Annotated in this window: 45 protein-coding genes, 1 tRNA gene, 1 other RNA gene and 1 riboswitch; of the genes, 11 read left to right on the top strand and 36 right to left on the bottom strand. The window is 47.3% G+C overall.

Features of this window, described 5'->3' with window-relative positions; translation table 11 throughout:
- Positions 1 to 195: 195 nt before the first annotated feature.
- The 14 genes from CHI14_RS29175 to rpoE all read right to left on the bottom strand — a co-directional run bounded on the left by CHI14_RS29175 (position 196) and on the right by rpoE (position 13600).
- Entirely contained in the window at positions 196 to 465 is a 270-nt protein-coding gene (locus CHI14_RS29175; protein WP_095293489.1) for a pro-sigmaK processing inhibitor BofA family protein, read from the bottom strand.
- Between the two features lie 29 nt (positions 466 to 494).
- Complete coding sequence (locus CHI14_RS29170; protein ID WP_095293491.1) at positions 495 to 722, bottom strand: DUF2508 family protein; 228 nt, start codon at positions 720 to 722, stop codon at positions 495 to 497.
- Between the two features lie 257 nt (positions 723 to 979).
- Positions 980 to 1579: a recombination mediator RecR gene (recR, locus tag CHI14_RS29165; protein ID WP_095293488.1), complete on the bottom strand. Its 600-nt coding sequence runs from the start codon at positions 1577 to 1579 to the stop codon at positions 980 to 982.
- Between the two features lie 34 nt (positions 1580 to 1613).
- The gene (locus tag CHI14_RS29160; protein ID WP_095293487.1) at positions 1614 to 1925 is read right to left on the bottom strand and encodes a YbaB/EbfC family nucleoid-associated protein; all 312 of its coding nucleotides are present in this window, start codon (positions 1923 to 1925) and stop codon (positions 1614 to 1616) included.
- 54 nt (positions 1926 to 1979) lie between these two features.
- A complete protein-coding gene (dnaX, locus tag CHI14_RS29155; protein ID WP_095293486.1) occupies positions 1980 to 3734 on the bottom strand; it encodes a DNA polymerase III subunit gamma/tau in 1755 nt (584 codons plus the stop codon).
- Positions 3735 to 3909: 175 nt separating this feature from the next.
- An RNA gene (gene ffs, locus CHI14_RS29150) (signal recognition particle sRNA large type) lies at positions 3910 to 4177 on the bottom strand.
- A gap of 137 nt (positions 4178 to 4314) precedes the next feature.
- The gene (rpmE, locus tag CHI14_RS29145) at positions 4315 to 4512 is read right to left on the bottom strand and encodes a 50S ribosomal protein L31 (protein WP_095293485.1); all 198 of its coding nucleotides are present in this window, start codon (positions 4510 to 4512) and stop codon (positions 4315 to 4317) included.
- A 103-nt stretch (positions 4513 to 4615) separates the two neighbouring features.
- The gene (locus CHI14_RS29140) at positions 4616 to 5890 is read right to left on the bottom strand and encodes a radical SAM family protein (protein ID WP_095293484.1); all 1275 of its coding nucleotides are present in this window, start codon (positions 5888 to 5890) and stop codon (positions 4616 to 4618) included.
- A 95-nt stretch (positions 5891 to 5985) separates the two neighbouring features.
- On the bottom strand, positions 5986 to 7308 hold the full coding sequence (gene rho, locus CHI14_RS29135) for a transcription termination factor Rho (RefSeq protein ID WP_095293483.1): 1323 nt from the start codon (positions 7306 to 7308) through the stop codon (positions 5986 to 5988).
- A 471-nt stretch (positions 7309 to 7779) separates the two neighbouring features.
- Positions 7780 to 9033: a UDP-N-acetylglucosamine 1-carboxyvinyltransferase gene (locus CHI14_RS29130; RefSeq protein ID WP_095293482.1), complete on the bottom strand. Its 1254-nt coding sequence runs from the start codon at positions 9031 to 9033 to the stop codon at positions 7780 to 7782.
- Positions 9034 to 9180: 147 nt separating this feature from the next.
- A complete protein-coding gene (fba, locus tag CHI14_RS29125; RefSeq protein WP_095293481.1) occupies positions 9181 to 10035 on the bottom strand; it encodes a class II fructose-1,6-bisphosphate aldolase in 855 nt (284 codons plus the stop codon).
- Between the two features lie 259 nt (positions 10036 to 10294).
- Complete coding sequence (locus CHI14_RS29120) at positions 10295 to 10681, bottom strand: response regulator (RefSeq protein ID WP_095293480.1); 387 nt, start codon at positions 10679 to 10681, stop codon at positions 10295 to 10297.
- A gap of 251 nt (positions 10682 to 10932) precedes the next feature.
- Positions 10933 to 12537: a CTP synthase gene (locus CHI14_RS29115; protein ID WP_095293479.1), complete on the bottom strand. Its 1605-nt coding sequence runs from the start codon at positions 12535 to 12537 to the stop codon at positions 10933 to 10935.
- Between the two features lie 490 nt (positions 12538 to 13027).
- Positions 13028 to 13600, bottom strand: coding sequence for a DNA-directed RNA polymerase subunit delta (gene rpoE / locus CHI14_RS29110; protein WP_095293478.1), 573 nt, complete (start codon positions 13598 to 13600; stop codon positions 13028 to 13030).
- Between the two features lie 427 nt (positions 13601 to 14027).
- On the opposite strand from rpoE, the gene CHI14_RS29100 reads away from it, so the two are divergent.
- Positions 14028 to 15182, top strand: a complete 1155-nt coding sequence (locus tag CHI14_RS29100; RefSeq protein WP_095293476.1) for a S8 family peptidase — start codon at positions 14028 to 14030, stop codon at positions 15180 to 15182.
- A gap of 215 nt (positions 15183 to 15397) precedes the next feature.
- On the opposite strand, the gene argS is transcribed toward CHI14_RS29100, so the two are convergent.
- The 7 genes from argS to speE all read right to left on the bottom strand — a co-directional run bounded on the left by argS (position 15398) and on the right by speE (position 23466).
- Positions 15398 to 17077 (bottom strand): arginine--tRNA ligase, encoded by a 1680-nt coding sequence (gene argS, locus CHI14_RS29095; RefSeq protein ID WP_095293475.1) that lies wholly within the window; start codon positions 17075 to 17077, stop codon positions 15398 to 15400.
- Positions 17074 to 17499: a YwiB family protein gene (locus CHI14_RS29090; RefSeq protein ID WP_095293474.1), complete on the bottom strand. Its 426-nt coding sequence runs from the start codon at positions 17497 to 17499 to the stop codon at positions 17074 to 17076. Before CHI14_RS29090 ends, argS begins: the two co-directional genes overlap by 4 nt.
- 261 nt (positions 17500 to 17760) lie before the next feature.
- The gene (locus CHI14_RS29085) at positions 17761 to 18060 is read right to left on the bottom strand and encodes a DUF6171 family protein (RefSeq protein WP_095293473.1); all 300 of its coding nucleotides are present in this window, start codon (positions 18058 to 18060) and stop codon (positions 17761 to 17763) included.
- Between the two features lie 4 nt (positions 18061 to 18064).
- Positions 18065 to 19546, bottom strand: a complete 1482-nt coding sequence (locus CHI14_RS29080) for an alpha-N-arabinofuranosidase (RefSeq protein WP_170948311.1) — start codon at positions 19544 to 19546, stop codon at positions 18065 to 18067.
- Positions 19547 to 19763: 217 nt separating this feature from the next.
- Positions 19764 to 20954, bottom strand: a complete 1191-nt coding sequence (locus CHI14_RS29075) for a WD40/YVTN/BNR-like repeat-containing protein (protein WP_095293471.1) — start codon at positions 20952 to 20954, stop codon at positions 19764 to 19766.
- An 800-nt stretch (positions 20955 to 21754) separates the two neighbouring features.
- Positions 21755 to 22624: an agmatinase gene (gene speB, locus CHI14_RS29070; protein WP_095293470.1), complete on the bottom strand. Its 870-nt coding sequence runs from the start codon at positions 22622 to 22624 to the stop codon at positions 21755 to 21757.
- Between the two features lie 14 nt (positions 22625 to 22638).
- Positions 22639 to 23466: a polyamine aminopropyltransferase gene (gene speE / locus CHI14_RS29065; protein WP_095293469.1), complete on the bottom strand. Its 828-nt coding sequence runs from the start codon at positions 23464 to 23466 to the stop codon at positions 22639 to 22641.
- A gap of 413 nt (positions 23467 to 23879) precedes the next feature.
- Between speE and CHI14_RS29060 the strand changes: the two genes are divergently transcribed.
- A complete protein-coding gene (locus CHI14_RS29060; protein WP_095293468.1) occupies positions 23880 to 25958 on the top strand; it encodes a transglycosylase domain-containing protein in 2079 nt (692 codons plus the stop codon).
- Between the two features lie 185 nt (positions 25959 to 26143).
- Here CHI14_RS29060 and CHI14_RS29055 read toward each other — a convergent pair whose 3' ends face one another.
- A complete protein-coding gene (locus CHI14_RS29055; protein ID WP_095293467.1) occupies positions 26144 to 26647 on the bottom strand; it encodes a YwhD family protein in 504 nt (167 codons plus the stop codon).
- Positions 26648 to 26748: 101 nt separating this feature from the next.
- On the opposite strand from CHI14_RS29055, the gene CHI14_RS29050 reads away from it, so the two are divergent.
- The 5 genes from CHI14_RS29050 (at position 26749) to CHI14_RS29030 (ending at position 31791) form a co-directional block, all read left to right on the top strand.
- A complete protein-coding gene (locus CHI14_RS29050) occupies positions 26749 to 28740 on the top strand; it encodes a M1 family metallopeptidase (protein WP_095293466.1) in 1992 nt (663 codons plus the stop codon).
- 10 nt (positions 28741 to 28750) lie between these two features.
- Entirely contained in the window at positions 28751 to 29593 is an 843-nt protein-coding gene (locus tag CHI14_RS29045; RefSeq protein ID WP_141236747.1) for a hypothetical protein, read from the top strand.
- 260 nt (positions 29594 to 29853) lie between these two features.
- Positions 29854 to 29991, top strand: a riboswitch (cyclic di-AMP (ydaO/yuaA leader).
- Between the two features lie 3 nt (positions 29992 to 29994).
- Positions 29995 to 30465 (top strand): C40 family peptidase, encoded by a 471-nt coding sequence (locus CHI14_RS29040; RefSeq protein ID WP_095293464.1) that lies wholly within the window; start codon positions 29995 to 29997, stop codon positions 30463 to 30465.
- A gap of 291 nt (positions 30466 to 30756) precedes the next feature.
- Positions 30757 to 31269 carry a GNAT family N-acetyltransferase gene (locus tag CHI14_RS29035; RefSeq protein ID WP_095293463.1) on the top strand — a complete coding sequence of 171 codons (513 nt, stop codon included), beginning with the start codon at positions 30757 to 30759 and terminating at the stop codon, positions 31267 to 31269.
- 165 nt (positions 31270 to 31434) lie between these two features.
- A complete protein-coding gene (locus tag CHI14_RS29030; RefSeq protein WP_095293462.1) occupies positions 31435 to 31791 on the top strand; it encodes a c-type cytochrome in 357 nt (118 codons plus the stop codon).
- Positions 31792 to 31864: 73 nt separating this feature from the next.
- Here the strand turns inward: CHI14_RS29030 and rbsK are convergent, their stop codons facing one another.
- The 3 genes from rbsK to CHI14_RS29015 all read right to left on the bottom strand — a co-directional run bounded on the left by rbsK (position 31865) and on the right by CHI14_RS29015 (position 33745).
- Complete coding sequence (rbsK, locus tag CHI14_RS29025) at positions 31865 to 32839, bottom strand: ribokinase (protein ID WP_481856464.1); 975 nt, start codon at positions 32837 to 32839, stop codon at positions 31865 to 31867.
- 54 nt (positions 32840 to 32893) lie between these two features.
- Complete coding sequence (locus tag CHI14_RS29020; protein ID WP_095293460.1) at positions 32894 to 33190, bottom strand: 4a-hydroxytetrahydrobiopterin dehydratase; 297 nt, start codon at positions 33188 to 33190, stop codon at positions 32894 to 32896.
- Positions 33191 to 33451: 261 nt separating this feature from the next.
- Entirely contained in the window at positions 33452 to 33745 is a 294-nt protein-coding gene (locus CHI14_RS29015; protein WP_095293459.1) for a hypothetical protein, read from the bottom strand.
- Positions 33746 to 33980: 235 nt separating this feature from the next.
- On the opposite strand from CHI14_RS29015, the gene motA reads away from it, so the two are divergent.
- Positions 33981 to 34781, top strand: coding sequence for a flagellar motor stator protein MotA (gene motA, locus CHI14_RS29010; protein WP_095293458.1), 801 nt, complete (start codon positions 33981 to 33983; stop codon positions 34779 to 34781).
- A complete protein-coding gene (motB, locus tag CHI14_RS29005; RefSeq protein WP_095293457.1) occupies positions 34768 to 35586 on the top strand; it encodes a flagellar motor protein MotB in 819 nt (272 codons plus the stop codon). The genes motA and motB overlap by 14 nt, the downstream gene beginning before the upstream one ends.
- A 147-nt stretch (positions 35587 to 35733) precedes the next feature.
- Here motB and rluF read toward each other — a convergent pair whose 3' ends face one another.
- On the bottom strand, positions 35734 to 36435 hold the full coding sequence (gene rluF, locus CHI14_RS29000; protein WP_095293456.1) for a 23S rRNA pseudouridine(2604) synthase RluF: 702 nt from the start codon (positions 36433 to 36435) through the stop codon (positions 35734 to 35736).
- A gap of 18 nt (positions 36436 to 36453) precedes the next feature.
- Entirely contained in the window at positions 36454 to 38793 is a 2340-nt protein-coding gene (locus CHI14_RS28995; protein WP_095293490.1) for an ATP-binding protein, read from the bottom strand.
- Between the two features lie 331 nt (positions 38794 to 39124).
- Here CHI14_RS28995 and tadA point away from each other — a divergent pair, with 331 nt between their 5' ends.
- Both tadA and CHI14_RS28985 read left to right on the top strand, forming a co-directional pair.
- Positions 39125 to 39625, top strand: coding sequence for a tRNA adenosine(34) deaminase TadA (tadA, locus tag CHI14_RS28990; protein WP_095293455.1), 501 nt, complete (start codon positions 39125 to 39127; stop codon positions 39623 to 39625).
- 35 nt (positions 39626 to 39660) lie between these two features.
- Entirely contained in the window at positions 39661 to 40230 is a 570-nt protein-coding gene (locus tag CHI14_RS28985; protein WP_095293454.1) for a GNAT family N-acetyltransferase, read from the top strand.
- Between the two features lie 84 nt (positions 40231 to 40314).
- Here the strand turns inward: CHI14_RS28985 and CHI14_RS28980 are convergent, their stop codons facing one another.
- From CHI14_RS28980 to guaB, 9 genes are all read right to left on the bottom strand, one after another.
- Positions 40315 to 41409 (bottom strand): hypothetical protein, encoded by a 1095-nt coding sequence (locus tag CHI14_RS28980; RefSeq protein WP_095293453.1) that lies wholly within the window; start codon positions 41407 to 41409, stop codon positions 40315 to 40317.
- Positions 41410 to 41678: 269 nt separating this feature from the next.
- Positions 41679 to 41831 carry a small acid-soluble spore protein P gene (locus tag CHI14_RS28975; protein ID WP_095293452.1) on the bottom strand — a complete coding sequence of 51 codons (153 nt, stop codon included), beginning with the start codon at positions 41829 to 41831 and terminating at the stop codon, positions 41679 to 41681.
- Between the two features lie 23 nt (positions 41832 to 41854).
- Positions 41855 to 42031, bottom strand: a complete 177-nt coding sequence (locus CHI14_RS30265; protein WP_170948310.1) for a hypothetical protein — start codon at positions 42029 to 42031, stop codon at positions 41855 to 41857.
- Between the two features lie 23 nt (positions 42032 to 42054).
- Positions 42055 to 42396 carry a hypothetical protein gene (locus CHI14_RS28970; protein WP_095293451.1) on the bottom strand — a complete coding sequence of 114 codons (342 nt, stop codon included), beginning with the start codon at positions 42394 to 42396 and terminating at the stop codon, positions 42055 to 42057.
- A 183-nt stretch (positions 42397 to 42579) separates the two neighbouring features.
- Positions 42580 to 42668 (bottom strand) — tRNA-Ser (locus CHI14_RS28965).
- Positions 42669 to 42815: 147 nt separating this feature from the next.
- Positions 42816 to 44099, bottom strand: coding sequence for a serine--tRNA ligase (serS, locus tag CHI14_RS28960; protein ID WP_095293450.1), 1284 nt, complete (start codon positions 44097 to 44099; stop codon positions 42816 to 42818).
- Positions 44100 to 44376: 277 nt separating this feature from the next.
- Positions 44377 to 44967, bottom strand: coding sequence for a pyridoxal 5'-phosphate synthase glutaminase subunit PdxT (pdxT, locus tag CHI14_RS28955; protein WP_095293449.1), 591 nt, complete (start codon positions 44965 to 44967; stop codon positions 44377 to 44379).
- Between the two features lie 324 nt (positions 44968 to 45291).
- Complete coding sequence (locus tag CHI14_RS28950) at positions 45292 to 46680, bottom strand: D-alanyl-D-alanine carboxypeptidase family protein (RefSeq protein ID WP_095293448.1); 1389 nt, start codon at positions 46678 to 46680, stop codon at positions 45292 to 45294.
- A gap of 418 nt (positions 46681 to 47098) precedes the next feature.
- Positions 47099 to 48556 (bottom strand): IMP dehydrogenase, encoded by a 1458-nt coding sequence (gene guaB, locus CHI14_RS28945; RefSeq protein ID WP_095293447.1) that lies wholly within the window; start codon positions 48554 to 48556, stop codon positions 47099 to 47101.
- Positions 48557 to 48862: the final 306 nt, after the last annotated feature.

Below are 48862 nucleotides of genomic sequence, written 5' to 3'. Positions count from 1 at the left end.
ATTCATTCGTTGTCGTCACTATTTTCTCTCAGCGGCGACTTTTATAATATACCATACTTCGTTTGTTTTCGTCAAGCACTTTTTTGAAGTTTATTTTCAAAGTTCTTATCGAACTTTGTTTCATCCTCAAATTTCCTCGACCAAGCAAGCAAAGCAACGAGATATAATGTACCATAGATCTCTGTGCCGAGTCAACTACCCAAACAAAGATATTTTCAACCCCAGCAAAAGTCCTACTCCTGGCAGGCCCAAAATACTTACTGTACCGATTGTAGCAGGATTCAGCGGTATGTAGGCACCCGTAATCCAACCGGAATAATTGACAACATAGATCCCGATCGCAGCCAAAGCCAGATGTATTCCAAATGAGGTTACCCACGACAATCCGATTCGCTTTCTGAACAATATGATTACCAGCGCCAGTAGCGAAACCACAAGCACGCTTCCTAGAATCACACTTTTCATATGAAGCACCTCCCCGGCTTATTCTTACATTACACACTCATGCCCCGATCCATTACAGCCGACTTCTTCATCCCTGCCCGTTTCGCTCGCTTCAGATGAATCTGGTACTTACGCTCTGCTGCTTCCAGAACATATATAGCATAATCAATTTCATCTTCCCCCTGCGCCTCTTCAAACTGCCTAACGGCACGCTCCCACTCCGCTTTTGCCTTCTCAATCTCCAAATAGATCTGTTCTTCTTCCAGCTCCTTCTGCATTTGGGTACGTTTCTCTACTGCCCGTCCTGCATTTTTCCAGAAAAACATAAGCTCTCCCCCTTTGATTCAGCACAGCATATTCTCATACTTATCAAGGGAAGGACAAACTTAGAACTATGAGCCACAAATTTCCCCGTGGTACTTCGTTCTCACCAACAAAAAAAGAGAGCCTCTCGGCTCTCTGGATGAATCCATTCAAATCTTCAACTATTTAAATTCAATACAAAACCGCGTTCTCCTTAGTCGCACATACAAGCTTACCGGATCTCTCTGCGGCCTTCCAGCGCTTTCGATAGTGTCACTTCATCTGCATATTCCAAGTCTCCACCTACAGGCAGTCCATGAGCTATCCGGGTCACTGTAATCTCGAACGGACGAACCAGACGGGATATATACATCGCCGTCGCCTCACCCTCAATATTCGGATTCGTTGCCAGAATCAATTCTTGCACCCGTTCATCACTCAGTCGGGTCAACAGCTCCTTCAACCGAATATCATCAGGGCCGATTCCCTCCATTGGAGAGATCGCACCTTGCAGCACATGATAGTACCCATCAAATTCTTTGGTACGCTCCATGGCAACAAGGTCCTTGGAATCTTGAACCACACAAATGACAGAACCATCCCGGGATTTATCCTGACAAATGCGGCATGGATCGGTATCTGTAATATTACAGCATACCGAGCAATAATGAAGGTTACGCTTCACACTAACAAGCGCCTTGGCAAAATCAATAACATCATCTTCCTTCATGTTAAGCACATGAAAGGCTAATCTCGCAGCTGTCTTGGGGCCAACACCCGGCAAACGGGTAAAAGCATCAATCAGTTTCGCTATCGGTTCGGGATAATACAATCGATTGTGTCTCCTTTGACAGGATCAATTTTAATTAAAACAATCCCGGAATTTTCATGCCGCCTGTGAATTTGCCCATATCCTGGTTAGCAATTTCATCAGCTTTGCTCATTGCATCATTTACAGCAGTCATAACGAGATCCTGCAGCATTTCTACATCTTCCGGATCCACTGCTTCAGGTTTAATGGTAATGGACAGCAATTTCTTGTGTCCGTTAACCTCAGCTGTAACTACACCGCCACCCGAAGTACCTTGAACCGTTTTGTCCGCCAGTTCCTCTTGTGCCTTCAGCATTTGCTCCTGCATTTTCTTCACTTGCTTCATCATTTGGTTCATGTTGTTCATGATTGTTCATCTCCTTTGTTATAGTTAATGATGCGCGCCCTGCGCTAGGTACATCTATTCCTTGATCACTACAAGATCTTCACCGAAGAGCTGGATGGCTTCATCAATCCAAGGTTGCTTGCTGCCTGACCCGCCGTCTTCATGCTCAGGTTCAAGCTTAAAGTCCTCCTTTGGCGCTTCAGCAGCTCCTTCCATGGCTCCTGTCCAGTCCTTAAGCATCATCGTCACCAGACGTGCTGAACGCCCAAGCTGTTCAGATAGCACGCGCTCAATCACTTCACGATTAGCCTGCTTCTCTGTCGTTTCACGGTGAATGTTATTTTTAAAAGCAACCAATACATTGTCTTCCAGCATAGATACAGGCTCACCATCCATAAACCAGGCATGGACTGTAACCTTCTCTTCTTTAACACGCTGCAAGATTTGACTCCACTTTCTGCTGATCTCCACGAATTCTGGAGACCCCTTGCGCGCCACGTATTGATCCAGCTGTGCAGGCAGCTTCGCCGGAGCATTCCCCCTGGATACAGGAGTACGAGTTGCCGGTCGCGAAGGACTGCTTGGTGCAGCCTCTCCACCAGAAAGGCCACTTTTCAGCGCACGATCCAGCTTCTTCTCCAGCTCAGCAAGCTGTTGTTTCAAGCGGTTAATTTCGCCGCTGTCAGCTTGTGAGGACGCCGTCGCTCCTGCTGACACAGCAGCTTGATTCGGCACCTCTCCCTGCGCAGGTATACTGCACAGCTTGAGCAGAGCCACTTCAAATAACGTTTGCGGCTGTACTGCATATTTCATTTCACTCTGGTATCGGTTAAGTGTGTCAATCATCTGGAACAGCTGTTCCTTCGTGAAGGATTCTGCCATATCACGGAAAGACTCGGGGTTAAGCACCCGGTCTGTCAGTTTATCAGCATCCGGTACCATCTTGATCATAAGTAAATCACGGAAGTAATACAGCAAGTTTTCCATGCATTTATCTGCACTCTTGCCTTCATGCATAAATCCTTCGATCATCTGCAAAATATGTCCGACATCACCTTTAAGCAGTGACGCGGCAAGCTTGGCAAATTGCTCTGAAGGAATTCCTCCGGTCATATCCATAACCTGCTGATATGTCACTCTGCCATCTGTGAAAGAAGAGATCTGATCCAGAACACTGAGCGCATCCCGCATTCCCCCGTCCGACAGACGAGCGATGTATTGGAGCGCATCCTGATCAGCCTCCATACCCTCCTGTTCGCAGATCAGCGTAAGTCTTGCCGTCTGCTCCTCAAGGGAAACCCGGCGGAAATCGAATCGCTGACACCTGGAGATAATTGTGGCCGGAAGGCGGTGTGGTTCGGTTGTTGCCAAAATAAACATTACATGTGGAGGAGGTTCCTCCAATGTTTTGAGCAAAGCGTTAAACGCCTCTGTTGTTAACATGTGCACTTCATCAATAATATAGACTTTCTGCCGGACTTCCGTCGGGGCATATTTCACCTTTTCACGAAGATCGCGGATCTCCTCAACACCCCGGTTGGATGCAGCGTCAATCTCCTGCACATCCATTACCGAACCGGCTGTGATCCTGCGACAAGCTTCACATTCATTACAAGGCTCAGGCGCAGGTCCGCGCTCGCAGTTTACAGCTTTGGCCAAAATCTTGGCGGCACTGGTCTTCCCAGTTCCTCTGGGCCCGTTAAACAAGTAGGCATGGGAAGTCCGCTGTTCACGAATCGCGTTCTGCAAGGTCTGAATAATATGCTGTTGTCCCACCATATCCTGAAACGACTGGGGACGCCAAGCCCGGTATAACGCGATATGCTCCATGATGCGTTACCTTCCTTCCACTTCGCATTCGAGTCCTTTGTCGTTCCCCCATTATACTATATTCCGGGGTGATTCCAAACTTTATCTGACCCAATGATGCGTAGTTTTTTTGTACATATCAAAAAGACCTCTGCATACATACAACTGCAAAGGTCTCTACATTTCAAATGGTAAGCCGTGCACCTGCTATCGATAATTGCGATCCAAGTGGCACCCCTGAACAACAGCTCAGGCTAGGCAACCCTCCGGCACAAGAGTGATCTCACTTATGGCTGCTTCCTTCCGGACCTGACCAGGTTCATGAGTACTCATTGCGGAGGACCCAACCGTCAACACCACGTTCAGGGACCAAACCTCACATCGACAAAACCTCTAGCAGGAATTCAACCTCGCTATAGCGGATTGCGAGTTACAGGGCACCGCTGCCTCCCCATCTAGCACGGTAAGAAATAGTATAACGTAAGCTTATCCAAATTGCAACCGGGCCTGAACTGGAACCTTTATCCCTATATAAAAACCCCTGCCATAGGCAGGGGTGGTTTGGATGCAATTAGCAGACAATTCACAGGGAATTGCTGAATTAGATTCCGTATTTTTTCTTGAAACGATCGACACGGCCGCCAGCATCGATAAACTTCTGTTTACCGGTGAAGAACGGGTGGCAAGCGGAGCAAATCTCTACACGAAGTCCTTCTTTAACTGAACCAGTCTCAAAAGTGTTACCGCAAGCGCAGGTTACTTGACCGATCGTGTATTTAGGATGAATTGCTTCTTTCATTACCTTTCACCTCTTTCCGCCCTGAGCCTCAAGCGGACCCAGAGTAAATGGCACAACTTCAGAGATTATAACACGGCCTCATGCGTGTTGCAATCGAATATTATCAAGAGGTGATGAGTCTTTTCGGACGCGCCATCCCGGCTGGAGGAACATGTGTATACGAGCCAATAACGACATCAGGCAGCTCTTCTTCGAAGATCTCAATCATTTGCTTCATTCCGAGAATATCACCCTGAGCTGGAGGGATAAGTTCCAGATAACTCTCCGGGTCGATGTTCAGATTCCGCATTTGAATTAAGCGCAGGTCTGTTCTCCGGGCAAACTCAATCATGGCTTCAATCTCCTCTTCACGATCCGTGACACCCGGGAAGATCAAATAGTTAATCGATGTGTACACGCCTTGTTGAGCCGCATACTTCATTGACTTCTCCACGTTAGCAAGTGTATAACCCCGTGGTTTGTAGTACGCATTATAGTGGTCATCCAGTGCACTAATCGTACTTACACGCATCAAATCCAGCCCCGCATCCACGATGCCCCGAATGTGGTCATTCAAACCAGCGTTGGTGTTAATGTTGATATATCCCATATCCGTAATGGAACGCACCTCACGAATGGCCTCAATAATCAACTTAGCCTGAGTTGACGGTTCACCTTCACATCCCTGCCCAAAGCTGATAATGGACTCTGGTGTTTTCAGGTGTTCCAGCATAACCTCAACAATTTCGTCCACACGAGGTCGGAAATTCATTCGGGTCTGCGGGGAAACAAAGCCACTATCATCTGGTTGTTCCGAAATACATCCGAAGCAGCCTGCGTTACAGGAGTATGATACCGGAACTCCACCTTCCCAACGATTCAGGAACGTATTTGACGAGGTCAGACATTCATACCCAAGTGCACAGTTGGACAAATGGGTATACAGACGATTCTCAGGATACTTTTCAGTCATCCGCGTAACTCCAGCACGTACGTCATCACGGTCACAGTTCAGCGGATTCCACTGATCCGGATGATCGGACATCCGGGCTGTAACGTAGAATGCGTCATCTTTCCACACCACTGCGGAGTACCCGAACAAGGGAAGCTTATATTCTTTATCCGTTTTCACATAACCCGGCAAACACAGCCGAGTAAACCCTTGCGGAAGCAAAGCCCCGACCGCCTGTGTATCACTCGGAAGAGGCATCATCTCGCCGGTGTCTGGATCCATCCCAATGGGACGAGTGCTTGGTAATCCAACCAGAGTTGCTCCCTCTGGTAGAGGAATGAGTTCATCCTCCATAATTTCAACGATCATATCTCCACTACGGGCAAGCCCATACAGGGATGGGTGATCAAATACATTTCCTTTTTCATCTGCGTATACTAAATACATGATGTTCTCCTCACATCTAATGGGTTAAACCGAACGACGAGTTTATGGTAAATCCAGCAGCAGAACTGCCAAATTCGAATGTGTAAAAGTACTTTTTAAGTTGTTGTTGCTGAGGTAGCCGTCTGTCTCGGCGAACGCCGAGTCGTTGTGGTTCCCGAATTGCTTGTATTGTTGCCCGCTGCATCAAACGCAGCCAAAAATTCTGCATTCGTTTTGCTGTTGCGCAGTTTTTTCAGGAAGCTTTCCACAAAATCATGGGAGTCATTCATATTTTTACGAATGGTCCAGATGGTATCCAGCTCTTCCTTGCTTAGCAGCACTTCTTCTCTGCGTGTACCCGAACGGCGAATATCGATGGCCGGGAAGATACGGCGTTCTGCCAGCTTGCGGTCCAGATGAAGCTCCATATTACCCGTACCTTTAAACTCTTCATAGATGATATCATCCATACGAGATCCCGTATCGATTAACGCTGTTGCCAGAATAGTCAGGCTGCCGCCCTCTTCCACATTCCGCGCAGATCCAAAGAAACGTTTTGGGCGGTGGAATGCTGCAGGGTCAATACCCCCACTAAGCGTCCGTCCGGATGGTGGGATCACCAGGTTATATGCACGAGCAAGACGCGTAATGCTGTCCAGCAGAATAACGACATCTTTTTTCGCCTCAACCAGACGCAGAGCACGTTCCAGCACCAGTTCCGCAACCTTGATATGATTCTCAGGCAGCTCATCGAACGTAGAAGCCACAACTTCCCCTTTTACCGAACGAGACATATCCGTTACTTCCTCCGGACGTTCATCAATCAACAGGACAAACAGTTCAATTTCTGGATTGTTGGTTGAAATGCTGTTGGCAATTTCTTTGAGGAGAAGCGTCTTACCTGCTTTAGGAGGTGCTACGATCAATCCGCGCTGTCCCAAACCTACAGGAGCCAGCACATCCATAATGCGTGTAGACAAATGGTTGGGGGATGTTTCGAGAACCAGCTTTTTCTGCGGATACAATGGGGTTAATGCTGGGAAGTGAAGTCTTTCCGCAGCGGCTGAAGGATTCTCACCGTTTACCGCATTGACTTGCAGCAAACCGAAATATCTCTCGTTTTCCTTCGGCGTTCTACATTTACCAGATACGAGGTCACCCGTTCTAAGATCGAACTTGCGAATCTGCGAGGCCGATATATAAATGTCTTCGGTGCTAGGCAGGTAGTTAATCGGGCGGAGAAAACCGTAACCTTCAGGAAGGATCTCAAGCACACCTTGCATAAACATCAAACCGCTCTGTTCAGCCTGAGCTCGTAGTATGGCAAAGATCAATTCTTTCTTCTTCAGTGTGCCATAGTAGGGAATCTGATATTTTTTGGCCAGTTTGTAGAGGTCCGTTAGTTTCATTTCTTCCAAATCGGAAATTTGTAGATCCATATAATAACCACCTATTCAATTAATAAGTCCGTGAAATGGATAGTTTCGCTTGATGATCGGCTATAGGAGAACAACACAAATCAGCTGCGTTCTCTTCTGTCCATTGTACGGAATGTAACCGTTATAATGCAAATACTTGTCGTTGAGTGTAAGTTTCCGGGTGGGATGACCATGATACAGTGTTACACACTTGTAAGTGAACATATAATTCACGAGGCTTTCGATCCGGGTACCCAGTCATGGAGCACAGACCAATCGGGGTTTGGGGAAAAGGAATGATGTCAGTTCATACAGCCATATGATATTTGATCCAAAAAAAGACCCTCCGGTTAAGGAAACAAAAACCATTTCGTCTTATCCCGGAGAGGCTGAGAACTCTATTAGAATAGGTTTACCCAATTGTTGTAAGGTTATGCAGTTCTGTCAAAATAATAACGTCAAGTCACCAATCTTGCAATATGGTAGCTTACGCTATTCCGTTTCACGCCACACATCTGCACCAAGAAGACGCAGGTTGGTCACGAGGTGATCATATCCACGATCAATAAACTCGACGCCTGTCACTTCAGTCACACCTTCCTTAACCGTCAGACCGGCAATGACCAGCGCTGCTCCGGCACGAAGATCTGATGCTTTTACTTTGGCCGCATTCAGTGCACCGCCTTCAATGATGGCTGAACGACCTTCCACTCGAATTTTGGCGCCCATACGCACCAGTTCTGGCACATGCTTAAATCGATTGCTGTATACAAAATCACTCAGGACACTTACGCCTGTCGCTTGAGTTAATACGCTTGTCATCGGAGACTGCAAGTCGGTTGGGAATCCCGGGTACACCAGTGCCTTAACATCCACATGACTATAGGAAGGTTGTCCAATGACACGAATACTCTCATCCAACTCTTCAATGCCCACACCCATCTCCAGCAATTTGGCAGTTAACGCCTCCAGATGTTTGGGAATAACATTGTCGATCAGAACATTACCGCGTGTTGCCGCTGCGGCAATCATATACGTACCCGCCTGTATGCGGTCCGGGATAATGGAATGACGGCAGCCTTTGAGCTCCGACACGCCTTCAATACGAATAGTTTCGGTACCCGCACCCTTGATGCTGGCACCCATTGAATTCAAAAGTGTTGCTACATCTATAATCTCAGGCTCTTTAGCCGCGTTTTCGATAATTGTAGAGCCTTTGGCACGAGTTGCCGCCAGCATAATGTTAATGGTTGCACCTACACTGCTTACATCCAGATAAATCTTAGCTCCACGCAGCTCTTTGGCATGCAGATGGATGGATCCATGTTCGTTCGTTACTGTTGCGCCAAGCGCCTCAAAACCTTTGATGTGTTGATCAATCGGACGAGGCTCGAAGTTACAGCCTCCAGGCAAACCAATTGTTGCTTCTTTGAATCGTCCAAGCAATGCTCCCATCATATAATACGAAGCACGCAGCTTCTTCACGGGACCATTCGGCATAGGTATAGATTTGATATCGGATGGGTCGATCTTCATCTGACTGCCTTCCCAGAATACACGAGCTCCGAGTTCCTCCAAAATTTCCGCATAAACCGCCACATCACTCAAAAGTGGCAGATTATCCAGCACAACCTCTGATTCGGCAAGCAATGCTGCAGGAATAAGCGCAATGGCGCTGTTCTTGGCGCCGCTTATGGTTACAGTCCCCTGTAACGGACGTCCGCCACTAATCATCAATTTTTCCATAAAGCTTAATGTCCCCCTACGTGTTTTGCAGCCGATGAACGGCATAACGTGCTGATGGCTTCCTACGTGAAATAAGGTGTGAAAATGGAAAGACACCGGCTAGGCGGTGTTCTTTCCACTTCACAGTATGGAACTGGTAAAGATAAATTACGCTTTGTTGTTGGAACCAAACTCGCGGATTTTACCTTTAACGGTTTCTTTGATTGCTTCACGGCCTGGTACGATGAACGTACGTGGATCGTAAGCATCTGGTTTAGCTGCAAGCACTTCACGAACCGCTTTTGTGAACGAAATTTGGTTCTCAGTGTTTACGTTGATTTTGGAAGTACCCAGGGAAATGGCTTTATCGATGTCATGTTTAGGAATACCTGTACCACCGTGCAATACGAGTGGAACTTGTACCGCATCACGAACTTCTTCCATTTCTTTGAAGCCCAGGTTTGGCTCGCCTTGGTAAGGACCGTGTACGGAACCCAGAGCTGGTGCCAATGTGTCGATACCTGTTTCTTTGACGATACGGATACACTCGTTCAGGTCAGCGTATTGGATGCCGCCGATAACGTCATCTTCCTGGCCGCCAACAGTACCAACTTCAGCTTCAACGGAAACGCCTTTAGCGTGTGCATATTCAACGACTTTTTTCGTCATTTCAATGTTCTCGTCGATGGAGTGGTGGGAACCGTCGATCATAACGGAAGTAAATCCGGCATCGATTGCTTCTTTACATTTATCAAAGCTGGAACCGTGGTCCAGGTGAATCGCAACTTCAACGGTGATTTTCATGTCATGAATAAGTCCTTCTACCATTTTAACTACTGTGTAGAAGCCACCCATGTGACGTGCTGCACCTTCGGATACACCAAGGATTACAGGAGATTTCTCTTCTTCTGCAGCTGCAAGAATCGCTTGAGTCCACTCAAGGTTATTGATGTTGTATTGACCAACTGCATATTTTCCTTCAAGTGCTTTGTTCAACATGTTTGTCATAGAAACTAATGGCATGGTTTCAATCCTCCTAGGGTTTGGGTTGTGTCTATGGTTTTTAGCCGAAATCACATACGGGCTTATTATACCACATCCCATGTCAAATACTAAACAAGCATTTGCAAAAATGCTGTGCTTTGCAGCACAGTTTTCATAGACACCGCATGAAGCCGCTCCCATTTTCAATATTCCCTCGTTAATTGGCCGAAATACCCATTGTCCCCAAGAAGTACATGCCCTATAGAGCACAGACAAAAAAATCCTGCATTCACAGGATTCAGCTGCACCTATTCGCCGTATCATTGCGAAGCTGCATGTTGACTGCCACGCGCATTTCATCAATATCGAACGGCTTCGTGAAATGCATAAGCGCACCGAGATCAGTAGCTTCCTTAATCATGTCCAGTTCGCCATAAGCTGTCATCATGATGACTTTGATATCCGGATCAATTTCCTTAATATGCTTCAAAATTTCAAGGCCATCCATGCCTGGAATCTTCATATCGAGCAACACTAGATCAGGCTTATCTGTATTCACAATTTCCAGAGCGATCTTGCCATTGGGAGCCTGGAATGTGTTATATCCTTCACTGCTGAATACTTCCATTAAGAGGATTCGAATCCCGTTCTGGTCATCAACGATTAACACTTTTTTATTTTCCACTCTGTAACCTCCTGGATTTTAGGAAAGCATGTATTTCTCCGAATCTGGATAACTATCCCATAGTCGTCATGATAAGTATTCTACCCTTCCCATTAAAATCCTGCCCCACGCACAAATTACAGCAAACATTTTATCGGCGTCACACTTGCATGTGAGCTATTGCCGGAACCAAAAAAGAGGTGCTCACCGCACCAGCCTGCAAACACGGCCACTCGGCAAACACCCCTCTACATTATAGGGTAAACTCGATATTATTTTTCTGCATTTTCCAATGAAGCTTTTACGAATTCACGGAACAATGGCTGCGGACGATTCGGACGGGATGTAAATTCCGGGTGGAATTGTACAGCCAGGAACCATGGGTGCCCCGGGAGTTCCACGATCTCAACCAAACGGCCATCCGGAGATGTACCGGAGATGACCAGACCAGCTTTTTCGATCGCTTCACGGTACTCATTGTTGAACTCATACCGGTGACGGTGTCTCTCATATACCAACTCGTCATCATAACAAGCCATAGCCAAAGAACCTTCTTGCAGCTTACAAGGATATAGACCCAGACGCATTGTACCGCCCAGATTTTCGATATCTTTTTGTTCTGGCAGCAGGTCGATTACCGGGAATTCGGTAGCCGGGTTAATCTCGGAGCTGTTCGCACCATTCAGGCCTACAATGGAACGTGCATATTCGATTACGGAAACCTGCATACCCAGGCAAATACCGAAGAATGGAATGTTTTTCTCACGGGCATAACGGATCGCTGACACTTTACCTTCGATACCACGATCTCCGAAACCACCCGGAACAAGGATACCGCCAACACCATGCAGCAGGTCGCCTACGTTCTCGTCAGTGATATCTTCGGAATGGATCCAGCGAATCTTCACATCTGCGTTGGATGCAAATCCTGCATGAGACAGGGATTCAACAACACTCAAATAAGCATCGTGCAGTGCTACATATTTACCAACAATGGCAATCTCAACTGTACGCTGCAATTTGCTGATGCGGTCAACCAACCCTTCCCACTCGCTCATATCCGGTGCAGGAGTGGTCAGCTTCAGGTGATTTACCACGATTTCATCCAAACCTTCTTCGCGCAGGTTCAAAGGCACTTCATACAACGTGCTTGCATCGCGACATTCAACTACGGCATTCTCATCAATATCGCAGAAGAGAGCGATTTTGGCTTTCATGTCTTTGGACAGCTCGTACTCTGTACGGCATACAATCACATTTGGCTGGATACCGATACTGCGCAATTCCTTCACGCTGTGCTGGGTTGGTTTGGTTTTCACTTCACCAGCTGCCTTGATGTAAGGAATCAGCGTTACATGGATATACATTACGTTGTCACGGCCAACATCACTCTTGATCTGACGAATAGCTTCCAGGAAAGGCAAGCTCTCGATATCGCCTACAGTTCCGCCGATCTCAGTGATCACAACATCCGAACCTGCTTCACGTCCAGCGCGGAATACGCGCTCCTTGATCTCGTTCGTAATGTGCGGAATCACTTGTACCGTGCCGCCGAGGTATTCTCCGCGCCGCTCTTTGCTAATAACGGAGGAATACACTTTACCCGTCGTGACGTTGCTGTTTTTGGAGAGGTTGATATCGATAAAACGTTCATAGTGACCAAGGTCCAAATCCGTTTCCGCGCCATCATCCGTTACAAAAACCTCACCGTGCTGATAAGGACTCATTGTTCCCGGGTCGATGTTGATGTATGGATCAAATTTTTGAATGGTTACCTTGAGACCTCTGTTTTTCAGCAGTCTGCCCAACGAGGCAGCCGTGATCCCTTTACCCAGGGAGGACACAACTCCGCCCGTCACGAAAATATACTTTGTCACTGTTATTACCCTCCTAATATGAATGCAGAAATTCAGGCGATATATGGTGTTATCGTAACCCGTTTCCCAGGTAATCATCGTTAAAAAGAGCAATGGCAGAAATTCCCTGCATCTGCGTACTGCTCTTTTGTGCGAAGACCATGTGTAAACCTTGTTCTACAGCTAAGAATGGTGCAAATTTTCCGAAAGCCAAACATCCATGCCTGTCCCCAAAATAGCATCGATCCATCTCTTATCGACGTTTTTTTATATACAAAAAATGGGCCACGGATGTTTGGCCGGGAGCGTGCGGAAATCAATCATTTTGCAATATTCTGCCTCTAAAAATACAAAAAAAAGTACTCCCGCAGGACGGGGCACTTTTTATAAAAAACATAAATATATTCTCGCTCATTCATAAGCCCATGCAATAGTTTACCCGTTACCCCGTTCGCTGTCAAGGCTGACTATCTGGGGAAAACGGGTAAATTATCGACGTCAAAAATGACGGTTACTTATCGGAATCGTCGTCAAAATCATCCTCGTCTTCGGACTCATCTTCATCGTCTTCATCGAGGTCTTCTTCATCCAATTCGTCATCTTCAACCAGAACTTCTTCATCGCTGTCATCTTCATCAAAGATGTCGTCATCGTCGTCATCATCATCGTCATCGTCGTCTTGATCATCATCGGCATTGTCGAAGTCTTCGTCACTGTTGTAGCTGTCTTCCTCTTCGCCAAAGTCCTCATCTTCCAGATCATCGTCTTCATCGTTGATAATGCGTGGACGCTTCGCACCAGTCATGGAGTCTTCTGTTCCACCTACTGGATACCAGCGTTTCAATCCCCAAAGACTTGTACCGACACAGGCAAAACGGCCATCGATATTAATCTCGGTATATAGCTGGGCGATAAACTCGTTGATTTCTTCATCAGTCATTCCGCGCTGTTTCGCTACCTCATTCATCAAATCACGGTAGTAGTACGGCGTATTGGCCGCTTTCAGCACCATAAAGGCAAGGTCAACCAAAGGAATCTCTCTTACCTTCTCTTTATCAATTTTCAAATTGAGCGAGGTACTCACTGACAGACACTTCCTCTCACACATAATTCACTTTATATCCCTACGAGCTGGACCGTTACGTATAACATATCCATTAACAAACCTAAGTAAAACCTATTTAGCGGTAAAAAGCAAGTTTTTATGTAGGCATTTGATATAAATTCAAGGTGCTGTGCTTCCCGTTTGCAAATATGTCGATTCTGTAAAAGTTAGCGAAAAATGAAAAAGACGGAGTCCCCTCCGCCTTCTGACTGTATACCCCTGAAGGATCGCTCCTCGCCAGGGTCCCCGCAAGAGCCCTCTAGCCCTCCATCCATCATATGTCCCTGCGCCCGTTTTGACACGGAGAGAACGTCTTTTTGTAAAAAAAGGGCAAGTTCCCCATGCCGCGAGATGAACGCATTCATAGAATACCTCAGCATGTTCATCCCGAAGGGGGCAGCCCATAATGGACTATACTGGTTTTTTGCATCAATTAGTTGAAGGAATGCAACGTCCTGAACCGGAACAGGCAGGGCGGTATCTGATCCGGTTCGCCAAACCTGGACAGTATGAAGCCTGTCTGCTTGAGCTCTCGCGGATGCGGAATGAGCATACTCATCTTAGCATGGTACGATCCTCACGGCTGGCCCGCTCCATTATCGCTCCGGTCCATTGTCCGGAGGTTCTGGATCAATACCGTAATGAGATTACCGTAGAGGAAGATATGCAAATCTCCCTTCATGCAACAGCACTTCACAACAAGCCGGCCACAGCTCAAGGGGTTCCATGGGGAGTGAAGCAGATTCGTGCACCAAAAGTATGGTCCGTCTCCACAGGACACCGGATCAAAATCGGCGTGATCGATACAGGTGCCGATTACCACCACCCCGATCTCAGGTACTCCCTGGCTCGCGGGATCAACCTGTTAAACCGCAGTCTGCTTCCTCATGACGACAACGGTCATGGTACCCATATTGCTGGAACGATCGCCGCAGCGAATAGCACGGAAGGCATGATCGGCGTAGCTCCGCGTTCCCTGATCTATCCGGTCAAGGCATTTGACCATAACGGTTCCGCCTATGTCTCTGACATTGTACTGGGCATCGACTGGTGTGTGCGTAACCGGGTCGATATTATCAATATGAGCTTCGGCATGAAAACCCGCAGCAAGGCACTCCTTGATGTGGTTAACCGTGCACATCAGGCTGGCATCGTCATTGTGGCTTCGTCAGGAAATGACGGCAAACGCCGCAGCATCGATTATCCTGCACGTTATCCGCAGACCATTTCGGTGGGAGCCACCGACAAAAATCGGCGGATTGCGTCCTTCAGCAACCGCGGCGCATATGTGGATGTCTATGCCCCGGGCGACAAGATCATCTCTTCCTGGGTGCAGGGCAAGCACCATGAGATGAGTGGTACATCCATGGCTACGTCTCATGTGAGCGGTGCTATTGCGCTGCTGCTCGCGAAGCATCCAGGTCTCTCGCCCAGCGAGATCAAGACACTGGTCAAGCGCGCAACCGTTCCGCTGCGCGCACGCAAGTCCACCACCGCGAAGAGCAAAGTGCGCGGTGGCGAGATTGACGCACTCCGGCTGATGCAGGAGGGCGGCGGGTAATGGGGCAGCTGCGTATTGCCGCTGCCCTTGGGGTCTTGCCAGCAGCAGCCTATGGCAGGCTGGCCGGCTCGGTGCCCGGCTGGTCCGCCAAGCCTTGGCGGGCTGGAGCACCGGGCACAGCAAAAAGTCTCCATGTCCACGCTGCATTGCAGGCGTGATGCATGGAGACTTTTTGCCATGGGTCAAGCCGCTGCTGCGGTGCTTGGCCTCACAGTTTACATTTTGTCTGGTGCGGATACGCCTACCAGACGGAGCGCTGTCGCAATGACGGTGCGAACGGCACCGATCAGCGCCAGACGCGCTTGGGTTTGTCCCGCGTCTTCCGTAATGACACGTTCAGCACGATAGTAGCTGTGGAACAATGAAGCCAACTCATATACATAACGGATCATGCGATGAGGCGCATATCCGGTAGCTGCCGCGGCAATCTCTTCAGGCAGCTCGCCCATTTTGCGAAGAAGATCGAATTCATGTTCCGTCGTCAGCTTGGAGAGGTCAATCTGTGCCAGCGGCAGCAGCTCAATACCCTGCTCTTCAGCCTGACGATATACGCTGCATACGCGGGCATGTGCATATTGCACGTAGAATACCGGGTTTTCATTGGACGTCGAAATCGCGAGATCCATATCAAAGTCCAGATGGGAATCCATGCTGCGCATGGTGAAGAAGTAACGGATCGCATCAATACCCACTTCATCCATCAGATCTTCCATCGTTACCGCTTTACCGGTACGCTTCGACATCTTCACTTTTTCGCCATTCTGGAACAAGCTCACCATCTGTGCAATCAATACCACCAGCTTGGATGGGTCATTACCCAGTGCCTGCATTGCTGCTTTCATCCGTGGAATATATCCATGGTGGTCAGCTCCCCAAATGTTGATCATCGTGTCATATCCACGGGAATACTTGTCACGGTGATATGCAATATCCGGCGTCAGGTACGTGTACGTGCCATCGTTTTTGATCAACACACGTTCTTTGTCGTCACCATATTGCATGGTTTTCAGCCAAGTTGCTCCGTCTTTTTCGTAAATTTCGTCACGATCACGCAACTCGTCAAGGACACGAAGCACTTCCCCATTGTCGTACAATGAAGTCTCGCTGAACCAGATGTCGAAGTTAACACGGAAACGATTCAGGTCACGCTTGATTTTATCGAGCTCTTTCTCCAGACCGTAGTCACGGAAATAGGCAGCACGATCACCTGGATGCATCGACAGCAAGCTGTCTCCCTTTTCGGCTACCAGCTCCTTGGCAAATCCCTTGATATCTTCGCCGTGGTAACCATCTTCCGGCATCTCGGCATCCTGACCGAGCTCCTGCAAATAACGCGCTTCAATGGAACGTGCCAGGTTAAACACCTGGTTACCCGCATCATTAATGTAATATTCACGTGTTACGTCATACCCGGCATAATCGAGAATGTTGCAGAGCGCATCACCCACAGCCGCTCCGCGGGCATGTCCCAGATGCAAGCTGCCTGTCGGGTTCGCACTGACAAACTCCATCTCAACCTTGCGCCCTTCGCCGACATTAATCCGTCCGTAGTTCTCACCTTGTTCATGAACAAGCCCGAGCACCGGGTAAAGGTAACTCTTGTCCAATTTGAAGTTGATAAATCCTGGTCCGGCAATCTCTGCCTTCTCGATTCCAGCTTCCACAAGGTTCAGATTCGCAATGATCTCTTCTGCGATCTGGCGTGGATTGCGCTTGGCAATCTTGGTCAGCTGCATGGCTGCGTTGGTCGCCAAATCCCCGTGCGACTTGTCACGCGGCACTTCAAGTGTGATGGCTGGCAGTTCCTCTTGCGTAACGAGGCCGGCAGCAACAACAGCATTGCCGATCGCGGTACTTACCCGTTCGTTAATCGTATCTAGTGGATTACGTGTCATGAAATTGGTTCCTCCTGTATGTGCAAACTGATCTCAAAATGTCCGGCTTCTTCGTCAAAGCGGTAAAAGTCATAGCTCCACGCTGCGCGTGCGCTCAATCCCTGTATGGAAAGGTCCAGCTTATGTGTATGCGTGGACAGGGTAAATGACATGTAAGGTGATCGGTAAAAACCTGGGAGCTTGCGATTCATTTCAAACGTTTGCTCCGATTCCACCTCACCATGGCGTATAATCTTGAGGGATTGTCCACCAAGCTTCAATGTTGTTCGGGTAATACCGCCCTCAGGTCCAGCCTGTGGCTCTTCGTAACGAACGTAGAGCACAGAACCCTTCAAAACGGCTTCACCCTTCATTTCCTGCAGCACATCTTCGCCTTCATAACGGCTGTGCAGCCGGATCTGAACCGGTCGCATGTTCGACATGAATGTTAACCTCCAATATATTCGAGGCGGCGCAAAATCGGGCAGGACCGGTGAGAACAGCCCTTCCCGAATTCGAGTACCGCTATACGCGCTAATATGACTAGATAGCTCGCTATCCTACACTCTACTGTATAACTATATCCAGTTCACCCGCTCAATTCAAATCCAAATTCAGAGTTTTTGTCCCATATCATCAAAAAAAAGCAGAGCGACACCCTAAAAGTGCAGCCCTGCTTTGTTACATTATAATGAAATCAAACGTTAAAGGTTCGACCACCTGGATTCATAAGGGAACGGGCAGATCGATTCTACCAGCTTGGCACGAACCTGGACCAGACAGCCGCAATAGCGGCAAGTATTGCCATATTGCAGTCCCGGACAGTCTGCACATGAGGATAATCGCCTCTCATATTCCTCGTCCTGAACGACAGGACGCGAACGCGATGCAATCTCCACCAATCGGGCCATTTTGGAATCACTGATGTTAACAGCATGTTGATCACTGCATCCCTTACATGACTCCTGCTTAGCTACAAAACGACTCGAATCCGATGTGCTCATCGCATTACTCCTGGATTGCAAGTACCCCTACAGAAGCAGGCGGCAGAACAAAACGCAGCTCCTGATTAACCAAGGTAACACCCTTCCAATCCGTTGGCTCAACCTTGCTCGGATCTTCAAATGTATTGAATGCACCAAAATCGGCATGATGCAGAATTCGACCAGATACGGAAGAAGACTCTGCAGCTTCAAGCTGGCATACCACTTCCAGTTCATCTGTGTGACTCAGATTGCATGCCGTTACATGAATCACACCGTCCTTACTGCGGGAAGCAGATAAGCTAAGCTGAGGAATGGTATCTTCACCAAGCGTATATCCAGGGCTCTCATAGTTCAGCTCCAACCGCTGTGCATCCATATGAACCTGATACATATCAAACACATGATATGTTGGAGTAAGCAACATACGCTCGCCTTCTGTGAGGACCAGAGCCTGCAGTACGTTAACGATCTGTGCCAAATTGGCCATTTGCACCCGTTTATTGTAGCGATTGAACAGGTTCAGGTTTATGCCAGCTACCAGTGCATCCCGCATTGTATTTTGCTGATACAGGAATCCCGGATTCGTCCCTGGCTCGACGTTGTACCAGGTTCCCCATTCATCAATAATAAGTCCCACCTTGCAATCCGGGTCATATTTATCCATAATCTCGGAATGCTTCACGATCAATTCTTCCATACGCAATGTGCGCTTCAGGGTCTGGAACCAGGCTTGATCATCAAATCCGGTCGATTCGCCCTTATCCTGCCACACTCCCGTCGGTAATGTATAATAATGAAGGCTTAAGCCGTTCATGTGCTGTCCCGCTTCACGCATCAATACTTCTGTCCAGTGGTAATTGTCCTCGTTGGGACCACAGGCAATCTTATAGATCTGATTATCAGAATAATTACGTACATATGTAGCATACCGACGATACTCATCCGCGTAATACTCGGCACGCATGTTACCGCCGCATCCCCAGTTTTCATTACCCACACCAAAGTAAGTCAGTTTCCATGGCTTATCCCTACCGTTATCCTTGCGCCAGTTGGCCATGGGAGATTCCCCGTCAAACGTTATGTATTCAACCCACTGCTGCATTTCATGGACGGTTCCGCTACCCACATTGCCACTGATATATGGTTCTGTTCCTAACAACTCACACAATCTTAGGAATTCATGTGTTCCAAAATGGTTGTTCTCTTCCACGCCGCCCCAGTTTGTATTGATCATGCGTGCACGTTCATTCTTCGGGCCAACGCCATCCTTCCAGTGATACTCATCAGCAAAACAACCACCTGGCCAGCGAAGTACCGGAATATTCAGCTTCTGCAGTGCTGTCAGCACGTCATTGCGTATCCCTTCCGTATTCGGAATAGGTGAATCTTCCCCTACCCAGATCCCTTCGTAAATACAGCGTCCCAAGTGCTCAGAAAAATGACCATATATATTGCGATTTATTAATCCTTGATCCGAATTTGCCTTTAAAGTAACATTGACCATTATTTCAACCTCCCAAAATGTGTTGTTATCGCTTACAATAACTTGTTTTTAAACAGGTTTCAACCGTTTTTATTTTTACAAAAACAAGCCCTTTGCCAGCATAATTCATCTGGAAAGGGCTTGTTTATTTTGCAGATTCAACATAGAGCTACGAAATGGTTTGTTTTCGTTTCTATTAGTGAATTTGGTTGGTTGTTATTTCAAATTAAAGTGCCATTTAATCCCGCTCTGAAGGTAACAACATTTTTTGTGCCCAAGAAGTTCCGCCATCTGTCGTTTGATAAATGGCAGGTGAGTTATCACTCGTTACAACGAGCCAGCCTGTTTGGGCTGATGGGAATGAGATGCGTGAGCTATAACCCGGATCCTTCAGGTCGATATTTCTCCACGTGGAACCTGCATCATACGAACGACCAATGCCCACTTTACCAGCAGCAGGAGATCCACCTGAGAGATAAGCAGTCTGATCACCAATTAGCGACATGTTCCCAGGATGACCCCCCGGGTCTGCCGGGCCTTTTCCTTTCCCTAAATTGCTGCCACCCGGCGCAGGGCCTCCACCTGCTGTCGACTGAGCAAAAGCCTGCTTCCAGCTTCTGGCTTCATTCTCGCTTGCATATAGGGAATACGATTGTTGGGACATGCCTGCATCACCATACAGGACAGCCCATACCTGCTTCCCGTTTGCATATAGATCTGCCCCATTCCACGTGTCCGAAGCGACTTTGAGAGAGGTTGTCCAGTTCTTACCCCCATCTGTTGTCCGGAGCAGCTGATATCCCGAGCCCGGTACAACTTGTACAGCATAGCCTTGTTTATTTGTGGTGAAAGCCACCGATCTTGTATTTGCGGGGGTATGGATTTTAATCCAGCTTAATCCGCCGTCCTGTGTCTGATACGCACCATTATAGGTGTAGCCGTAACCTTCATTTTTATTTTTAAAATCAATTCGCTTGAACTGCATGCCAGGGGTATCAAGTCGGTTCCAGTGTGATCCTCCATCTGTCGTGCAAATAAGATACGTCTTGGCAGAATCCTTCATTTGCGCTAAGGCAAATCCATTTACGTTATTCGGAAAATCGATCTGCATGAACTGCCATTGTCCTGTATAGATGGATTGCCATGTACAGCCCGCATTCGAGGTGCCAATCAGGAACCCCTCCCCTGCAGCACGACCCGTTGTGTTGTTCAGGAAATCAATGTCTGTAAACTGCAGATGCTGATCTTCCACACCACTGCCTTTCTTCAATGCAGCAGACAATCCGTGATCTCCACTTCCACAAGTGGATGAAACTGCAGCAGCACTTACACCGGACTGCGCATATACTGGCCCCAATCCCCAAGCCAGCGTTAAGGATAACGCCAATGTCCCAATCCTTTTCCATGTGATCGTACTCTTTGTTGTCATCGCGACACCTCCTTCTATGTTTTACCCGAATTTGCATGTTCTAAAGTGACATTTTGTATATCACCAGTGACATTACTGCAATAAAAAAGCCAACTTCACCTACGATGGGTATCGTATAGATAAGGGTGGTCGTTCGTGAACGTATAGAACGAGGCATTCATGGTATGCAACAAATGATAGAGTCGTGCGAACATATGTGCTATAATTGGTGTTAAGGACTCTGAATTAGGTGGATGTTTTCATGACCACGGCGCAGCTTCCCGAGAGGGGGTGACGTCGACGGTCAAACTTGTGGCGTTGCTTGATGTGATCCGGTGGATTGCTGCGATTCTCAGTCTGGTACTGAGTGTACGAAGGCTATACCGTTGGTTGCGTAAAAAGTTTCGTAACAAGCGAAAACCCACCTCATAGGTTGGAGCCTGACGGTGGGTTTCGCTTGAACTAAGCTATTCAGTTTAATGCACGCCGTGGCAGTCCACAGCCTTTCTGGTCCTCAGAGTCTTTGTCGCTACCAACGACAAGGACTCTTTTTATAGTGTATGGCCGAACCAGACCACCATATACTTCCCTGATGTAATACATCAATAATTTGATATATCACCTATTACGTTGTAGCCAGTATAACATAGTCGAGGGCCGAGGTTCAATGAAGTGAACCCCACTCAATCAAATATTCCACTCGCTAAAACAGGATGGTGGAGCATCCTATACAAGTGTCCTGATAACGAAAACACCCTCCCCTACGCAAAATTGGACCCGCGCAGATAGAGAGTGTTATGTTCTTAGCATTATTCAGGTTATTACTTCACGAAGCCAAGCAGCATCTCACGGATCAGCTTTGCAGCTACAATCTGTGTCTGTTGTGTTGGATCATAGATTGGCGCTACCTCAACCAGGTCACAACCAACTACATTCACATCCGATCCAGCAATCATGTGGACGGCTTCAAGCAGTTCTTTGGACGTTATGCCGCCCGCTTCCGCTGTACCTGTTCCTGGAGCAGCCGATGGATCAAGCACATCGATATCAATGGTCACATACACTGGACGATTGCCCATTTTAGGAAGAGCTTCCTTCATTGGAGCTGCGACTTCAAACGGGTAGAAGTTAATGTTCTCCCGGCCATACTGGAACTCTTCACGGGAGCCGGAACGGATTCCGAATTGATAAATATTTTTGCCGCCCATCAGTTCAGCTGCTTTGCGTACTGGCGTCGAGTGGGACAACGGCTCACCTTCATAGCTTTCACGAAGGTCTGCATGTGCATCAATATGAATCAGGATGAGATCCGGATATTTCTTGTACATTTGTTGGATCACTGGCCAAGTGACCAGATGCTCCCCGCCAAGACCGATCGGGAATTTGTCATCAGCCAGCAGGCTGCCGATATACTCGTTGATCACTTCAAGGCTGCGTCCTGCGTTACCGAAAGGCAAGAGCAGATCTCCAGCATCAAAGTAGGTCATATCGACAATACTCTTGTCGAGGTACGGGCTGTATTCTTCAAGTCCAACCGAAGCCTGGCGGATATGAGAAGGGCCGAACCGGGAACCCGGACGGAAGCTGACAGTATAGTCCATGGGCATCCCGTAGATGACCGCTTTCGAATTCTCATAATCCTCGGAACTGCAAATAAATACGTTACCAGAATAAGCTTGATCCAATTTCATTAATGATTTCCCCTTTATTTCGTTAAGTCTTCCACGAATTTAGGAAGTACAAAGGCTGCCTTATGCAAACGTGGTGAGTAATATTTAGTATCCATCTCTGGAATTTGAGTCTCATCCACTTGAAGTGGATCATGTTTCTTGCTGCCCATTGTGAATGTCCACAGACCGCTTGGGTACGTTGGAATGTTACAGCCGTATACATGTACAATGGGGAAGATTTCTTTTACATCCTTGTTTACCTTTTGAATCAGGTCTGCTTTGAACCAAGGGTTGTCGGTTTGTGCAACAAAGATGCCATCCTCTTTCAGTGCTTCATGGATCCCTTGATAAAAACCACGCTCAAACAGTGGTGCAGCCGGACCTACAGGCTCCGTGGAATCCACGATGATTACATCGTACTCATTTTTATGTTCAATAATATGCATATAGCCGTCATTCACGAGCACTTCAACATTAGGCTCGTCCAGTTTACCGGCAATTTCAGGCAAATATTTTTTGGAATACTCAATAACTTTACCGTCGATTTCGACAAGAACTGCTTTTTCTACTGCAGCGTGTTTGATGACTTCACGGATAACGCCGCCGTCACCACCACCTACAACCAAAACTTTTTTCGGATTCGGGTGAGTGTTCAGCGCAGGGTGAGCCGCCATCTCATGATATACGAATTCGTCTTTCACAGTTGTCATCACCATACCGTCGAGCAGCAGCATGTTACCGAATTCCTCGGTTTCTACCATGGCCAAGTCCTGAAAGTCCGTCTTCTCGCTTACATATGTCTGCTTAATCTTCGCGGTAATCCCGAATGCCGGGGTCTGTTTCTCCGTGAACCACAATTCCATGATCTCTACCTTCTTTCCGTAAAGTTATTGATCAGCCATATCAAGCATGGCGCTGCACGCCGCCCGGTTCGCACAAGCACGCCCAGCGTTCGGCGCCAAAGCATTAGGGTTGCTGGCTGCGGGAAAGGTCCGCGTTCACTTCATTATATAGATTAAATTGACCACAGCGTGCTAAGCGTCTGACCGATTAACGAATCAATGACAATTGGTGCTGTTCGTCTTTCTGTGCCTTTGTGTATGTTGTGCCGAACTGCTACTTTTCATTACCCTTTTGCATTATACGCGATAGATGTTTATCCTGCAAAACGGTTTTTTCTGCAGAAATGCTACATTTTAAACTGTTCAGCGGCAGACTGAATATCCCTGTCCATGAAATCCCATACTGGAAAGAAAAGAAGAAAGGAGCCCGTTCCATGACTCAACATCGCCAGAAAACCCGCAAACGCGGGTTCCGTTTATTAAAATGGATCAAAAGCCTCTCTCTGCTCGCTGTTCTTGGCGTTATTGCAACGATTGCAGGATTGGTCTATCTATATGCGACCAGCCTACCTCTAGCTGATTCGGATCGCAACTCTAGACTGCTTGATAGCCAAGGCGAAGTCATCGCCACCTTTTCTGCAGGCGGCAAGGATTCCGTACCTGTGCAGCTTCAAGACATCTCACCAGACCTGGTCAGTGCCACTCTGGCTGTCGAGGATCGCAAATTCTATGACCATTATGGTTTTGACATTCAAGGGGTGGGACGGGCCGTGCTCGTTAACCTGCAGCATATGGAAATGTCCCAAGGTGCCAGCACCCTCACACAACAGCTTGCGCGAAATCTATATCTTTCCCATGAGAAGACCTGGACTCGCAAGGCCAAAGAGGCCATGTACACGGCACAGCTTGAAATGAAGTACAGCAAAGATGAAATTCTGCAAATGTATCTCAATGAAATCTATTATGGTCATGGTGCCTACGGAATTGAAGCAGCTTCGCGCATGTATTTTGGCAAATCAGCCAAACAGCTCGATTTGGCGGAAAGCGCCATGCTCGCAGGCATTCCAAAAGGCCCCACCTACTATTCTCCATATAACCACATGAAGAACGCGAAGGATCGGCAGAAGATCGTACTGGCCGCCATGGTCGATATCGGTAAGATAACAAAAGCCGAAGCGGACAAGGCTTATGAGAAAATGCTGTCTTTTAAACCGGAAAGTGAACGGAAAACAGTAGAAAGCGCGCCTTATTTCCGGGATTACATTCGCAGCCTTGCGGTCAAGGAGCTGGGCATTAGTGAAGCAATGCTGGACCATGGAGGACTAAATATATACACCACTCTGGATCTGCGTGTGCAAAAGGCAGCTGAAGACGCTGTAGCCAAAGGCATGGATCCGAGCAGTGAACTGGAGACAGCTCTCGTGTCCATAGATCCTCGTACAGGCTATATCAAGGCTATGGTAGGCGGCAAAAACTACCGGAACAATCAGATCAACCATGTCCTGGCGACGACACGCCAGCCGGGATCTGCATTCAAGCCTATTATGTATCTGGCTGCACTGGAATCCAAAGAGCTGACAAGTGCCTCCATCTTCAATAGCGAACCAACCCTGTTTCACTATGACAATGATCGCAAGACCTATAAACCTGGCAATTTCGGCGATAAGTATCTGGGGGAAATTGATCTAAGGCAGGCAATTGCTGCTTCGGACAATATCTATGCGGTCAATACGATAATGCAGATCGGGCCGGATCAGGTTGTGGATATGGCCAAAAGCCTAGGGATTACAAGCAATCTGAGTGCCGTCCCTTCTCTCGCCTTGGGCACCTCGCCCGTAAGCCCACTGGAGATGGCTTCTGCCTTCTCCGTCATCGCTGCCGGTGGACAACGGATGCCTCCTATCGCCATTCTGCAGGTGACGGATGCAGCCGGACGTGTAATCTATGAAGCACCACAAACCAAGGCCGAGAATGTGGTAGAACCCGCCGCAGCATATGTACTGACACGTTTAATGGAAAGTGTGTTCGAAAATGGAGGTACAGGGAATCGGGTTGCAACAACGATTAAGCGCCCCGTAGCAGGCAAAACCGGTACGACCAATACGGATGCCTGGATGGTTGGCTTCACCCCCGAACTCTCCACCGCAGTATGGGTCGGCTATGATCAGGGCAAAGCCATCTCCACGTCGGATGGACGCCGTGCAGCACCAATGTTTGCCCAATTTACAGAACAGGCTCTTGCGAGTGTGCCGCCTAAGATCTTCCCTGTTCCCGATCATGTGGTCAGTGTGTATATTGATCCCGAGTCCGGAAAACTGGCGGGTAATGGCTGTGAAGAGAAACGGCTTGAGGTTTTCATTGACGGCACAGAACCGACAGAAACCTGTAGCGGGACAACGGAGAAGACTGATCCCAAAAAGAATGAAGGAAGTCGTGAGGTACAGAATCAAGAAGGAATCCAGGAAGAAAAGCATTCCTGGTGGAGAGACTTTAAACGTTGGTGGGTAGAATGACGCAACTACGTAATGACTTAATTACGTCACTGTGATTGACCGGCTTCAGGTTCTTTCTGCAGGTCAGTCTTGTTCAACTATTTCCAAACCTCGCCCCACTTGTAAAGCAAAAGCCCCGAACCGATCATTTCGGTTCCGGGGCTTTTCATGTTCTTTTTTAAAGAAAACAGCATATAAGGCTTTTATCAGGAAAGTGCTTCTTTTAGTTCATCCGGAGAAGCGTTCCACCACTCTTCATTGTGTGTAATCAACAGCTTCTTGAGAGCAGCACGATCCTCTGGTCCAAGCTCATCCAGCATGAAGCGGCGTTTCATTGCATAATCCATCCGGTTCACATGGTCAGCCAACAGCTTCCATCCTCGTTTCGCCTCGGTATCGATCCACATCTCGCACGCTGTTGCTCCACCGTACAATTGTCCCTGTTCCGTACGGTCCACGGCCACCCAAACCAGCCATACCTGGCGACCGTTAGGTACATCTTCCCGATTCGTCGAAAACTTAATTCCACGTTCTACCTTGCTCTTTGCATGCATGGCACCAATATCAATCTTTGCCTCGCCATTATCAATAATAACCGGTGACAGGTTGTTCAGATCAATGGAGCCTGCACCGAAACCTTTATGTTTGCTCTTGGCACTTACGATATTCAAGGCAATCTGTTTTTTGCCGTTTTGCTCGTTTTGATCCATAGTTATAGCCTCCAAGGGTTGATACAAATATTTTAACTAATAATCGCCCCATTGCAAACATATACATGCTGTAGATGCTTGTCAACGGGAGGTATTTAACGATGATTCCACTACGCGCCAAGAGCTGGCTTACTGCAATTCTGGCCCTGTGTGTGTTTACCGGAGCCATATGGATCACTCTGGATCACACTCGTTCTACGACATCCGACTTGCCAACGCTCGCCCCGGAATTGGGCAAGCCTCCGGCAAAGCTCCAAACTCCGGCACCTCCAGAAAGTGTACAGACACCTACTGCTGAGGTGTTCAGCAACCGCGTGGTGGAATATCACATGGATGTGAAGCTGGTAGACGGCAATGTTTTGGAGGGAACGCAGACGCTGACCTGGACTCATCCGGGTAAAAAAACAGTCAGCGAACTTTATTTCCACCTATACCCCAATGCATTCTCTTCTACGGACACAACATTTATGAAGGAATCCGGCGGGAAGCTTCGCGGTGATGTGATGCCAACGGACGGTTACGGCTCCATGAATATTACAGAGATGAAAACAGAGGACGGGCTTTCCCTCCTGCACCGGATGCAGTATGTACAGCCGGATGACGGAAACATGAAAGACAAAACGCTCATAAAAGTTAGATTGCCTAAACCGGTCAAGGGCGGGGAAACCATTACACTGCACACCCGGTTTGAGGTCAAGCTGCCCAAAATCTTTGCCCGTATGGGAACCGCTGAGAACTTCGTTATGGCGGGCCAATGGTTCCCCAAACTCAGTGTATACGAGCCTGCAGGCACGCGGGGGCGTACGGCTGAGGGCTGGAATCTGCATCAGTACCACGGGAATTCCGAGTTTTATGCGGATTTTGGCATCTATAGTGTGCGTATTCGGGTACCGGAAACATACAAGGTTGCCGCGACCGGGTTTCCAACGAAGCAGGCCGTTATAAAAAACGGCGAGAAGATCTATCAATTCTATGCTGACGATGTACATGACTTCGCCTGGGCTGCCTCACCCGACTTTGTTTATGCGGAGGAACCCTACTCCACTCCCAACGTGCCAGGTGTACGAATCAAGCTCTATCTGGACCCGGCCCACCAGGATCTGAAGGAACGTTACTTCTATGCAGCCAAAGCAGCTCTTTCGAATTACAGCAAGTGGTTTGGTCCGTATCCGTATTCCACGCTCTCTATCGTTGTTCCCCCAAAAACAGGCAATGGAGCAGGCGGCATGGAGTATCCTACCTTAGTTACAGCCTTCGGCGCGGACGACACTACACCAGGCTATGATCTGGAACGCACGGTTGTACACGAGATTGGCCATCAGTACTTCTATGGTATGGTTGCCAGCAATGAATTTGAAGAAGCTTGGCTGGATGAAGGGTTCACCTCTTACGCAGAAGACAAACTGATGGAGCAGGAATACGGACTTATTCCGAATCTCCCAGTTCAATCCGGCTTAATTACCTCACCTGCCTCACTCACGCAGGAGTCCTGGAAGTTTGATTCCCAGAATCATTATGCAGCCAATGTTTACACAAGGGGCAAGCTTGTGCTGCTGGGCATCGAACAACAAGTAGGGGCAAAAACGATGGAACGCATCCTTTCAACTTATGTCAAAAAATATCGGTTCAAACATCCCACTTCGGCCGATTTCCAAAAGGTCGTGGAACAAGTGACGCGTAAATCCTGGTCTGATTATTTTAATCAATACGTATATGGGGACGGGATGGCCGACTTCGCCGTGGAGAATATCCAGGTCAAGCCTATTGAGAAAGACAGTCAAACGTTGTACGAATCATCGGTAACATTAGTAAAGAAGGGCAGCGACTACGAGAAAGTACCCGTTCGTATCGTTTTTGAAGATGGACACATCGTCGCCAAGGAGTGGGATGGCAGTAACGGTCGAATTACGTACAAGTTAACTTACAGCTCGCCTGTATCCTGGGCCATGACCGATCCGTTATATACCGTTGTGCTGGAGAACCGTCATATGAATAACTTTTTGAAAGCCGGTCTGGATGAACCGTCCAAGTTCCGCTGGAGCATGAGTGTAACCAAGCTTATTGAAGCTATATTCGGAGGTCTGTCATGGTGAGGTGGAGACAGTGAAAGCAAAAATACGTGAGGGCTGGTTTCTCGTTCGTCAGCATATGTTCATTGTGGCACTTTTATTTCTCTATCAGCTGGTATGGGGTTACTTCATCTATAAAATGGTGCAATCAGCTGTCATTCCCTTGCTGCTGCGCTATCCGGACCCTGACGCCGGGGAGCTGAGTACCATTTTATTCAAAATGGAAAGTCAGCTCAGTCTGTCTACCCATCCCGAGGTGCATCGCTATTTATGGATACTTGGGGCCATGCTCCTGCTCCGCATGCTGATTACCCCTCTCATCCAGGCAGGGCTGCTCTATTCATTACAACACTTCAATCATACAGAAGAACGTGTTCCTTTTGTACGAGGGATCAAGGCACTGTGGAAACCGATGATGCTGCTTCATTTCATTAAAACGCTATTATTGCTGCTGCCTGCGTACTGGCTGATCCCCAAGCTGTATAGTATCTTTCTGGATGGATTCCACTCGCTGCAATTGCTCCTGCCAGGCATTCCATATATAGCCGGATGGATCGTATATGGATGGATCATACATCATGCTTTGTTATATATGCAGTTTGGCGCTACAGCTCCCGAGGATCAGGGTGGGGTAAAAGGTACATTTCTCGGTTTATTGCTTGCCTTGCGTCATATCTTTCCTCTCATCGGTATCGCAGTGGTTCTGGGAGGAATTCATCTGCTCATCTTCGGTGCCTTCACATCTGCGTCGTGGTTCCTGACAGGTCTCATCGGTCTCATCCTGCAACAAACCTATCCGCTCGCCAGATGTTTGCTCGATATATGGAAGATATGCGCTCATTTCCGTCTGTGGCAGTCCAAGTCCTCCAAAGGTTAAAAAGTGTAATGAACCGCGCAAAAATTGTTACCATCTTCATGTAAACTTATGTCAATGTTAACGCTTTACAAACGTAAACCCCGACCTTTCCCCGTCAAAGGTCGAGGTTTTTTTTGCTAATTTTCTTGTTAAACGTTGCCAAAGGCTTACTCCTCTGTTACAATAATCGCAGTGAGTTTTTAGTAACAACTTTGTAATCTTTACCTTATGAATTGTAACTACTTAAAATTAAATCGTCATTTCTTGATTTCGCAGGTGCACAACTAGCATAGCCAAATTCCTGGCACCTGGGAAGCGGGGGAACCAGTTATGGGTGAATTGATCTTGCTACAGAGGGATCATAGGGGACCTTCAACCGAATCCTTAAGCTAACCTCGCAGGCGTTGGAAGGGGTATATCTCTTGTTCAAAAAGAAATTAACAGCAGCTGTCCTCAGCTTAACATTCGCACTATCACTTGGAGCAGGCAGCGCATTCGCAGATTCAAAAATGGATAAAGTAATTGATTCAGCAATGGGAACTACATACAAAAGTGGTGGAACAACGCTTAACGGCTTTGACTGCTCTGGATTCACACGGTATGTATTCGAAAAGCTGGGCATCGATTTGGCTCGTCAATCCAGTTCCCAATTCGACATGGGTGACTCGGTATCCCGCATGGAAATGAGACCAGGCGATCTGGTATTCTTCAATACAACGGGTAAAGGGGTTTCACACGTAGGGATTTTCGTGGGTGAAGGTAAGTTTGCACACTCCTCGTCTTCCAAAGGAGTTACCATTAGTTCTTTGAGTGAGAACTACTGGGCCAACCGCTATGTTGGCGCTAAACGGATTATGAGCACGGACGCATATGAGTCACTGGCCCTCGACTAGGGACAAGCTGAGCAACATCATACTGTAACGAAGCATAAATCAACCGCCCGGTACATTCTCCGCAGGAATGTATCCGGCGGTTTTTTTGTGCATCTTCGTCCGTGCCCTTATAATGTTTTTACCCATCCTACTGTAATATAAACGAAATTCCAGGAACTTTTGTTTCACTTTTTTTCAAGGGAGCAAAACCTTGCCAAATGCCCTCCTCTTTTGTAGAGTAAAATCAGGATTAAATACGAAATGACATATGTTATAAACGATTAGCGTATGACTAGAAGTAGCTTGTTCACAATGAAAGGAGCGTGCAGTGGTGTGGATGAAGCTTCTGTAACGTTTCACGTTGTGCCGATGCAGGAAGAACATGCAGCATTGATCTGCAGCTGGACATATGAACCACCCTATAACATCTATACCTGGCTGCCCTGGGAACAGATGAAGGCGCTGGAGGTTGAATTCGGCGATGAGCAGCTTCGAAAAGAGCAATATGCAGTTGTACTGGGAGAGCAGGATCAGCTTTGCGGATTCGTTCAATTCTTTCCTCTTGAAGGCGTGACGCGAATTGGGCTTGGTATGCACCCTGAACAGTGTGGACAAGGTCGCGGTACTGCCTTCGTCTCTGCGATCGTGAAGGAAGCCATTCGGCGGAACCCTAATCATGAGATTGATCTCGAAGTGCTCACCTGGAATACGCGGGCTATCCGCGTTTATCACAAGGCTGGATTTGTCACCCAGGATACGTATGAACGACAGACACCAAGCGGTTTGATGCCTTTTTATTGCATGGTCTATGAAGGACCCCGCTAATCTTAAACTAACCCTTAAACCGCGTAAGCCAAAGAAATTCATGCCCGTTTATGTGATTAGTTCAAAAAATTACCACAAAATGCTATGATGTCTTAACAGGTTCCGTTATAATGATATGGACAGTTTCAGTTTAGATGATCTTTCATTCTGGAGGGGACATAACGGATGCACAAATGGATCATGAGCGGGGTATTTTTTGCAGCATGCGCATTGGCTATTGTATTAATGTTTACGCTTCCAGGGAAAGAGGAAGTGGCTGAAGAAGCGAAACCAACCATGCCGGAAGTGGCAATGGATGCCGGACAGGCTGAAGCACTGGTCAAAGCCAATTGTATCACGTGTCACGGAGATCAGCTTCAAGGTGGCGTAGGACCTGCTCTAGCAAACATCGGCAGCAAGGATGATGTGGAGAAGATCTACTCTACCATTATCAAAGGTAAAGGCGGCATGCCTTCCTTCAAAGACAAACTGAAGGACGAGGAAATTGCCAATATCGCGATGTGGCTGGCTGAGAAGAAATAAGGATCATGAAATACACAGCAAAGAGGCCCTGCCTTCCCTCTCGGGAATGGTACGGGCCTCTTCGTCATATCGTTCAGCTTCTAGCTGCGTGTTCTGCCAAAAAGGCTTCCACTTCACGTGCATATGGCATCCCCGGCTGGGCGCCGAGCTTCGTTACGGATAACGCGGCCGCTCCCATGGCATAGCCTACTGCCGCGTCCAGCGTTTCCCCGCGCGCGAGGGCCACAGCCAGCGCGCCGTTGAAACAATCGCCAGCGCCGGTCGTATCGACGGCGCTTACGGCGTAGCCCGGCGCACGGCAAGCGCCGGCACGCCCTGCCTGTACGCGGCCGCCTGGCGCTGCCGCGTACACAGCCCCCTCGGGGCCGAGCGTCGTGACGACAGCGGCCCCGAGCGATGCGGCGAGCTCTGCGACCGCCGCATCCACGTCTTCCGGCCGGAGATCATCCCGGCCGGTAAGCACGGCAAGCTCGCTGCGGTTCGGCGTGACCACGTCGACGCACCGCAGGAGCTCCTGGGGCAGACCCGGCACCGCTGGAGCCGGGTTAAGCACCACCAGTGCGCTGCCTTCTGCCGCCAGTTCGGCGGCGCGGGTAACCGCTGGCAGCGGGATCTCAAGCTGCAGCAGCACCGCTGCGGCTGCAGTCAGGCTTTTTACCGTATCCGCCTCTTCCAGCATCTCCGGCACCACTTGTCCATTCGCTCCAGGAATAACGATAATCCGGTTGTCTCCCTTGGATAGCCAGATGGATGCTGTACCTGTTACAGTGTCTTCCAATACACGAACCTGCGAGGCATCTGCCCCACTATCCGTCAGACTGTGCAGCAAGCGTTCCCCAAAACCGTCCGAACCCACTGCTCCAATCATTGTGGTCTGTCCACCCAGACGTGCAGCAGCAACGGCTTGGTTAGCCCCCTTGCCGCCAGCCAGATAGTGAAGCTCCTCACCGCTTACGGTTTCTCCCTCTTCCGGGATGATATCGGTCTTCACCACGAGGTCCATATTGAGACTGCCTACAACCGCGATCAGAGGCTTATTCTGATTCATGTCTGACATGTATGCTTCCTCATTTCTTGGCAGCACAACGATAACCGTTCCCGGCTATGTCGTCCTCATTTTCTCAAACGTTTCGTTAAACTGCTCTGCTTCCTTAATATCTACAGATGTAATTCCACCCTCATCCCACGACGTGAGACGCAGCGTAACCGTTGTATAATCAATCGTAATAAAAGGGTGATGATTAAATGCTTCCGAGATCGCGGCGACCTCATCCACGAATGCAATCCCTTTCATGTAGTTGGAAAATACGAACTTGCGGACAATCCACCGTCCCTCTTCCAGTTCCCAGCCTTCCAGCCTTCCCAGATGAGCTTCGACTTCTTCTTGCGTAAAAACCATACGTTATCTTCCTCCCCATAAAGATGGCACAAAGGTAGTCTCTAACCCTCTCCCTCATGCCATCCGAAACCTTGGTGCTACCACAGTAACCCCAACCGTCATAGGTTAGCCGCTCTGCGGCTCGCCCGTTTCATGACTCTCATCTTACCACGTACGGAACTCAAAATCCAATATTGTAAATGGCGTTAGAGCCAATAGCCGTAAGGCTTCCAGGCGTTTCCCCTCTCGGCTTCTACACTAGAATTCCCCTTATATTCGGCTCTAGATTAGCGGTACAAATGTCAATTCTTCTTCCCCAATCAAAATATGAATGCGATGCTGCTCCTTGTCATGGATAACCACGCCACTCCCTACAGGAATGACCGACTCTGTGCCCAGCGCATAGAACAAATCCTCTGCCAGAGCTTCGTCTACTTCGAGCTGCTCGTTTTCACCCAAACGGGACCAATCCTCTGCATCCATTTCAAAAAAAACATAACGATCCGGAATGCGGCCGATCGCCTGTGTCAAATCTGTCAATATTCCTTCATAATCCCGTCCATGCTTTACGCCCATTGGCTTTTTCACTCCTGTTTGGCCCCTAAAGAGCTGATTTGTTCTTATTATACCTGAAAATAACCCTTAAAAAAAAAGGCCTTCTGGTCGATAAATACTATACATGACCGTTTCAGCTGTTACAGCATTTCTAAAAAATGCCATAGGTTAAACGGATTGCGGCCAAACATTCGCCCGGAAGCCCGAATACAGCCGCTTGAAAGGATTCAATTTTATCTCATGGATGAGGTGTATGATGGAAATTTCAACGATTATCGGACTAGTTTTAGGGCTGGTTTCACTTGTTCTCGGGATGTTCCTGAAGGGTGCTCCCCTGATCAATCTGGTTAACAACCCGGCAGCCTACGTTATTATCTTTGTTGGTACAGCAGCAACAATCTTCATGGCATTTCCAATGTCTGAAGTTAAAAAAATCCCCAAGCTTTTCGGGGTACTCTTCAAAAAGCAGCAACTGATTGACCGTGTTTCACTGATCGGCACATTTATGGAATGGGCTTCCACTACCCGTCGTGAAGGTTTGTTGGCACTGGAATCAAAAGTCGAAGAGATTGACGATCAATTCCTTCGCAGCGGTATGCGCATGATTATTGACGGCAACGACCAGGAATTTGTTAGTGATGTTTTGATGGAAGATATCCATGCCACCGAAGAGCGTCACCGCGGAGGAGCATTGATTTTCGCACAAGCGGGGATGTACGCTCCAACACTCGGGGTTCTCGGGGCCGTTGTAGGTCTGATTGCAGCCCTGGCCGACCTTAGTGATATGGAAAAGCTATCTCACGCGATTGCGGCTGCGTTCATCGCTACACTCCTTGGTATTTTTAGTGGTTACGTGTTGTGGCACCCGATGTCCAACAAGTTGAAGCGGATGTCCAAGAAAGAGATGGAGATCAAGCTGATGATGGTTGAAGGATTGTTATCCATTCAATCCGGTGTATCCACCATTGCCATCAACCAAAAATTATCTGTATTCCTGACACCTTCCGAACGTAGACAGCTGGAAGAGAAGGAGGGATCATCAGGTGAAAAAGGCTAAAAAACATGAGCCGCATGAAGAACATATAGACGAGAGCTGGTTGCTCCCGTATTCTGACTTGATGACACTGTTGCTTGCCCTGTTTATTACGTTGTTCTCCATGAGTTCTCTCGATGCAGCCAAGTTCGAACAGATGGCATCGGCACTGAGCAGTGCGCTGAATGGCGGCGCAGGTGTATTGGATCATACATCCATGAATCCTACGGAAGCCACAACCGATCTGGGCAAAAACAAACAGGTGCCTGAAGAGATCACCAAGAACAAATCTGCTCAGATTACAGATGCACAGATGGCACAAAAAGAGCAGGAAGATCTAGAAAAACTCAAGAAACAACTGGACCAATATATTAGCAAAAACGGGCTATCCGACCAACTCAACACCAAGCTGAATCAATCTGAACTGAAGATCACCATCAGTGATAACGCTTTGTTCTCTTCAGGGCGTGCAGATGTGAAGCCTGAATCACGATCACTGGCAAAAGCCATATCCAACATGCTTCAGGAGTTCCCGCAATATGAAGTGGTTGTATCTGGCCATACTGATAATATTCCCATCTCGAACAGCCAATATAAGGATAACTGGGATCTAAGTGCGGATCGCGCACTGAACTTCCTTAAAATCCTCTTATTGAACGACGCGCTGGACCCTGCGAAGTTCACACCTAGCGGGTATGGTGAGTATCACCCAGTTGCCAGTAACCAGACCAATGTTGGACGAGCTCAGAATCGCCGTGTAGAGGTTTCTATTATCCGGAAGTATCAAAGCAACAATTCGACTGTAAAAGCAGTTAATCAAGCAAATTAGAAGTGAATGCGAGTTCAATGGACGTTTTTCTCTCCGGTAGAGGAAAACGTCTTTTTGATGTGTAAATATGTAATCAGCGTGATATCAAAAAAGCTCTGCCTTCTTTTCTTCAGAAAAGATATGCAGAGCTTTCATGCATTAAACTTTTTATTCCAGAGAGTAGTTCAGCAGGCTGCCCAATTCCGACTTCTCCGCAGCTGTCAGCTCTCTCCATTTCCCTGTAGCCTGTTCACCCAGATGAATATTCATGATACGTACACGCTTCAATTTACGCACCTCGTAACCAAAGGCACTGCACATTCTGCGAATCTGCCGGTTCTTCCCCTCGGTCAGTATAATCCGGAATACTCGCTCAGAGATTCGAGTGACGGTGCAAGGCAGCGTCATTTCACCGAGAATTTTGACGCCCGTGCTCATCCCCTTCAGAAAACTCGGCGTGACAGGGCGGTCAACCGTAACGATGTACTCTTTCTCATGGCGTCCCTCTGCTCTAAGTATCCGGTTGACGATATCTCCATCATTGGTCATCAGAATAAGCCCTTCGGAATCCTTATCCAATCGGCCAATCGGAAAAATGCGCTCCTTGTGCCCCACAAAGTCAACGATGTTGCCCTTGATATGCTGCTCGGTTGTACTCGTAATACCCACAGGTTTATTCAGTGCAATGTATACATGTTTTCTTTTTTCCTTGATAGGCTGACCGTTGATCCGTACGTCGTCGCCTTCTTCCGCCTGACTTCCCAGTTCGGCGGTTACGCCATTAATGGTCACTTTCCCGCTCTCCACTAATTTGTCCGCTTCACGCCGGGAACAATAGCCTGTTTCACTTATAAATTTATTAATACGCAAAAGGTAATCTCACCTCATCTAGTTCTCTTCGTCTGTAAGCGCATCTTCCGCCCGATCTTCCTCTTCCACGTTCTCCGGGAGCTGTTTGGTAGCGGGAAGATCAATGATAACGGTCGTGCCCTTGTTCATGACGCTTTTAATATCCATCATGCCCTTATGTGATTGAATGATGCGCTGACTGACCATTAAACCAAGTCCTGTTCCAGACTCCTTATTGGTAAAGAACGGCTCACCAAGCTTCGGCATCATCTCTTCCGGAATCCCGATACCCTCATCCTTAATTTCAATCCGCACCCGATTTAATTCCTCGTCATGGTCAAGGCGAATCCGAATACTGCCTCCGTTCGGCATGGCTTCCATACCATTCTTAAGCAGATTGATGAACACTTGCTTCAACTGATTCTCTTCACAGTGTACCATAGCTGAATCGGATGATGCATTTAATACAAATTCAACCCCGTGCAGATGTGCCTGGCTATCCAGCAGCGAGATCACATCGCCGAGAATAAAGCGAATATCCCGCTCCTGAAAGTGAACGGCCTGTGGTTTGGCCAAGATCAGGAATTCGCCTACGATCAGATTGATGCGGTCTAGCTCCGACAGCATCAAATCGAGATGACGATGATTCAGTTTGTTCGTCTCCTGCTGCAGCTGCAGGAAACCACGCAGCGTTGTAAGCGGGTTACGGATTTCATGCGCAACACCCGCAGCCAGTTGGCCTACTGTTGTGAGCTTCTCTGAGCGTCTGAGCAGCTCTTCCATTCGGTTGCGGCTAGTGATATCCCTCGACACACTAATCAGTGCTGTAATTTCACCTAATTCATCGCGCACAGGTGCTGTACTGACACTAACTTCAACCCGTGTGCCATCTTTTTTCATCCATACGGTTTCGTTCGAAGTAATGGATAGCCCTTCGATGAGCTGGGCATGCTGCTGCTTCATTTCCTCTTCCGCTTCAGGCGGGATGATCTTCAGCCTGCGGTTTTCGACCTCTCGGCTTCGCCAGCCATACAGTTGTTCAAATGCCCGGTTTACACGCAAGACCTTACCATCTAGATCGGTAATATGAATGGCATCGGCGGTTTGATTAATGATGGATTCCAGATGCTCCTTAACTGCCCTGTTCTCCTCATACATCTGTTTCAAACGGTTGGTGTAGTGACCCAGATTGCGAATCATCGCATTAATCCGATTGGCCAGCTGACCCAGTTCGTCCTTCCTTCTTACTTTCAGACGGAAGTCGAAATGTCCATCCGCTACATCATTCACTTTGCCCAGGATGGATTGAATAGGACGTGTAATATATCCTGCTAACAAATAGCTACCAAAGATTACGATTTCCAGCAGCACCAGCGATATGGAAGCATGACTGACCAATTGTTCCGATACCATGGAGGATATTTGTTTATAGTCCATGACAATACTGATGACATAGGATGCTTCATTCGGAGTGAAGATGGGGATGAAACTTTTTAACACCTTCTGCTCATGCGTCTCACTGACAAACGATACATTTTGCCCGGTTCGGATCGCCCTCACGACTGCCCGGTGATCCTCATCTGCCGTACCATACTGATACGTACCAAAACGAATCGGTCTATTATTCAACTTGCTGTAGTTGCTATCTCTTCCATCGTCACTCATGTTTGGACTGCCAAAAGTCAATGGATTAATACCCGTGATTTCCAAGATGGAAGGATTTACTTCACGAATTTTGTTCAATATCTCATCCGGACCAGAGATCTTCACATAGTCATCAACTTCAGCATTATTATAGAAGGGATTGATTATGTAGTTCCTCTTGCCATCATGATAATAACCCCAGATATCAATATCCGATGGACTGGACGTCGAGTACTCGAAACCATCGGACCAAAAATGATCCAATTTCTGCCCTTGAGTGATGGTAACCTGATGTTTTTCGAACAATTGCTTAAAGGCTTGATACCAATAGGTCATTTTCTTTGTGGATAAACCAACTTCGCGCGGATCGGAAGAGCGGGTTACAACGATATCATCCTCGGTTTGTTCCATGAGAGAGATATGTGATACCCCCACTTTTTTGCTTAAACGTACAAGTTCCTCATTTGTGATATTATTAATATCCGGGTCGAGTTCTTCTGCAGCCATGACTGAAGCAAGCCATAGATTATTACCAATCTGGCGTTTTACATAATCCAAACTATTCTGATTCTGTTCGACAGAAATTGCAATCTGTTTGGCCGTTAGGACCATCTTGGTTTCACTGTCCTGCCTAAGATTTTCCTCGGTAGTATAATAACTCAGCGCGATATTCAGAATCAAAATAACAAGCACTGAGCACGACATAATCATGGATAATTTCGTTTTAATAGACAACTTTTTTAGTTCACCTCTCGGCTTGTACCCTTTGGCGATATATGGCAAAACCTATCTCCATCATAACGGTTGTGTGTGATTTTGAAAAGGATAAATGACCCTAGTCCAAAAGTTACCGCTTGGCTAAAAAGCTCGAATTTCATTGTTTTTTGTCTTTACCGTGCCTACAATGAGATTAATCACTAAAACTATACACAAATCCACAGGCTTGTGGATATCCTGTTCATAACTATGTGAGCAACTCGGTAGTTATCCACAGACTTATGCACATCATGTTAACAAACGAATATTTGTTCGCCGAATAAATGCTTTGGAAGGAGCTTTAACTGTAATGAACGAACACCCAATCCCGGTTGATCTTTCGCATCTTACGGAGGAACAGCAGCACGAATTCTGGATGCGTGAAGCCATTGCTGAGGCGCTAAAAGCTGAGGCACTTGGGGAAGTCCCTATCGGGGCTGTCATTGTGCAGCATAATCAGATTGTCGGACGAGGATATAATTTGCGTGAGACCACTCTTGATTCCACTGCACATGCAGAGATGGTCGCTATTCGTCAGGCAAGCGAAACGATCGGAGCCTGGCGCCTGCTTGATTGCAGCCTGTATGTGACACTGGAACCTTGCCCTATGTGTGCAGGTGCCATTGTACAGTCCCGAGTGCCCCGCGTTATATATGGCACCGCTGACCCCAAAGCCGGATGTGCAGGAACCTTGATGAACTTGCTGCAGGAGCCGCGGTTCAATCATCGTACCGAGGTGATTCCAGATGTCCTTCAACCCGAATGCTCCACGATGCTGACCCAATTCTTCCGTCGGTTACGCAAGAAGTAATACTTATACTTTGATCTTGAGAGGAAGTGCACTGCATGGCATTAACCCTGTATGATACCCCCAACGGAATTAGTCTCCGGTTACTCACCACCGACGATACGCAAGCTTATCTTGATCTGATCCAGGTTACTCGTGTTCCCTACCAAGCTGTAGAGCCTCTTCGAGATGATGAGTTTTACACACTGGATGCTCAAACGAGGCGGATTCAGGACCGTCTAAAAGCGGCTGAAGAAGGTACAGGTTATCAGTTTGGCATCTACACTATCAAAGACGACCTGCTCATTGGACAAATCAGTCTGAATAACGTCTCCTATGGCGTTGCCAATTATGCCGATATGGGTTACTTTATCCATCCAGACTATCAGGGTGGTGGACGTATGACAGCAGCTGTTAAACTTGCTGTTGCCTATGCCTTCCGGGCCTTGAAGTTGAATCGTGTTCAGGCTGCAATCCTACCCACTAATGCCGGCTCCCAGCGTGTACTGGAGAAGAACGGCTTTCAGGCAGAAGGCATTGCCCGAAAATATCTGAAAATCAACGGAAGCTACCAGGATCACCGAATTTATGCTGTTCTTGCTGAAGATTTATCGGAATCCCTGCAATAACAGACAGATTTAAACTATAAAACAACAAAAAGCCGCCCGACATAAAGTCGAGGCGGTTTTTTTCACTCATTTCTTGGAATGAGCTTAGTATCCGTAAGAAGAATTCATCAGTTCTTCGAATTCTTGCATCGTAATTACATTTTCACCTGTAGGGATATTGATTTTGAAGGCAGCCTTCTCATTGATTTTGGTGTAGGTGTTGGATCCAGTAAAGGCCAACTTCACTTCATCTTTGGTATCCACTGGTTTGATCAGCAGATCAGCTGCAATCTTTTGGTAAACCGGGAAATCCTGCTTATCCAATGCAAAATCGATGTTGAATTTGTTGATGGTCAGCGTCTCTTTCAACTGATCCAGATCCTTAGACATTTCAGTCTGATCAGCTTCCGTGATGTTCAGATCTTCTTTGGCTTGATCAATATCAGCCTGATCCAGTTGAAGCATATCGCGGTATTCTTCTTTGGACAAGATGTCCAGCACTTTAGGCAATGCTTTAGTCACCAGTACAGTAACTGCTTCTTTAACGTTGTCGTTAGTAACGGAGAATTGCACTACCTGCTTGGCATCTACACCTTCTGGCAGCTGTGCATCCTTAACATCTACGTTTTTGAAGAATTTGTCTTGGTCATATTCACTAAGAACAGCATCCATAACTTCATTGCTCAGTTTTTGTGTTTTGGCTGCGTCCATAGCATCAGGGTTCCATTCCGTACCCTCTTGCTCAGCCAATTCTTTCAGATCCAGCTCCAAGAACTTGCCAACCACCGTCTCCGGAATTGGGAAGAACGGAATGCTTGGCACTTTAACGTAAAGCTTCTCAGCTGTCATCACCATTGGAATGGTGAATGTCATGCCCATATCACCTTTGAGCTCAAGGCTAACTGTCATTTCTGTTTGCATTGGCTCGCTTTGATATACGCCGGTTACGTTAAACTGAGCATCCTTCAACATGCTCATAAACTGAGTCATCGTTGGATCCTGTTGTGACTCGTCTGCAGGTTTATAGCTCAATTCATTAATTGTGAAATTGGAACTCATCTCATACGAAGTCAGTTTAGAAGCATTGGCCGCAGCCGTCTTCAGTGCTTCTTTCGGTTCTTGTTTGCTGCTACATGCTGTCAAAGCCAAAGATACCGTCAACAGCAACGTTAGAAGCAGCGCCCCCATACGTTTAGTCATTTGTTTCTCTCCTCTCGTGATAACCCCAAAAAAATAATTCAACATCAATGATATACCATTTATTCTGAAACGGAAACACGATTTGGGAAATTTGTGATCTTTCCACACTAAAATGGCTACAAAGACCTATGTTAGCTTTTCAATTCCTATCATCATTGGGCTTTATTTATGTATGAATACGCAAAAACCCCCTGTTAGGTAACAGGGAGGTCTCATTATGCATCAATATATATTTCATAATACGATACTGAAATGGATGGGTATTCTTCTTACCCTTGTGGGTTGTTATGATCCACATGATTTTGATTTTTTACTTTTTTGGACCCCGACAACGGTTCTTGTCCAGATGAATGCTTTTCCGGACGGCGATGCTGCTCCGCAGCTTGAACTTCCGGTACAGGTATCGCTTTTGGTTTGCTCATGCCGTTACCCCCTCTTCATGATTTTAGGAATGGGATGGGTTCGTATCTTCCGTTTTGTCATGATTCAACGAATCCTGATGACGACGATCATTGGTATCTTGCTGAATTTGCTGTGCATGATGGCTGTTCACGGCTGGCTGCTCCAAATCAGCAACAACATTCTGCAAGTTTTTATCGATCCCTGCCTTGGCTTTGCTCACTTGGATCACTCCTTCAATTAGGGCTATGTTCTTGTCTTGGACTGCAACGACTGGGCACATTCATGAATATGCCGTGTATAATCCTGAGCCAGCTCCTGAATGGGTTCTGTACGCTCATCTGTCGTTTGTCCATCCCGTTCTACATCAATCAGTTGTACACTGACCTCACGGGAGTCCACATACGCGCATTTGAAATCGAATGAGTACATTTGGTGTCCTGCAGTCGCGATATGAATACGAATAGCCTTCTGATCGGCTTCATCTGCCATTACCTGTGCCTGATCGCCGACATTCAGTACTTCCGGCAAACGCTCCTGCCATGCGCCTACAAGCTCTGTCTGATCTATATTTAACTCGCGGTTCATCTAACCACCTCCACTCCTATAAAGTGCGGCGAACAAGATGATTTTATACATGCATACGGAGTCAATTAGAGCCTGTTGATGCCTTTAATAAACTAACCATGGCAGATAGCTCGATTGAGGAAAATGTTATATGCAAAAAAGGACCCGAGCTTATCGCTCAAGTCCCTGTTATAAGTGTTGTTATGGCGGAGAGGGTGGGATTCGAACCCACGTGGGCTTGCACCCTAACGGTTTTCAAGACCGCCCCGTTATGACCGCTTCGGTACCTCTCCAAAATTTGAAGTTTTATAAACTTGCCACGAAATAGATCATACCACATATACAATTAAAAAAGCAAGCTTTAAAATAAAAAAACCCGTCATAAATAAATGACGGGCTTTTTTTGTTGGCTTTATCATAATAAAACCCTATTCCCTATGTTAGGAACGACGTGCAATCACACTGATTCCACCCATGTAAGGACGCAATGCTTCAGGAATAACTACAGTCCCATCTTCTTGCTGATAGTTCTCCAGAATAGCTGCCACTGTACGTCCAACAGCCAGTCCGGATCCGTTCAGTGTGTGGACGAACTCAGGCTTAGCCTTCGGCTCTCTACGGAAACGAATGTTGGCACGGCGCGCCTGGAAGTCTTCACAGTTCGAGCAAGAAGAGATTTCACGATATGTATTGCTTTCTGGCAACCATACCTCGAGATCATAGGTTTTCGCGGAAGTGAAGCCCATGTCCGCTGTACACAGCGCCAAAACACGATATGGCAATTCCAGCAGTTGAAGCACACGTTCTGCATTTTGCGTCATTTTCTCCAATTCTTCATAAGAAGTTTCAGGAGAGGACAATTTCAACAACTCAACCTTGTTGAATTGATGCTGACGGATTAATCCACGTGTATCACGTCCAGCAGAGCCAGCTTCAGAACGGAAACAAGAGCTGTATGCGACGAAGTGCTTCGGCAGATCCTCCGCATTCAAAATCTCTTCGCGGTGATAGTTCGTTACCGGAACTTCTGCGGTAGGGATCAGATAATACTCCGTATCCTTAAGCTTGAACAGATCTTCTTCGAACTTCGGCAATTGGCCTGTCCCGAAGAGGCTGTCGCGGTTGACGATATATGGAGGCAAAATCTCCTCATATCCATGCTGATCACTGTGCAGATCCATCATGAAGTTAATCAGAGCTCGCTCTAGACGTGCGCCAAGTCCTTTGTAGAACGTAAAACGGGAACCTGTTACTTTGGCAGCAGCCTCAAAATCAAGGATATCCAGATCCTGCGCAATCTCCCAATGTGCTTTTGGTGTAAAACCGAACGACTTCGGTTCAGACCAGCGGCGAATCTCTACATTATCATCCTCAGAGGCACCCACAGGTACACTCTCATTCGGAATGTTAGGAATGGCCATCGTCAGATCATTGATTTTCGCTTCCAGTTCCCGGACCTCTTCATCCATCGCTTTGATGCGATCAGACACTTCGCGCATCTCAACAATCAAATCATCCGCGTTCTCGCGATTCTTTTTCAGCTTAGCAACTTCACCGGATACTGTATTCCGGCGGTTCTTCAACGTCTCGCTCTCTTGCAGCAGTTCCCGGCGCTTTGCGTCCATCTCGGAAAATCCAGCAATGAGATCGAGTGACTTGCCACGGTTCGTTAACGCTTCTTCTACACGGGCGTATTCATTCCGCAATATCTTTACATCAAGCATTATATACTCCTCCTAAATGACCTCACAGAAAACATATCAATAAACCTAAGCCTATCACATAGCCTTTGTGGAGTCGCGTATAACTTCATCTTAATCATGTTCAACCATAAAAAAACAACCTATAAACCCCTGTGACACCCTACGCTGCGATTCCCGTTGTGTAAAGCAGATACGGGCAACATCAGGCATTCGACCAGATACAGCTCCTCCAGCAGTCTTACAGATTGCAGAAGGAGTGTTCCAATCCACCGGGGTATCATAAATTGTCTAATATGCACTATTGGTTCTGTAGCGACTGCTTATAGGATTGGGCCATATCTACAAAATAAGTATGCAAACGGTAGTCATCGGTCAATTCAGGGTGATATGAGCAGGCCAGCAAGTTTCCTTGGCGCGCGGTAACGATCTCACCCTTATACGTGGAAAGAACCTCAACCTGTTCCCCAACACTCTCAATTAAAGGTGCACGAATAAAGACTGCTCTTACCGTTTCATCAATTCCTTTGACAGGCAGGTCTGTTTCAAAGCTTTCCCGCTGCCGCCCGAATGCATTTCTGGAGACAGTCATATCCATCAATTCCAAATGGGCTTCTTCCTGTCCTGAAATACGCTCAGCCATTACGATCAGGCCTGCACAGGTGCCGAATACCGGTTTACCCTTGGCAGCAAAGTCCCGAATAGGCTGCATGAAACCATATTTGCGCATCAATTTACCAATAGTGGTACTCTCACCGCCAGGAAGGATCAGACCATCCAGTTCATTCAACTGCTCAACCTGTTTCACAGCCAGTCCCTCTGCACCAGCTCGCTCAACACTGCGAATATGCTCTGTAACCGCACCTTGAAGTGCTAATACACCTATCTTCATTTGCGTTCTCCTCTCCTACCAGCCGCGATCCTGTTATACGTCTAGAAGCCGTAAGTTAGGAGATCCGTGTATAGAGGTTTATGGACACCCCAGCAATCCATTTATTGTCCATGTAATGCGTTGTCGCTCCCACTATAACATGTGCAACTAACAAGGTTATCCTTAGACTTTGAGCTCATTTATACGTAGAATTCTAACTTGATATTTTACCGGAAAAATTGTGAATACACAATGCATCCAGTCGCAATTTGGTGCTTATTGTCCTTATTCAGGTGAGGTGGATCGGAAACTTCTATAATCTGCAGTCATGGCCTATAGCATCCATTAGAACAGGTTTTTGATACCGTCAAACAGATCAACGAAGAAGTCCTTTACTGCACGGAAGAACAAACGGAACCAGCCGCCTTTTTCAGCCTCTTCTGCAGTGATCAGGTTCACTGTTTTCTCTTGTGGTTCAATGCCGTCAGCCTTATAGGTGTAGGTCACCGTTCCGACTTTCGTACCTGCTTTGATTGGAGCAACCAGCTTGTCTGCTTCCGTTACGCTTGCCTTAAAGGTAACATCCAGGTTTTGAGTCCCTTTAGGAACAACAAAGCTTACTGCATTGTCGGTCACTACGGGCACATTCGTTTCTTTACCTTTTTTCAGCGGAACAGCTTCCCAGCCAGTCACTTTGGTTTTGCCAGCGACAGCTTGCTTCACTTCGAAGTTGTTATAACCATAATCCAGCACTTTTTTCGTCTCTCTGAAGCGTGCAGGCTCGGAATCGGTACCCATAACGACACTGATCAGGCGCATACCATCACGTTCAGCCGTTCCTGTGAAGTTATTCCCTGCATTTGTGGTATGGCCCGTTTTCATTCCATCCAGACCTTCATAGGCGTAGCTTTTGAAATTGGTTATATCTTTATTCGCTTCCAACATCCAGTTGTAGTTAATAATTGGAGCCTTGTCATTGGGACGGAATTTATAAGATTGAATTGTTGTAAAGTCTGTGTAGTCGGGGTGATCCTGAATGATATATCTGCACAGAATTGCTGCATCCAATGCAGACATAACTGTCTCTTTATCTTCGGCCGGTTGGAAGTCCGCTGGCATATCCGCACGATCAAGACCTGTGGAGTTAATAAAGAACGTATCCTTCATGCCCATCCGCTTTGCTTCTTCATTCATCATCTTCACAAAAGCTTCTTCGGATCCGGCAACATATTCTGCCAGTGCCACTGTTGCATCATTTGCAGATCCAACGGCCATTGCGATATATAGCTCTTTAACCGTATGTTGATCGCCTTCAGCCAGGAAAATACGCGAGCCTATGCTCTCCGCTGCATTTCTTTTAACCGTAACTACATCATCCCAGCCAAACTTCCCTTGCTTGACCTGCTCAGCCACAATGTACTCGGTCATCATCTTCGTCATGCTGGCAGGCGGCATGGCTTTGTCCGCATTCACATTAAGCAGAATCTGGCCTGTCGAAGCCTCCATGAGTACCGCAGATCTAACTTCAAGTCCAAGTGAGTCTACAGAAGGAACCTGCACGGCTTTCTCGGTCTTCGTTGTTGTCGCAGCAGCGGTCAGTACCTGACCCGAATCATTCGCAGCAGCCATAACCGGCATTACTGCAGACATGCAGAGCATATTGACCAGCATAACCGAGGCTACGCTTTTTTTGAGCATTTGGCGTTTCTTCTTGTTCATTTGTTTAGCTTTCAATGATAATACTCCCTTCGTTCCGAAGCTTCGCTTAATTGATGCTTCAGTGCAGCTTGAGCTGCATTTTTCTTGGTCCCTAACGATCGTAGAAGATGTTGTGAAAAGTAGCTTTTTATGCGCTGTATCGAAAGAGCAATATCATAGCTCCATAAGTTTCATTATCGATTGTCACTTAGTTAGCATTATCCATGCTTATGTAAAAGGACGTCCGCGCTTCTATATAGCTGGGCAACCTTTCTTGGCATTTGTTCCATGTGAAACAAGATTCATAGATTCACGTCAAAAAGCCGCCGCAACGCCTTAATCCGATAAAGGATCGTCACCGCTTTTTCTATTCTATCACAGGGGTATCCGCAAAAAAAGACAGGCCCGGCGAAAATCGCCAAGCCTGTCCTGGAAATGATTAACTCTCTTCAGATTACAACGAGTAGTTAGGTGCTTCTTTTGTAATTTGAACATCATGCGGATGACTTTCACGAAGTCCCGCACCTGTAATACGGATAAAGCCTGTATCATTGCGGAGCTGCTCAAGGTTGCTTGTTCCGCAATAACCCATACCCGAACGCAGACCACCAATCAACTGATGAATGGTATCTGACAACGGTCCTTTATAAGCTACACGTCCCTCGATGCCTTCCGGAACGAGTTTTTTGTCATCATCCTGGAAGTAACGATCTTTACTTCCTTGTTTCATTGCAGCCATTGAGCCCATACCGCGGTATACTTTATAGCTGCGTCCTTGGAAGATTTCAGTTTCTCCCGGGCTTTCAGCAGTTCCCGCAAACAAGCTTCCCAACATAACTGCATGTGCGCCTGCAGCCAGTGCCTTTGTAATCTCACCTGAATATTTGATCCCGCCGTCCGCGATGATTGGAACTCCATACTCGCGTGCGACAGTTGCACAATCGTAAACAGCAGTTACTTGAGGTACACCGATACCAGCAATAACGCGTGTTGTACAAATGGAACCTGGACCAATACCCACTTTGACAACGGATGCACCCGCCTCGATCAGATCACGAGTAGCTTCACCAGTAGCTACATTACCTGCAATAATAGTCAAGTTCGGGAAACGCTCACGCAATTGACGAACAGCTTCAATAATGTTGATGTGATGTCCATGTGCAGAGTCTACAGTAATTAAGTCTACACCCGCTTGTACCAATGCATCTGCGCGTTCAAAAGTATCTTTGGAGATACCAATTGCGGCACCAACCAGGAGACGACCTTGCGCATCCTTGGCTGCATTAGGGAACTGAATAGCTTTTTCGATATCTTTAATCGTAATGAGACCTTTCAGTGTATTGGACTCATCCACCAAAGGAAGCTTCTCAATTTTGTGCTTTTGGAGAATTCCTTCTGCTTCTTGCAGGGTTGTACCTACAGGAGCAGTAACCAGATTCTCACGAGTCATGACTTCACTGATTTTAATACCGTAGTCATGGATGAAACGCAAGTCACGGTTAGTCAGAATACCAACCAGCTTCTGATCACCTTCGACAATCGGTACACCAGAGATGCGATATTTAGCCATAACTTCTTCAGCATCCGACACCAGGTGCTCAGCAGTCAGTGAGAACGGATTGGTAATAACACCGCTCTCCGAACGTTTAACCCGATCTACTTCTTCCGCTTGCTGTTCAACTGACATATTTTTGTGGATAATTCCAATACCACCCTCACGTGCGATGGCAATGGCCAGAGTTGCTTCAGTAACGGTATCCATACCAGCACTGATCAGAGGGATATTCAGTTTTACACTATCGCTCAAACGAACCGATACATCCACTTCTTTAGGCAGTGTCTCGGATTTCCGTGGCACTAGCAATACATCATCAAAGGTCAAACCTTCCTTACCAAACTTATCTTCCCACACGCAGGTGTTCCTCCTTATGTTTGCTCAGCTTTACGGTCCAAAACCCGAAGATCTCAGGCAGTATTTATGCCGAAAATACGTTTTCTGAAAAATTTATTATTGCCATCTTAGCAAAGCGATATTTAGACTGTCAAGGAAAAGTGCCTGGTTATATCAGGTGTACTGTCTGATGCATACAACTGTATTTCTTGAGCGGACAACTGCCGAATATGCCAAAAACACCATCCGTTTTTAAATGGCGTTTTTCCTCGTTTTTTATTTACTTTGTTTCAAGTAAAACTACATAGCTTCCATATATTTACCTTT

The organism is Paenibacillus sp. 7516 (assembly GCF_002272715.1).
GTDB lineage: Bacteria > Bacillota > Bacilli > Paenibacillales > Paenibacillaceae > Paenibacillus > Paenibacillus illinoisensis_A.
This window is presented reverse-complemented; position numbering and strand designations above follow the sequence as displayed.

Coding starts and splice junctions, on each gene's coding strand:
- rho (WP_095293483.1), bottom strand. CDS start 7,308: ATGGATCTACAAATTTCCGATTTGGAAGAAATGAAACTAACGGACCTC.
- CHI14_RS29050 (WP_095293466.1), top strand. CDS start 26,749: ATGATTCCACTACGCGCCAAGAGCTGGCTTACTGCAATTCTGGCCCTG.
- argS (WP_095293475.1), bottom strand. CDS start 17,077: ATGACACGTAATCCACTAGATACGATTAACGAACGGGTAAGTACCGCG.
- speB (WP_095293470.1), bottom strand. CDS start 22,624: ATGAAATTGGATCAAGCTTATTCTGGTAACGTATTTATTTGCAGTTCC.
- speE (WP_095293469.1), bottom strand. CDS start 23,466: ATGGAATTGTGGTTCACGGAGAAACAGACCCCGGCATTCGGGATTACC.
- motA (WP_095293458.1), top strand. CDS start 33,981: ATGGAAATTTCAACGATTATCGGACTAGTTTTAGGGCTGGTTTCACTT.
- CHI14_RS29100 (WP_095293476.1), top strand. CDS start 14,028: ATGGACTATACTGGTTTTTTGCATCAATTAGTTGAAGGAATGCAACGT.
- CHI14_RS29035 (WP_095293463.1), top strand. CDS start 30,757: ATGAAAGGAGCGTGCAGTGGTGTGGATGAAGCTTCTGTAACGTTTCAC.
- CHI14_RS29020 (WP_095293460.1), bottom strand. CDS start 33,190: ATGGTTTTTACGCAAGAAGAAGTCGAAGCTCATCTGGGAAGGCTGGAA.
- CHI14_RS28980 (WP_095293453.1), bottom strand. CDS start 41,409: ATGACTAAACGTATGGGGGCGCTGCTTCTAACGTTGCTGTTGACGGTA.
- CHI14_RS29160 (WP_095293487.1), bottom strand. CDS start 1,925: ATGAACAACATGAACCAAATGATGAAGCAAGTGAAGAAAATGCAGGAG.
- CHI14_RS28975 (WP_095293452.1), bottom strand. CDS start 41,831: ATGAGCAAACCAAAAGCGATACCTGTACCGGAAGTTCAAGCTGCGGAG.
- CHI14_RS28985 (WP_095293454.1), top strand. CDS start 39,661: ATGGCATTAACCCTGTATGATACCCCCAACGGAATTAGTCTCCGGTTA.
- fba (WP_095293481.1), bottom strand. CDS start 10,035: ATGCCATTAGTTTCTATGACAAACATGTTGAACAAAGCACTTGAAGGA.
- CHI14_RS29090 (WP_095293474.1), bottom strand. CDS start 17,499: ATGTCGAACATGCGACCGGTTCAGATCCGGCTGCACAGCCGTTATGAA.
- CHI14_RS29060 (WP_095293468.1), top strand. CDS start 23,880: ATGACTCAACATCGCCAGAAAACCCGCAAACGCGGGTTCCGTTTATTA.
- pdxT (WP_095293449.1), bottom strand. CDS start 44,967: ATGAAGATAGGTGTATTAGCACTTCAAGGTGCGGTTACAGAGCATATT.
- CHI14_RS29130 (WP_095293482.1), bottom strand. CDS start 9,033: ATGGAAAAATTGATGATTAGTGGCGGACGTCCGTTACAGGGGACTGTA.
- CHI14_RS29085 (WP_095293473.1), bottom strand. CDS start 18,060: ATGAGCACATCGGATTCGAGTCGTTTTGTAGCTAAGCAGGAGTCATGT.
- serS (WP_095293450.1), bottom strand. CDS start 44,099: ATGCTTGATGTAAAGATATTGCGGAATGAATACGCCCGTGTAGAAGAA.
- CHI14_RS29175 (WP_095293489.1), bottom strand. CDS start 465: ATGAAAAGTGTGATTCTAGGAAGCGTGCTTGTGGTTTCGCTACTGGCG.
- CHI14_RS29030 (WP_095293462.1), top strand. CDS start 31,435: ATGCACAAATGGATCATGAGCGGGGTATTTTTTGCAGCATGCGCATTG.
- CHI14_RS28970 (WP_095293451.1), bottom strand. CDS start 42,396: ATGAACCGCGAGTTAAATATAGATCAGACAGAGCTTGTAGGCGCATGG.
- rpmE (WP_095293485.1), bottom strand. CDS start 4,512: ATGAAAGAAGCAATTCATCCTAAATACACGATCGGTCAAGTAACCTGC.
- CHI14_RS29140 (WP_095293484.1), bottom strand. CDS start 5,890: ATGTATTTAGTATACGCAGATGAAAAAGGAAATGTATTTGATCACCCA.
- CHI14_RS29075 (WP_095293471.1), bottom strand. CDS start 20,954: ATGACAACAAAGAGTACGATCACATGGAAAAGGATTGGGACATTGGCG.
- tadA (WP_095293455.1), top strand. CDS start 39,125: ATGAACGAACACCCAATCCCGGTTGATCTTTCGCATCTTACGGAGGAA.
- CHI14_RS29080 (WP_170948311.1), bottom strand. CDS start 19,546: ATGGTCAATGTTACTTTAAAGGCAAATTCGGATCAAGGATTAATAAAT.
- CHI14_RS29170 (WP_095293491.1), bottom strand. CDS start 722: ATGCAGAAGGAGCTGGAAGAAGAACAGATCTATTTGGAGATTGAGAAG.
- dnaX (WP_095293486.1), bottom strand. CDS start 3,734: ATGGAGCATATCGCGTTATACCGGGCTTGGCGTCCCCAGTCGTTTCAG.
- CHI14_RS29055 (WP_095293467.1), bottom strand. CDS start 26,647: ATGGATCAAAACGAGCAAAACGGCAAAAAACAGATTGCCTTGAATATC.
- CHI14_RS29015 (WP_095293459.1), bottom strand. CDS start 33,745: ATGGGCGTAAAGCATGGACGGGATTATGAAGGAATATTGACAGATTTG.
- rbsK (WP_481856464.1), bottom strand. CDS start 32,839: ATGAATCAGAATAAGCCTCTGATCGCGGTTGTAGGCAGTCTCAATATG.